This window comes from Mycobacterium mantenii (assembly GCF_001667865.1).
In the GTDB taxonomy this organism is placed as follows: Bacteria; Actinomycetota; Actinomycetes; order Mycobacteriales; family Mycobacteriaceae; genus Mycobacterium; species Mycobacterium mantenii_A.
Genome location: NZ_LZJP01000092.1, coordinates 1 through 56,192 on the forward strand (window position 1 = coordinate 1; position 56,192 = coordinate 56,192).

General features: G+C 69.3%; 54 protein-coding genes (1 of these 54 running past the window's edge). 34 read left to right on the forward strand and 20 right to left on the reverse strand.

What is annotated here, in order from left to right:
* The first annotated feature begins 84 nt into the window (after nt 1-84).
* Complete coding sequence (locus A5688_RS16060) at nt 85-516, forward strand: type II toxin-antitoxin system Rv0910 family toxin (RefSeq protein WP_067828816.1); 432 nt, start codon at nt 85-87, stop codon at nt 514-516.
* A gap of 67 nt (nt 517-583) precedes the next feature.
* Nucleotides 584-4,123, forward strand: a complete 3,540-nt coding sequence (gene dnaE, locus A5688_RS16065; RefSeq protein ID WP_067908082.1) for a DNA polymerase III subunit alpha — start codon at nt 584-586, stop codon at nt 4,121-4,123.
* A gap of 115 nt (nt 4,124-4,238) precedes the next feature.
* Here dnaE and A5688_RS16070 read toward each other — a convergent pair whose 3' ends face one another.
* Nucleotides 4,239-5,180 (reverse strand): MBL fold metallo-hydrolase, encoded by a 942-nt coding sequence (locus tag A5688_RS16070; RefSeq protein ID WP_067908085.1) that lies wholly within the window; start codon nt 5,178-5,180, stop codon nt 4,239-4,241.
* On the reverse strand, nt 5,177-5,623 hold the full coding sequence (locus A5688_RS16075) for a PPOX class F420-dependent oxidoreductase (protein WP_067828808.1): 447 nt from the start codon (nt 5,621-5,623) through the stop codon (nt 5,177-5,179). Before A5688_RS16075 ends, A5688_RS16070 begins: the two co-directional genes overlap by 4 nt.
* A 60-nt stretch (nt 5,624-5,683) precedes the next feature.
* Here A5688_RS16075 and A5688_RS16080 point away from each other — a divergent pair, with 60 nt between their 5' ends.
* The 5 genes from A5688_RS16080 to A5688_RS16100 all read left to right on the forward strand — a co-directional run bounded on the left by A5688_RS16080 (nt 5,684) and on the right by A5688_RS16100 (nt 11,260).
* The gene (locus tag A5688_RS16080) at nt 5,684-6,085 is read left to right on the forward strand and encodes a helix-turn-helix domain-containing protein (protein WP_067828805.1); all 402 of its coding nucleotides are present in this window, start codon (nt 5,684-5,686) and stop codon (nt 6,083-6,085) included.
* Nucleotides 6,082-6,558, forward strand: a complete 477-nt coding sequence (locus tag A5688_RS16085) for a VOC family protein (protein WP_067908088.1) — start codon at nt 6,082-6,084, stop codon at nt 6,556-6,558. Before A5688_RS16080 ends, A5688_RS16085 begins: the two co-directional genes overlap by 4 nt.
* A gap of 91 nt (nt 6,559-6,649) precedes the next feature.
* Nucleotides 6,650-8,476: a fatty acid--CoA ligase FadD11 gene (gene fadD11, locus A5688_RS16090; protein WP_067908091.1), complete on the forward strand. Its 1,827-nt coding sequence runs from the start codon at nt 6,650-6,652 to the stop codon at nt 8,474-8,476.
* Nucleotides 8,473-10,374 carry a lysophospholipid acyltransferase gene (locus tag A5688_RS16095; RefSeq protein WP_067828797.1) on the forward strand — a complete coding sequence of 634 codons (1,902 nt, stop codon included), beginning with the start codon at nt 8,473-8,475 and terminating at the stop codon, nt 10,372-10,374. Before fadD11 ends, A5688_RS16095 begins: the two co-directional genes overlap by 4 nt.
* 109 nt (nt 10,375-10,483) lie before the next feature.
* Nucleotides 10,484-11,260: a DUF6065 family protein gene (locus A5688_RS16100; protein ID WP_067908094.1), complete on the forward strand. Its 777-nt coding sequence runs from the start codon at nt 10,484-10,486 to the stop codon at nt 11,258-11,260.
* A 7-nt stretch (nt 11,261-11,267) separates the two neighbouring features.
* On the opposite strand, the gene A5688_RS16105 is transcribed toward A5688_RS16100, so the two are convergent.
* Complete coding sequence (locus A5688_RS16105; protein WP_067908096.1) at nt 11,268-12,731, reverse strand: FAD-dependent oxidoreductase; 1,464 nt, start codon at nt 12,729-12,731, stop codon at nt 11,268-11,270.
* Nucleotides 12,728-13,135: a hypothetical protein gene (locus A5688_RS16110; protein ID WP_067908099.1), complete on the reverse strand. Its 408-nt coding sequence runs from the start codon at nt 13,133-13,135 to the stop codon at nt 12,728-12,730. The genes A5688_RS16105 and A5688_RS16110 overlap by 4 nt, the downstream gene beginning before the upstream one ends.
* Before the next feature lie 97 nt (nt 13,136-13,232).
* On the opposite strand from A5688_RS16110, the gene A5688_RS16115 reads away from it, so the two are divergent.
* From A5688_RS16115 to A5688_RS16130, 4 genes are all read left to right on the forward strand, one after another.
* Nucleotides 13,233-13,790, forward strand: a complete 558-nt coding sequence (locus tag A5688_RS16115; RefSeq protein ID WP_067908137.1) for a TetR family transcriptional regulator — start codon at nt 13,233-13,235, stop codon at nt 13,788-13,790.
* Between the two features lie 81 nt (nt 13,791-13,871).
* Nucleotides 13,872-14,309 (forward strand): nitroreductase family deazaflavin-dependent oxidoreductase, encoded by a 438-nt coding sequence (locus A5688_RS16120; RefSeq protein ID WP_067828785.1) that lies wholly within the window; start codon nt 13,872-13,874, stop codon nt 14,307-14,309.
* 38 nt (nt 14,310-14,347) lie between these two features.
* Entirely contained in the window at nt 14,348-15,643 is a 1,296-nt protein-coding gene (ilvA, locus tag A5688_RS16125) for a threonine ammonia-lyase (protein ID WP_067908102.1), read from the forward strand.
* A gap of 18 nt (nt 15,644-15,661) precedes the next feature.
* Complete coding sequence (locus A5688_RS16130; protein WP_067908105.1) at nt 15,662-16,582, forward strand: phosphatase PAP2 family protein; 921 nt, start codon at nt 15,662-15,664, stop codon at nt 16,580-16,582.
* 12 nt (nt 16,583-16,594) lie between these two features.
* On the opposite strand, the gene A5688_RS16135 is transcribed toward A5688_RS16130, so the two are convergent.
* The gene (locus A5688_RS16135) at nt 16,595-17,284 is read right to left on the reverse strand and encodes a pyridoxamine 5'-phosphate oxidase family protein (protein WP_067908108.1); all 690 of its coding nucleotides are present in this window, start codon (nt 17,282-17,284) and stop codon (nt 16,595-16,597) included.
* 41 nt (nt 17,285-17,325) lie between these two features.
* On the opposite strand from A5688_RS16135, the gene A5688_RS16140 reads away from it, so the two are divergent.
* A complete protein-coding gene (locus tag A5688_RS16140) occupies nt 17,326-18,654 on the forward strand; it encodes an aminotransferase class I/II-fold pyridoxal phosphate-dependent enzyme (RefSeq protein WP_067908111.1) in 1,329 nt (442 codons plus the stop codon).
* A gap of 7 nt (nt 18,655-18,661) precedes the next feature.
* On the opposite strand, the gene A5688_RS27770 is transcribed toward A5688_RS16140, so the two are convergent.
* From A5688_RS27770 to A5688_RS16175, 7 genes are all read right to left on the reverse strand, one after another.
* A complete protein-coding gene (locus A5688_RS27770) occupies nt 18,662-18,838 on the reverse strand; it encodes a hypothetical protein (RefSeq protein WP_165606878.1) in 177 nt (58 codons plus the stop codon).
* A gap of 57 nt (nt 18,839-18,895) precedes the next feature.
* Nucleotides 18,896-20,626 carry a malto-oligosyltrehalose trehalohydrolase gene (gene treZ, locus A5688_RS16150; RefSeq protein WP_067908117.1) on the reverse strand — a complete coding sequence of 577 codons (1,731 nt, stop codon included), beginning with the start codon at nt 20,624-20,626 and terminating at the stop codon, nt 18,896-18,898.
* Nucleotides 20,619-22,919 carry a malto-oligosyltrehalose synthase gene (gene treY / locus A5688_RS16155; protein ID WP_067908120.1) on the reverse strand — a complete coding sequence of 767 codons (2,301 nt, stop codon included), beginning with the start codon at nt 22,917-22,919 and terminating at the stop codon, nt 20,619-20,621. Before treY ends, treZ begins: the two co-directional genes overlap by 8 nt.
* A 3-nt stretch (nt 22,920-22,922) precedes the next feature.
* A complete protein-coding gene (glgX, locus tag A5688_RS16160; protein ID WP_067828752.1) occupies nt 22,923-25,133 on the reverse strand; it encodes a glycogen debranching protein GlgX in 2,211 nt (736 codons plus the stop codon).
* Between the two features lie 62 nt (nt 25,134-25,195).
* Nucleotides 25,196-27,364 (reverse strand): acyltransferase family protein, encoded by a 2,169-nt coding sequence (locus A5688_RS16165; protein ID WP_067908124.1) that lies wholly within the window; start codon nt 27,362-27,364, stop codon nt 25,196-25,198.
* Nucleotides 27,365-27,511: 147 nt separating this feature from the next.
* Nucleotides 27,512-28,276, reverse strand: coding sequence for an NlpC/P60 family peptidoglycan-binding protein RipD (gene ripD, locus A5688_RS16170; protein WP_067908128.1), 765 nt, complete (start codon nt 28,274-28,276; stop codon nt 27,512-27,514).
* Between the two features lie 339 nt (nt 28,277-28,615).
* Nucleotides 28,616-29,083: a hypothetical protein gene (locus tag A5688_RS16175; RefSeq protein ID WP_067828746.1), complete on the reverse strand. Its 468-nt coding sequence runs from the start codon at nt 29,081-29,083 to the stop codon at nt 28,616-28,618.
* A 62-nt stretch (nt 29,084-29,145) separates the two neighbouring features.
* Between A5688_RS16175 and A5688_RS16180 the strand changes: the two genes are divergently transcribed.
* The 4 genes from A5688_RS16180 (at nt 29,146) to A5688_RS16195 (ending at nt 32,859) form a co-directional block, all read left to right on the forward strand.
* The gene (locus A5688_RS16180) at nt 29,146-30,450 is read left to right on the forward strand and encodes an adenosylmethionine--8-amino-7-oxononanoate transaminase (RefSeq protein ID WP_067908131.1); all 1,305 of its coding nucleotides are present in this window, start codon (nt 29,146-29,148) and stop codon (nt 30,448-30,450) included.
* A gap of 61 nt (nt 30,451-30,511) precedes the next feature.
* Complete coding sequence (locus A5688_RS16185; RefSeq protein WP_067828743.1) at nt 30,512-31,657, forward strand: 8-amino-7-oxononanoate synthase; 1,146 nt, start codon at nt 30,512-30,514, stop codon at nt 31,655-31,657.
* Nucleotides 31,658-31,666: 9 nt separating this feature from the next.
* On the forward strand, nt 31,667-32,347 hold the full coding sequence (gene bioD / locus A5688_RS16190; RefSeq protein ID WP_067828741.1) for a dethiobiotin synthase: 681 nt from the start codon (nt 31,667-31,669) through the stop codon (nt 32,345-32,347).
* Entirely contained in the window at nt 32,347-32,859 is a 513-nt protein-coding gene (locus tag A5688_RS16195) for a 2'-5' RNA ligase family protein (RefSeq protein WP_067828731.1), read from the forward strand. Before bioD ends, A5688_RS16195 begins: the two co-directional genes overlap by 1 nt.
* A 30-nt stretch (nt 32,860-32,889) precedes the next feature.
* Here A5688_RS16195 and A5688_RS16200 read toward each other — a convergent pair whose 3' ends face one another.
* The 4 genes from A5688_RS16200 to A5688_RS16215 form a co-directional block, all read right to left on the reverse strand.
* Nucleotides 32,890-34,254 carry a hypothetical protein gene (locus A5688_RS16200; protein WP_067828729.1) on the reverse strand — a complete coding sequence of 455 codons (1,365 nt, stop codon included), beginning with the start codon at nt 34,252-34,254 and terminating at the stop codon, nt 32,890-32,892.
* On the reverse strand, nt 34,251-34,613 hold the full coding sequence (locus A5688_RS16205; RefSeq protein ID WP_067828727.1) for a hypothetical protein: 363 nt from the start codon (nt 34,611-34,613) through the stop codon (nt 34,251-34,253). The genes A5688_RS16200 and A5688_RS16205 overlap by 4 nt, the downstream gene beginning before the upstream one ends.
* A gap of 4 nt (nt 34,614-34,617) precedes the next feature.
* Nucleotides 34,618-36,450, reverse strand: a complete 1,833-nt coding sequence (locus A5688_RS16210; protein ID WP_067908140.1) for a hypothetical protein — start codon at nt 36,448-36,450, stop codon at nt 34,618-34,620.
* Between the two features lie 113 nt (nt 36,451-36,563).
* Nucleotides 36,564-36,752 carry a hypothetical protein gene (locus A5688_RS16215; protein WP_067828725.1) on the reverse strand — a complete coding sequence of 63 codons (189 nt, stop codon included), beginning with the start codon at nt 36,750-36,752 and terminating at the stop codon, nt 36,564-36,566.
* Between the two features lie 137 nt (nt 36,753-36,889).
* On the opposite strand from A5688_RS16215, the gene bioB reads away from it, so the two are divergent.
* Genes bioB through A5688_RS16230 form a run of 3 tightly spaced genes read left to right on the forward strand, consistent with a single transcriptional unit; the run spans nt 36,890 to nt 38,854 of the window.
* The gene (gene bioB / locus A5688_RS16220) at nt 36,890-37,927 is read left to right on the forward strand and encodes a biotin synthase BioB (protein ID WP_067828722.1); all 1,038 of its coding nucleotides are present in this window, start codon (nt 36,890-36,892) and stop codon (nt 37,925-37,927) included.
* Between the two features lie 31 nt (nt 37,928-37,958).
* Entirely contained in the window at nt 37,959-38,186 is a 228-nt protein-coding gene (locus A5688_RS16225) for a hypothetical protein (RefSeq protein ID WP_067828719.1), read from the forward strand.
* Between the two features lie 50 nt (nt 38,187-38,236).
* Nucleotides 38,237-38,854, forward strand: a complete 618-nt coding sequence (locus tag A5688_RS16230) for a DUF2567 domain-containing protein (protein ID WP_067828906.1) — start codon at nt 38,237-38,239, stop codon at nt 38,852-38,854.
* Here A5688_RS16230 and A5688_RS16235 read toward each other — a convergent pair.
* Both A5688_RS16235 and A5688_RS16240 read right to left on the reverse strand, forming a co-directional pair.
* The gene (locus A5688_RS16235; RefSeq protein ID WP_067908134.1) at nt 38,849-40,189 is read right to left on the reverse strand and encodes a lipase family protein; all 1,341 of its coding nucleotides are present in this window, start codon (nt 40,187-40,189) and stop codon (nt 38,849-38,851) included. The two genes, A5688_RS16230 and A5688_RS16235, sit on opposite strands and share 6 nt — an antisense overlap.
* A 163-nt stretch (nt 40,190-40,352) precedes the next feature.
* On the reverse strand, nt 40,353-41,078 hold the full coding sequence (locus A5688_RS16240) for an NUDIX hydrolase (protein ID WP_067828716.1): 726 nt from the start codon (nt 41,076-41,078) through the stop codon (nt 40,353-40,355).
* Between the two features lie 46 nt (nt 41,079-41,124).
* Here A5688_RS16240 and nadA point away from each other — a divergent pair, with 46 nt between their 5' ends.
* From nadA to nadC, 3 genes are read left to right on the forward strand one after another with little or no spacing between them, the layout of a single operon-like run.
* A complete protein-coding gene (nadA, locus tag A5688_RS16245; protein ID WP_067828713.1) occupies nt 41,125-42,174 on the forward strand; it encodes a quinolinate synthase NadA in 1,050 nt (349 codons plus the stop codon).
* The gene (locus A5688_RS16250) at nt 42,171-43,754 is read left to right on the forward strand and encodes an L-aspartate oxidase (RefSeq protein ID WP_068268213.1); all 1,584 of its coding nucleotides are present in this window, start codon (nt 42,171-42,173) and stop codon (nt 43,752-43,754) included. Before nadA ends, A5688_RS16250 begins: the two co-directional genes overlap by 4 nt.
* Entirely contained in the window at nt 43,751-44,611 is an 861-nt protein-coding gene (gene nadC, locus A5688_RS16255) for a carboxylating nicotinate-nucleotide diphosphorylase (RefSeq protein ID WP_067828703.1), read from the forward strand. The genes A5688_RS16250 and nadC overlap by 4 nt, the downstream gene beginning before the upstream one ends.
* A 90-nt stretch (nt 44,612-44,701) precedes the next feature.
* On the opposite strand, the gene A5688_RS16260 is transcribed toward nadC, so the two are convergent.
* A complete protein-coding gene (locus A5688_RS16260; protein ID WP_067908327.1) occupies nt 44,702-45,124 on the reverse strand; it encodes a nitroreductase family deazaflavin-dependent oxidoreductase in 423 nt (140 codons plus the stop codon).
* Between the two features lie 46 nt (nt 45,125-45,170).
* Here A5688_RS16260 and hisD point away from each other — a divergent pair, with 46 nt between their 5' ends.
* The 9 genes from hisD (at nt 45,171) to A5688_RS16305 (ending at nt 52,826) form a co-directional block, all read left to right on the forward strand.
* Nucleotides 45,171-46,529 (forward strand): histidinol dehydrogenase, encoded by a 1,359-nt coding sequence (gene hisD, locus A5688_RS16265; protein WP_067908324.1) that lies wholly within the window; start codon nt 45,171-45,173, stop codon nt 46,527-46,529.
* Nucleotides 46,526-47,677, forward strand: a complete 1,152-nt coding sequence (locus A5688_RS16270) for a histidinol-phosphate transaminase (protein ID WP_067908321.1) — start codon at nt 46,526-46,528, stop codon at nt 47,675-47,677. Before hisD ends, A5688_RS16270 begins: the two co-directional genes overlap by 4 nt.
* Nucleotides 47,674-48,294, forward strand: coding sequence for an imidazoleglycerol-phosphate dehydratase HisB (gene hisB, locus A5688_RS16275; protein ID WP_067828696.1), 621 nt, complete (start codon nt 47,674-47,676; stop codon nt 48,292-48,294). The genes A5688_RS16270 and hisB overlap by 4 nt, the downstream gene beginning before the upstream one ends.
* Complete coding sequence (hisH, locus tag A5688_RS16280; protein WP_067828694.1) at nt 48,291-48,917, forward strand: imidazole glycerol phosphate synthase subunit HisH; 627 nt, start codon at nt 48,291-48,293, stop codon at nt 48,915-48,917. Before hisB ends, hisH begins: the two co-directional genes overlap by 4 nt.
* 40 nt (nt 48,918-48,957) lie before the next feature.
* Nucleotides 48,958-49,728 (forward strand): bifunctional 1-(5-phosphoribosyl)-5-((5-phosphoribosylamino)methylideneamino)imidazole-4-carboxamide isomerase/phosphoribosylanthranilate isomerase PriA, encoded by a 771-nt coding sequence (gene priA, locus A5688_RS16285; RefSeq protein ID WP_120312391.1) that lies wholly within the window; start codon nt 48,958-48,960, stop codon nt 49,726-49,728.
* Between the two features lie 6 nt (nt 49,729-49,734).
* Complete coding sequence (locus A5688_RS16290) at nt 49,735-50,535, forward strand: inositol monophosphatase family protein (protein WP_067908317.1); 801 nt, start codon at nt 49,735-49,737, stop codon at nt 50,533-50,535.
* On the forward strand, nt 50,535-51,323 hold the full coding sequence (hisF, locus tag A5688_RS16295) for an imidazole glycerol phosphate synthase subunit HisF (protein ID WP_067908314.1): 789 nt from the start codon (nt 50,535-50,537) through the stop codon (nt 51,321-51,323). The genes A5688_RS16290 and hisF overlap by 1 nt, the downstream gene beginning before the upstream one ends.
* Nucleotides 51,320-51,667 (forward strand): phosphoribosyl-AMP cyclohydrolase, encoded by a 348-nt coding sequence (gene hisI, locus A5688_RS16300; protein ID WP_067908311.1) that lies wholly within the window; start codon nt 51,320-51,322, stop codon nt 51,665-51,667. The genes hisF and hisI overlap by 4 nt, the downstream gene beginning before the upstream one ends.
* A gap of 67 nt (nt 51,668-51,734) precedes the next feature.
* On the forward strand, nt 51,735-52,826 hold the full coding sequence (locus tag A5688_RS16305) for a calcium:proton antiporter (RefSeq protein WP_067828681.1): 1,092 nt from the start codon (nt 51,735-51,737) through the stop codon (nt 52,824-52,826).
* 3 nt (nt 52,827-52,829) lie between these two features.
* On the opposite strand, the gene A5688_RS16310 is transcribed toward A5688_RS16305, so the two are convergent.
* Nucleotides 52,830-53,288 (reverse strand): peroxiredoxin, encoded by a 459-nt coding sequence (locus tag A5688_RS16310; protein WP_067828678.1) that lies wholly within the window; start codon nt 53,286-53,288, stop codon nt 52,830-52,832.
* Nucleotides 53,289-53,382: 94 nt separating this feature from the next.
* Between A5688_RS16310 and A5688_RS16315 the strand changes: the two genes are divergently transcribed.
* From A5688_RS16315 to trpC, 3 genes are all read left to right on the forward strand, one after another.
* On the forward strand, nt 53,383-54,915 hold the full coding sequence (locus A5688_RS16315; RefSeq protein WP_067908308.1) for an anthranilate synthase component I: 1,533 nt from the start codon (nt 53,383-53,385) through the stop codon (nt 54,913-54,915).
* Entirely contained in the window at nt 54,908-55,594 is a 687-nt protein-coding gene (locus A5688_RS16320) for a TIGR02234 family membrane protein (protein ID WP_067908305.1), read from the forward strand. The genes A5688_RS16315 and A5688_RS16320 overlap by 8 nt, the downstream gene beginning before the upstream one ends.
* 113 nt (nt 55,595-55,707) lie before the next feature.
* A protein-coding gene (gene trpC / locus A5688_RS16325; RefSeq protein ID WP_067828672.1) for an indole-3-glycerol phosphate synthase TrpC crosses the window boundary here: on the forward strand, nt 55,708-56,192 show its 5' portion. The gene runs 334 nt beyond the window's last position; only the first 485 of its 819 coding nucleotides appear in the window; it begins with the start codon at nt 55,708-55,710; its stop codon lies beyond the right edge, outside the window.

The window sequence follows — 56,192 nt, forward strand, 5'->3', positions numbered from 1 at the left end:
TTGTCGCTCAGAGGCGGGCACTCGACCATGTCCCCCCGCGCTGAGACCCCAGTGGCGGATGTGACCAAGCGCTAGGCTCCGCTCATGGCTGCTGTGGACCTGACCGCCGATGTCCCGATGACCCCGCAGGACATGTGGGACCGCGTCTCCGACCTCTCGGACCTGGGCGACTGGCTGATCATGCACGAGGGATGGCGCAGCGACCTGCCCGACGAGATCGTCGAGGGCACCCAGGTCATCGGCGTGGCGCGGGCCAAGGGCTTCCGCAACCGGGTGACGTGGACGGTGACCACGTGGGACCCGCCGCACGAGGTGGCGATGTCGGGATCCGGCAAGGGCGGGGCCAAGTACGCCGTCACGCTCACCGTGCGGGCCACCGGCAACGGATCGACGCTGGGTCTGCGCCTCGAACTGGGCGGACGCGCGTTGTTCGGTCCGGTGGGCTCGGCGGCGGCGCGCGCCGTCAAGGGCGACGTCCAGAAGTCGCTGGCGAACTTCGTCGAGTTGTACGGATAATTCGCCCAGACACACTCACGCGACACGCCGAGGAAGTGTCGCCGTGCGGTCATAGACTGGCGTCCCTATGAACCACTCGTCCTTCGTGCACCTGCATAACCACACCGAGTATTCGATGTTGGACGGTGCCGCGAAGATCGCGCCGATGCTGGCCGAGGTGGACCGGCTGCAGATGCCCGCGGTCGGGATGACCGACCACGGAAACATGTTCGGCGCCAGCGAGTTCTACAACGCGGCGACCAAGGCCGGGATCAAGCCGATCATCGGCGTCGAGGCCTACATCGCGCCGGCCTCGCGCTTCGACACCCGGCGCATCCTGTGGGGCGACCCGGGCCAGAAGTCCGACGACGTGTCGGGCAGCGGCTCCTACACGCACATGACGATGGTGGCCGAGAACGCCGCCGGCCTGCGCAACCTGTTCAAGCTGTCCTCGCTGGCGTCGTTCGAGGGCCAGCTCGGCAAGTGGTCGCGGATGGACGCCGAGATCATCGCCGAACACGCCGAGGGCATCATCGCCACCACGGGCTGCCCGTCGGGGGAGGTGCAGACCCGGCTGCGGCTGGGGCATGAGCGCGAGGCGCTGGAATCGGCCGCCAAGTGGCGCGAGATCTTCGGCGCCGACAACTACTTCCTGGAGCTGATGGACCACGGGCTGTCCATCGAGACGCGGGTCCGCGAGGGGCTGCTCGAGATCGGCCGCAAGCTGGGCATCCCGCCGCTGGCCACCAACGACTGCCACTACGTCACCCGCGACGCCGCGCACAACCACGAGGCGCTGCTGTGCGTGCAGACCGGCAAGACGCTCTCGGACCCCAACCGGTTCAAGTTCGACGGCGACGGCTACTACCTGAAGTCGGCCGCCGAGATGCGCCAGATCTGGGACGACGAGGTGCCCGGCGCCTGTGACTCCACCCTGCTGATCGCCGAACGGGTGCAGTCCTACGACGAGGTGTGGGCGCCACGCGACCGGATGCCGATCTTCCCGGTGCCCGAGGGCCACGACCAGGCCAGCTGGCTGCACCACGAAGTGCTGGCGGGGTTGGCGCGCCGCTTCCCGTCCGGCGTCGGGCAGGACTACATCGACCGGGCCGAGTACGAGATCAAGGTCATCTGCGACAAGGGTTTTCCGTCGTACTTCCTGATCGTCGCCGACCTGATCAACTACGCGCGATCGGTCGACATCCGGGTGGGGCCGGGGCGCGGCTCGGCGGCGGGCTCGCTGGTGGCCTACGCGCTGGGCATCACCAACATCGACCCGATTCCGCACGGCCTGCTGTTCGAGCGCTTCCTCAACCCGGAACGCCCGTCGGCGCCCGACATCGATATCGACTTCGACGACCGTCGTCGCGGCGAGATGGTGCGCTACGCCGCCGAGAAGTGGGGCTCGGACCGCGTCGCCCAGGTGATCACCTTCGGCACCATTAAAACCAAAGCGGCGCTGAAAGATTCGGCGCGCATCCACTACGGCCAGCCCGGGTTCGCGATCGCCGACCGGATCACCAAGGCGCTGCCGCCGCCGATCATGGCCAAGGACATCCCGCTGTCGGGCATCACCGACCCGGGCCATGAGCGGTTCAAGGAGGCCGCCGAGGTCCGCGGTCTGATCGAAACCGACCCCGACGTGCGCACCATCTACCAGACGGCCCGCGGCCTGGAGGGCCTGATCCGCAACGCCGGGGTGCACGCGTGCGCGGTGATCATGAGCAGCGAGCCGCTGACCGAGGCCATCCCGCTGTGGAAGCGGCCCCAGGACGGGGCCATCATCACCGGCTGGGACTACCCGTCGTGTGAGGCCATCGGCCTGCTGAAGATGGACTTCCTGGGCCTGCGGAACCTGACGATCATCGGCGACGCGCTGGAGAACATCAAGACCAACAGGGGCATCGACCTCGACCTGGAATCGGTGCCCCTAGACGACAAACCCACCTACGAGTTGCTCGGGCGCGGCGACACCCTGGGCGTGTTCCAGCTCGACGGCGGGCCGATGCGAGATCTGTTGCGCCGCATGCAGCCCACCGAGTTCAACGACATCGTCGCGGTGCTGGCGCTGTACCGCCCCGGCCCGATGGGCATGAACGCCCACAACGACTACGCCGACCGCAAGAACGGCCGTCAGGCGGTCAAGCCGATCCACCCGGAGCTCGAGGAGCCGCTGCGCGAGATCCTCGCCGAGACACACGGCCTGATCGTCTACCAAGAGCAGATCATGTTCATCGCCCAGAAGGTCGCCTCCTACACGATGGGCAAGGCCGACGCGCTGCGCAAGGCGATGGGCAAGAAGAAGCTCGAGGTGCTCGAGGCCGAGTACAAGGGCTTCTACGAAGGCATGACCGCCAACGGCTTCTCCGAAAAAGCGGTGAAAGCCTTGTGGGACACCATCCTTCCGTTCGCCGGGTACGCGTTCAACAAGTCGCACGCGGCGGGCTACGGCCTGGTCTCCTACTGGACCGCCTACCTGAAGGCCAACTATCCCGCCGAGTACATGGCCGGCCTGCTGACGTCGGTGGGCGACGACAAGGACAAGGCCGCGGTCTACCTGGCCGACTGCCGCAAGCTGGGCATCACGGTGCTGCCGCCGGACGTCAACGAGTCGCTGGTGAACTTCGCCTCGGTCGGCCAGGACATCCGCTTCGGGCTCGGTGCGGTGCGCAACGTCGGCGCCAACGTGGTCGGCTCGCTGATCGGCACCCGCAACGGCAAGGGCAAGTTCACCGACTTCTCGGACTACCTGAACAAGATCGACGTCGCGGCCTGCAACAAGAAGGTCACCGAATCGCTGATCAAGGCCGGCGCCTTCGACTCGCTGGGCCACGCCCGCAAGGGCCTGTTCCTGGTGCACACCGACGCGGTCGATTCGGTGCTGGGCACCAAGAAGGCCGAGGCGATGGGCCAGTTCGACCTGTTCGGCGGCGGCCCTGACGGTAGCGGCATCGACTCTGTGTTCAACATCAAGGTGCCCGACGACGAGTGGGAGGACAAGCACAAGCTCGCCCTGGAGCGGGAGATGTTGGGCCTGTACGTGTCCGGGCATCCGCTCAACCAGGTGGCGCATCTGCTGACCGCCCAGGTGGACACCCAGATCCCGGCCATCCTCGACGGCGATGTCCCCAACGACACCCAGGTGCGGGTGGGCGGCATCCTCGCATCGGTCAACCGCCGGGTCAACAAGAACGGAATGCCTTGGGCGTCAGCCCAATTGGAGGATCTCACCGGTGGTATCGAGGTGATGTTCTTCCCGCAGGCGTACTCCGTGCACGGGGCCGACATCGCCGACGACGTCGTGGTGCTGATCAAGGCGAAGGTGTCGCTGCGCGACGACCGCGTCGCCCTGATCGCCAATGAGCTCGTAGTGCCCGACTTTTCCAACGCCCAGCCGAATCGGCCGCTGGCGGTCAGCCTGCCGACCCGGCAGTGCACCATCGACAAGGTCACCGCGCTCAAGCAGGTGCTGGCCCGCCACCCCGGCACCTCGCAGGTGCATCTGCGACTGATCAGCGGGGACCGCATCACCACGCTGGAACTGGATGCCTCCCTTCGGGTTACGCCGTCACCGGCGCTGATGGGAGACCTCAAGGCGCTGCTGGGCCCCGGCTGTCTCGGCGGCTAGCCCCACCGCGCTTCGCCGATCCCCGCGAGTGTGAAGCTGGCCGCACACTCGCGTCCGAACGTGAGGCTGGCCGCACACTCGATCGTGTGCGAAGCCGGCCGCACACTCGCGGCGGCTACCCGGCCAACGCCAGCGCCGCCCGGTGATCGTGGGTCGGGATGATCGTGACCGCGTGCCGCGCCAGGTGCAGGCGGTGCAGGGTCTTGAAGGTCTCCTCCCGATCTTCGTCCGCGAAATTGCCTGGGTAGCTTGACTTCTGCCGGATCTTGTCAATCTGCAAATAATGCCAGGCGGCGTCGCCGGCGATGAGGATCCATCCCCGGCCGGTATGGGCGAGCAACCCGACGCTGCCCGGGGTGTGGCCGGCCAGATCCACCAGGATGACCGAGTTGTCGCCGAACAGATCGTGGCTTGCGGTGAAGGTCAGCACGGGCGGCCCGTCCAGGTCGTAGTGCTGGATGGACCTGTCGCGCAGCGAGTCGCGCACCCCGCCGACCGGCGCCACGGGACCCGAGCCGACCCATTCGTGTTCCCGGCGATGCAGGTGCACGGGAAGGTCCGGCAAGTCGAGCAGACCGGACACGTGGTCCCAGTGCGCGTGCGTGGGGAGCGCGAAATCCAGGCGTGGCGCGTCGGGCAGCCGGTTCAGTGCCGCGATCGTGGGGATGGTGCCGGCGGGCGGGCGGACCGCGACGCGCACCACGGCGGGCAGTTGGGCGATCGCGCGTCGGTCGGCGTCGACGCACACCGCGGGGTCGACGATGAACGTCGCCTCAGGGTGGGTGACGAGGAACGACGTCAGCGAGTTCTCGACGCAAGCCGGCGTGAAGGTGCCCTCGACGATGGCGGCGGTCGGCACCGGGCGGGGCACCTGAGGCAGCGCGGTCACCGTCACGGTCCGGCCGGGAGCCGGCAGGCCCGCGTCGGCGATGCTGAGGATGAACCGCTCGTCGGGCCGCCTCGGGCGCACCATGCCGAGCACCAGTCCTGCTGCGGCGCCGCAGCATTGGCGGATGCCGGGGGAGCGGACGGGGTCGGGTGCCGTTGTGCGCGTCATGGCAGCTCCACCCGCACCATGACGCTGTCCGGCCACACGCCGCGGTCCCGGGCGCGCCGTAATCTCTCGCGCGCACACAGATCTTGGTGCACGTTGGTCACGCCGGGAACCTTGATCAGCGGGACGATGTTCCACTGCCAGCCGTAGCGTCGGTGCAGCACGCGATTGGCGCGGGCGGCCTCGGCACCGGCCAGGATCGTGGCGCGGCCGGCCATCGTGAGCGTGCCGGGGCGCACCCGGCCCCGGTAGTCGCAGGCGGCGAGTTCGACGTCGCGGCGCGCGGCCAGCCGCCGGGTCTTCGGGCCCACCTTGGTCCGAAACAGCAATCCGTCGCCGTCGAGCGCGAACCAGATCGGGGTGTCGACGGGCGTGCCGTCGCGGCGAAACGAGCGCAGCAGGGCGTAGCGGGATTCGCCGAGCTCCTCGCGTTGGGGGATGGTCATGACCACAGTCAAGGACTTAGAGTTGGCTCGAAGTCAAGCATCTAATTCGCGGGAGGTGCGATGGCACCGAGCCTGACCATCGGGGAGGTGGCCCGCCGGGCCGGGGTGGCCGCGACCGCGTTGCGCTACTACGAGCAGATCGGGCTGGTGCCGGAGCCGGCGCGGATGGGCGGCCAGCGCCGCTACGACGACTCCGTTCTGGCCCGTCTCGAAGTGATCGCGCTGTGCAAGGCGGCCGGGTTCTCGCTGGAAGAGATCCAGCTGCTGTTCGCCGACGACGCCCCCGGGCGCCCGGTCAGCCGCGCCCTGGCCGAGGCCAAACTGGCCGAGATCGACGCGCAGATGGAGTCGCTGGCCCGGGCCCGCGCCGTCATCGAGTGGGGGATGCGCTGCACCTGCCCCTCAATCGACGCCTGTACCTGTGGCATTCACCCACCCCACGCCGACAAGGAGACCGCATGACCCAGCAGCACCCCATCGCCGTACAGAACTTCTCCCACATCTGCATCGGCGTCTCCGACATCGAGGCGTCGCTGGCCTTCTACACGGCCGTGCTGGGCATGGACGTGGTGTTCGACATCGAACTCGAGGGCGCCGGACTGGATTCGGTCACCGGCGGAGCCGCCCAGCGGGGCCGCATGATCGGCGGGCTGATCGGGGCGGTGATGGTGGAGCTGTTGTCGTTGGGCGCGGTGCCCGAGTGCCCGAGCGGCCCGCACCTGGGCTACACCAACATCTCGTTTCGCGTCGACGATCTCGACGCGACCTACCAGACGGTGGCGGGCGACCACCCCGGCGTCCGGGCCGACCCGCCCGTCGACATCGGGGGAGTGCGGATGTTCTTCATCTATGACCCCGACGGCACGCCGATCGAGCTGCTGGAACTGCCCGGCGGCGTGACGAGCACGGTGCAGCTCTGGCGCCCGGAGGCGTGAATCGGTGAAGTCGCGCGATATGTTCCCCGCCCCGGATGCCCGGACGTAGGCTCACGAAAACAGTGCTGATGTGGCGCCGAGGAGGACGGAAATGACGACGGCCCAGGATCCGGCCACCTTGTGCGAGGCGTTTCAGCGCAACGCCGCGATCGACCCCGACGCGGTCGTGCTGCGCACACCCGGCGCCACCCGGACGCTGACCTGGCGCGAGTGCGCCGACCAGGTCCGCAAGGTCGCCGCGGGCCTGGCGGGACTGGGGGTTCGGCGCGGCGACGCCGTCTCGCTGATGATGGCCAACCGGATCGAGTTCTATCCGCTCGAGATCGGTGCGCAACACCTTGGGGCGACGTCGTTTTCGGTGTACAACACGCTGCCGGCCGAGCAGCTGACGTACCTGTTCGGCAACGCGGGCACCAAGGTCGCGATCTGCGAGGAGCAGTACGTGGACCGCATTCGCGCCGCTGGGGTGCCGATCGAGCACATCGTCTGCATCGACGGCGCACCGCCGGGCACGATGTCGGTCGAGCAGCTGTACGCGGCGGCCGAAGACGACTTCGACTTCGAATCGACCTGGCGCGCAGTACAACCCGACGACATCGTCACCCTCGTCTACACCTCGGGAACCACCGGTAACCCCAAGGGTGTCGAGATGACCCACGCGAACCTGCTGTTCGAGTCCCAGGCCCTCAACGCCGTGCTTCCTTCGGAGTTCGGTGACCGGGTCACCTCGTATCTGCCGACGGCACACATGGCCGACCGGGTGATGGGGCTCTACGCCCTGGAGGTGTTCGGCGCCCAGGTCACCGTCGTCGACGATCCGCGCGCCATCGCCGCCGCGCTGCCCGACGTGCGGCCCACGGTGTGGGCCGCGGTGCCGCGGGTCTGGGAAAAGCTCAAGGCGGGAATCGAATTCACCGTCGCCAACGAGACCGACGACGTCAAGCGCCAGGCGCTGCAGTGGGCGATGTCGGTGGCGGCCAGGCGCGCCGACGCGCTGGTGACCGGCGGTCCGATGCCGGACGAGCTGGCCGCCGAATGGGCCCAGGCCGACGAGCTGGTGTTGTCGAAGCTGCGCGAGCGGCTCGGGTTCGGCGAACTGCGCTGGGCGGTCTCCGGCGCGGCGCCCATCCCCAAGGAGACGCTGGCCTTCTTCGCCGGCATCGGGATTCCGATCGCCGAGGTGTGGGGGATGTCGGAGCTGAGCTGCGTTGCGGCCGTGAGTCATCCGCGCGACGCGCGGCTGGGTTCGGTCGGCAGACTGCTGCCCGGGCTCGAGGGCAAGATCGCCGACGACGGCGAGTTTCTGGTGCGCGGTCCGCTGGTGATGAGGGGCTACCGCAAGGAGCCGGCGAAGACCGCCGAGGCGATCGACGCCGAGGGCTGGCTGCACACCGGCGACATCCTGGAGGCGGACGCCGAGGGCTATCTACGCGTGGTGGATCGTAAGAAGGAGCTGATCATCAATGCGGCCGGAAAGAACATGTCCCCGGCCAACATCGAGAACGCCATCCTGGCCGCGTGCCCGATGGTCGGGGTGATGATCACCATCGGCGATGGGCGGCCCTACAACACCGCGCTGATGGTCTTCGACGCGGACTCGGTCGGCCCGTACGCGGCCCAGCGCGGCCTGCCCGACGCCTCCCCGGCCGCGCTGGCGGCCGACCCGGACGTCGTCGCGCAGATCGCGGCCGGGGTCGCCGCGGGCAACGACAAACTCTCCCGGGTGGAACAGATCAAACGGTTTCGCATCCTGCCCACGTTGTGGGAGCCCGGCGGCGACGAGATCACGCTGACGATGAAGCTCAAACGCAAGCCGATCATGGCGAAATACGCCGACGAGATCGAGCAGCTCTACACGCCCGAACCGCATCCGGAGGTCCACGAGCCCTCCGAAGCCGCCACGGTGCAACCGGCATGAGCGGGGGACCGGCGGGGACCGCCCGGGAAATCGGCCGGGTCGGGGTGCGAAAGCTGTTGCAGCGCAGCGGGATCGTCGAAGAGTCGACGTCACCGTTGTCGACGGACCCGGCCGAGGTCGTCGAATTGCTGGGCGCGCCATGGTATGACGAGCGGCTGCGCAAGCTGGCCCACGAGCTCGGCCGCGAGCCGGACAGCGTGCGCGCCGAGGCCGCCTGCTACCTGCGCGAGATGGCGCCGTCGCTCGACGAGTCGGCCATGGCGGCCTGGCGCGGCTTCAGTCGCTGGCTGATGCGCGCCTACGACGTGCTGACCGACGAGGATCAGATCGCCCAGCTGCGCAAGCTGGATCGCAAAGCCACACTGGCGTTTGCCTTTTCGCATCGCTCCTATCTGGATGGCCTGTTATTGCCCGAGGTGATCCAGGCCAGCCGGCTCTCACCCGCGCTGACCTTCGGCGGCGCCAACCTGAACTTCTTCCCGATGGGGGCCTGGGCCAAGCGCACCGGGACCATATTCATCCGGCGGCAGACCAAGGACATCCCGGTCTACCGCTTCGTCCTGCGCGCTTATGCCGCCCAGCTGGTGCAAAACCACGCCAATATGACCTGGTCCATCGAGGGGGGCCGGACCAGGACCGGCAAGTTACGGCCCCCGGTGTTCGGGATCCTGCGCTACATCGCCGACGCGGTCGACGAAATCGACGGCCCCGAAGTGTATTTGGTGCCCACCTCGATCGTGTACGACCAGCTGCACGAGGTGGAGGCCATGACCACCGAGGCCTACGGCGCGGTGAAACGGCCCGAGGATTTTCGCTTCCTGATCCGGCTCGCGCGCCAGCAGGGCACCCGGCTGGGCCGGGCCTACCTGGACTTCGGCGAGCCGCTGCCGCTGCGCAAACGCCTCGAGGAGTTGCGGTCCGAGGAATCGGGCGTCGGGACCGAGATCGAACGCATCGCGCTGGACGTCGAGCACCGCATCAATCGCGCGACGGCGGTCACCCCGACCGCGGTGGTCAGCCTGGCGCTGCTGGGCGCCGACCGCTCCCTGTCCATCAGCGAGGTGCTGGCCACGGTGCAACCGCTGGCGAGCTACATCGCCGCGCGAAACTGGGCGGTGGCCGGGGCGGCCGACCTGACCAATCGCTCCACCATCCGCTGGACCCTGCACCAGCTCGTCGCCTCCGGCGTGGTCAGCGTCTACGACGCCGGAACCGAGGCGGTGTGGGGCATCGGGACCGACCAGCATCTGGTCGCGGCCTTCTACCGCAACACCGCCATCCACATCCTGGTCGACCGCGCCATCGCCGAGACGGCGCTGCTGGCCGCGGCCGAAGACGCCGAAAAGGCCGCGGACGGATCGGTGCTACCGGCGACCGTGCGCGACGAGGCACTCGAACTGCGCGAATTGCTGAAATTCGAGTTCTTGTTCTCCGCACGAGCGCAATTCGAGAAAGACCTCGCCGACGAAGTCCGGCTGATCGGACCGGCGGCCAACCCGGTGGACACCAGCAAGGCGACCAGCGCCGTCTTCGTGCGCGGCCTGCTGGAACGGGCCGACCTGCTGCTGGCGCATCTGGTGTTGCGCCCGTTCCTGGACGCCTATCACATCGTCGCGGACCGGCTCGCCGCCTACTCCGACGATTCCTTCGACGAGGACGCCTTCCTCGCCGAGTGCCTGCAGGTCGGCAAGCAGTGGGAGCTGCAGCGCAGGATCGCCAGCGCCGAGTCGCGGTCGATGGAACTGTTCAAGACCGCGCTGCGGCTGGCGCGGCACCGTGAGCTGGTCGACGGGTTCGGGGACCCGGAGATGGCCCGGCGACGACGTGAGTTCGCCGACGAGATCGCCACCGCGATCCGGCGGGTGAATACCATTGCGGAGCTGGCCAGAACGCGCTGATCGCCGGTTCGCGCCGGGCTGCGGGGTTCACGGGCCGTTAACGTTCGGTAGCGATAGTGCGGTGGCGACCTCGGTGCTGGTCTGCACCGGCCGGTGAAGCGAGGATTTGATGAGTGAGAAGTCCGGTGGGCAGTCCCGCCCACTGATCGCCTACGTCACCCATGACATCGCACCGCCGATCGGCCCCGCGCCGGTCGGCCGGACGTGGATGGCGGAGATGCGGCAGAGCCGGGCGCACCGGTGTCTGCCGATGGTGATCGCCAACCAGAGCGGCTGGGAGGTGCGCAACCGGAACGCGTTCACCGCGACGTGGATGGGCGGCAACGACCGCACGAACCTGATGATCGCGCCCGACACCCGCGAAAGCGGCCAGTTCCTGCCGTCGAGCCACTTCGGCTTCGGCATCTTGACCTGGCACATTCCGATGCTGTTCCGCACCCCGCCGGGCTACAACCTGCTGGTGCGCGGGCCGGCCAACCATCCCAAGGACGCCATCTCCCCGTTGGAAGGCATCGTCGAAACCGATTGGTCCAGTTCGAGTTTCAGCATGAATTGGAAATTCACCCGCGAGTTCATGCCGGTGCGATTCGAGGTCGACGAGCCGATCTGCATGATCGTGCCGCAGCGCCGGGCCGAGCTGGAGGAATTCGCCCCCGAGCTTCGGCCCATAGAATCCGACGAGGAGCTGCACCGCAAGCACGAGTTCTTCCTCGGTTCACGCGCCGCACTGGGCCGCGAACCAGAAGCCGCGGACGGCGCCGCGAACGAGAAGCAGGGCGACTACACCCGGGGCCGGCACAGCGACGGCGAGCCCGGCGCCGAGGACCACCAGACCCGCCGTCATCTCCGGTCGTTCGTCGCACACCAGCCCGAGAACGCGGACTAGGGCGACATCACCGCGCGTACACGATGGTCGCCGCGGCCACGCTCGTGATCCGGTCCGGCACCTGAGCCGACGCGCCGGCCCACGCGATGTACCCGTCGGGGCGCACCAGCACGGCCGGGCCGCGGTCGGACCGCTCGGCCTGCACCATCCCGGGTGCCTCGATCGGGGCGGCGCCGTATTCGCGGATGAAGACGAAGCCACCGCCGCGCTGCAGGTGCGTCAATCGCCCTCCGACGAGCGGGATCGCGGCGGCGCGGGTGCCGACCAGTCCGCGCCGGCCGTAGCGCAACGCCGTGCCCGCGAAGCTGCCGGCCACGAAGTCCTGCACCGCGGGTATCCGAAGCAGGTTGGGAGCCAACAGATTACGTAGCCAAATCGCGGGCCGTCGATGCAGCGTCGCGCCGCGGGCGATCATCCCGGACTGCAACAGCACCCGTTTGCCGATCGGGTGGCGCTCGTCCTGATAGGTGTCCAGCAGGCGGTCGTCGGCGCCGCCGAGCACGGCATCGAGTTTCCAGGCCAGGTTCGCGGCGTCCTGGATGCCGGTGTTCATGCCCTGCCCGCCCATCGGTGAGTGCACGTGCGCGGCGTCGCCGGCCAGGAACACCCGCCCGTGCCGGTACTGCGCGACCTGCCTTTCGTCGCTGTGGAAGCGCGACTTCCAGCCGATCTCGATCACGCCGAAGTCCGTCTGCATGGCGCGGGCCAGGACGTCGATGATCTCGGCGTCGTCGACGGGCGCGTCATCGGGCTGCTGGTGGTCGCGGTCCCATACCAGGGTCCGGTACCACGAGCCGTCCTCGTCGTGACGGTTGTAGGGGGCCAAGAACCCCAACACGTCACTGGTGGTGCCCACCACCAACCCGCCGCCCGACGGGCCGTGGGCCAGCTTGACGTCGGCCAGCATGAGCGAGGTCAGCACGGTCTTGCCGGGAAAGTCGACGCCCAGCAACGTCCGGACGGTGCTGTGCGCGCCGTCGGCGCCGATCACGTACCGCCCCCGCCACGCCTGCCGGTGTGCGGGGTCGTCGTCGTCGAAGGGGCGCGCGGTGACCGTGACGCCGTCGGCGTCCTGCTCGAGCGCGACCACCTCGACACCGCGCCGGAGGTCGGCGCCTTCGCCCACGGCGTATCGGCGCAGTGCCGCGTCGACGTTGGTCTGCGGGGTGATGAACACGAACGGGTAGGCCGAGTCGAGCCGGGTCAGGTCGAGGCGGGCTTTCGCGAACAGCGTCACGTCCGGTCCGCGCTGCCCGAGCGCCAGCAGGTCGTCGGCGGCGTCACGCGCGTCGAGGACCTCCAGCGTGCGGGGCATGACGGCGAACGCGCGGCTGGTCGGGTTTTCGTTGGGCCAGCGCTCCAGCACGGTCACCGACCGTCCGGCGCGGGCCAGGTCGCCCGCGGCCGTCAGGCCCGTGGGGCCGGCTCCGACCACCAGGACGTCGACGTCGTGAACAGCGGTTGTAGTCATCGGATCGCTCCTTCCGGTTCGGGGTACCAGCGACGGATGTCGCCGGGGGTGGCTTGCGCGGCCCGGTTGAAGACGAAGCGGCAACCGGGCTGGGTGGCGTGCGCGATGTTGACGATCGACTCGAACAGCAGGGTGTTGCCGGCGACCAGGCGAATCCCGGCGCCGATCAGCACCGCGTCGTAGCGCTTCGCGCGTAGCCACTCGCCGGCCTTCTCGGCGCCGGCGGTACCGAAGTCGATCAGGCAGTTGTCGACCTGGTAGCCGGCGGCGCGCAACCCCGCGACGTTGTCGTCGTTGGCGGCCCGCAGCACCTCTTTCGACAGGCCTGCGAACTGGGCGAACTCCGCTGACGAGTAGTCGATCACGTCGGGATCCAGGCCGATCTGGATGACGGTCACGGTCATGGCTGGGCCTCCTCGACCAGATCGATTCAACAACTGTTGAGATCAACGTAAGCCCGGTCACTGGCTATGTCAACAGTTGTTGAACTACAATTTCGGCATGCCCGGCAAGACCCGTGACGGCAAAGTCACCCGCGCGACGATCCTGAGTGCCGCTCGCACGCTGTTCTCCACTCATGGCTTCGAGCGGACCACCATCCGGTCGATCGCGGCTGAGGCCGGCGTCGATCCCGCGCTGGTCATGCACTACTTCGGCAACAAGGCCGACCTGTTCGCCGCGGTCTCGCGCCTCGACATCACCTTCCCCGACCTCACCGGCGTCGCCCCGGAACGTATCGCCGACGTGCTGGTGCCGTTTCTGATCCGGGTGTGGGATCCGGGCGGATCGTTTCTGCCGCTGCTGCGGGCGGCGGCAACCAACCGGGTCGCCGCCGATGCGCTACTGGAAGTGTTCGTCGACAAGGTGGCGCCGGCGCTGACCGCCGTCACCCCCGACCGCGCGGCCGAGCGGACCGCGATGGTGGGGTCGCAGGTACTGGGAATTGCCATGGCGCGCAACGTTGTTGGGGTGCCCGCCCTGGCCTCGATGGACGACGCGACGTTGACCGAATGGCTGCGCCCGGTGCTCGCCCACTACCTCACCGGCTCGGCCCCGTGATGGCCCGGCGGCCCATGCGGCGAGGCGGCGGGCGGCCGAAACCGCGCCTCGGGCGCGAAGACCGCGCCTAGAGTTGGGGACATGCCGTTAGAAGGGGAGTACCTCCCGAGCCCATGGGACTGGTCGCGCGAGCAAGCTGACAAATACGCCGAGTCGGGGGGAGCCGAGGCCGCCGACATGAAGGGCAAGCCGATCATTCTGCTGACCACGGTCGGCGCCAAGACCGGCAAACTTCGCAAGACGCCGCTGATGCGGGTCGAGCATGGCGGCGAGTACGCGGTCGTCGCCTCGCTGGGCGGGGCGCCGAAGAACCCGGTCTGGTACCACAACATCAAGAAGAACCCCCGCGTCGAGCTGCAGGACGGCTCGGTGACCCGCGATTACGACGCCCGGGAGGTCTTCGGCGACGAGAAGGACAGCTGGTGGGAGCGGGCCGTGGACGCGTGGCCGGACTACGCCGAGTATCAGACCAAGACCGACCGCCAGATCCCGGTGTTCGTGCTGACCCCGGTCGGCTGAATTCCGGAGATGGTCGGCTGTCGTGGCACCATTGACCAGTGTCCGCCGAATTGAGTCATCACCCGAGCGTCGCGCCGGTATCCGCGGCTGACATCGACAGCGCGGCCAAGCGGATCGCCACGGTGGTCACGCCGACCCCCCTGCAGTTCAGCGACCGGTTGTCGGCGATCACCGGCGCGCGGGTCTACCTCAAGCGCGAGGACCTGCAGATTGTTCGCTCCTACAAGCTGCGCGGCGCCTACAACCTGCTGGTCCAGCTGTCCGAGGCGGAGCTCGCCGCAGGCGTGGTGTGCTCCTCGGCGGGCAATCACGCGCAGGGTTTCGCCTACGCGTGCCGGACGCTGCAGGTGCACGGCCGCGTCTATGTGCCGGCCAAAACGCCCATGCAGAAGCGCGACCGGATCCGCTACCACGGCGGCGACTTCATCGAACTGATCGTCGGCGGCAACACCTACGACCTCGCCGCCGAGGCGGCGCTGGCCGACGCGGAAAGCACCGGCGCCACCCTGGTACCGCCCTATGACGATCCGCGCACCATCGCGGGCCAGGGCACCATCGCCGTCGAACTGCTCGACCAGCTCGACAAGCTTGGTTTGGGGGAGCCGGATCTGGTGGTGGTCCCGGTGGGCGGCGGTGGCTGCATCGCCGGCATCACCACCTACCTCGCCGAGCGGACGAACAACACGTCGGTCCTGGGCATCGAGCCGGCCGGCGCAGCGGCGATGATGGCCGCGCTGGCCGCGGGGGAGCCGGTGACGCTGGACCACGTCGACCAGTTCGTCGACGGCGCCGCGGTGCGCCGCGCCGGAAACCTGACCTACGCCGCGCTGGCGGCCGCCGGCGACATGGTCTCGATCACCGCGGTCGACGAGGGAGCGGTGTGCACCGCGATGCTCGAGCTCTATCAGAACGAGGGCATCATCGCCGAACCCGCCGGCGCGCTGGCGGTCACCGGATTGCTGAACACCGACATCGAGCCCGGTTCGACGGTGATCTGCCTGATTTCGGGCGGCAACAACGACGTGTCGCGGTACGGCGAGGTGCTGGAGCGGTCGCTGGTCCACCTCGGCCTCAAGCACTACTTCCTGGTGGACTTCCCGCAGGAGCCCGGCACGCTGCGCCGCTTCCTGGACACGGTGCTCGGACCGAACGACGACATCACCCTGTTCGAGTACGTCAAGCGCAACAACCGGGAGATCGGGGAGGCGCTGGTCGGCATCCAATTGGGATCGTCGGCCGACTTCGACGGCCTGCTGGCCCGGATACATGCGACGGAGTTGCACGTCGAGATCCTGAGACCGGGCTCGCCGGCATACCGCTACCTGCTGCTCTAGACCCCGGGGCCCCGCTACATGGACCCGCCGTACGGACCCGGCACTGCCGGTTTCGGTCTGGTCAGTGCGGGGGTGGTGGCCTGGCTCGTCTTGCTCGCGTCGGCGGCGATCTGGATTGCCCGGCGCGGGCGGCCGTTACGCGAGCTCTGGGAGAGGGTGTCGAACGCCGCCGTGATCGGCGCGGTGCTGACATGGGTGCGCGCCCGGATCGGCCCCGCGGGGCGGGCGCTGGCCCGTCGATTGCCGCCGAGCGAGGCCGCCGGTGTCGCATTGCTTTTCGGGCTGGTCATGGTCGTGGCGCTGGCGGTCGGCTTCACCGAAGTGCTCGATGACGTGCTTGAGGGCGACGGCATCGCCGGGTTCGACCAACCGATGACCAGGTGGCTTGCGACCCACCGCGATCTGTGGCTGACCACCACCATGCGAGCGGTCACTGTCGCGGGCGGCCCACTTTTTCTCGCCGCGCTCGCCTTGCCGGTCTCCGCCGTTGCCGGCTGCCGGTCCCGGTCGTGGCGGCCCGTGGTGATTGCCCTGATCGGTGGTGCCGGGGTTGCACCGGTGCTCTTCACCGCCAAAGTCTTGGTCGGTCGCCAACGCCCGCCATTGCCCGTCTCCCTGGTCGACGCCGACGGGTACTCGTTTCCGTCCGGACACGCGACGGGTACCGCCGCGATCATGGTCATCTCCGCGTGGGTGCTGACCCGCTGGCTGATCCCGTGGTGGACCGGACGCGTGGTGGTATGGGCGATGACGGCCGCAGCGGCGTCCGTGATCGGCTTCTCCCGTGTCTATCTGGGTGTCCACTACGTCAGCGATGTGCTGTCCGGCTGGATGCTGGGTATGGCCTGGGCCGGCACCGTCATGCTCGTTGGATCCTGGTGGGACAACACCCGGCGTGCCCGCGACCGAGCGGTCGTCCGACGGCCCGGTGCCCCGTGAGCACCGGGTTGTTCAGCGCCGGCTTTGCCCTAGGTAAGCCGGCACCGGAGTGCCGGCGGTCAGGTCGTCGGCCGGCACCGGGCTTCCGGCCGTCAGGCTCAGCGGCACCACGCCCGCCCAATGGGGCAGCGGAAGGTCCTCCGGATCGTCGGCCGGGGGACCGCTGCGCACCTTCGCCGAGACCTCGGCGAGGTCGAGCGCGAGCACCCCGGTCGCGGCCAGCTCGCGGGCGTCGGGGGCCCGGCAGTCTGCCGCGCGCCCCGGCGCGATGTGGTCGAGCAGGCAGTTCAGCGCCCGCGACTTCTCGGCCGGATCGTCGACGACGCGCGCCTCACCGACCGCGACGACCGAGCGGAAGTTGACCGAGTGGTGCATCGCGGACCGCGCCAGCACCAGGCCGTCGAGCAGGGTGACGGTGACGCAGACCGGCAGGCCCGATCCCGATGCCCCGGCCGCCTTGGCCGCTGTGGCGGTTTTGGCGGCCAGCAACGGACCGCTGCCGGTCGAACCGTGCAGGTAGAGCGTCTCGTCGAGCCGGGCGTGCGTCGTGGGCAACACCACCGGCCGGCCGGCGCTGAGGTATCCCAGATGGCAGATCAGCGCCTCGTCGAGGATGTCGTGCACGGCGCGGCGGTCGTATCGAGCGCGCTTCCGATAGCGGGTCGGGGTGGTGCGTGCCGTCGGCCGGTATGCGGTGTCCATCGGAATTGCCCTCGTGTTTGTTCTAGTACATAATCAATTGCGTGCCAGTACAAAACAGCATAACCGGAACGGGTGCGGAATCCATAGCCGCCAGCATCGAGGCGGCGATCTCCGCCGGCACCCTGCATCCCGGTGATGCGCTCCCGCCGGTGCGCGAGCTGGCCGCCCAGCTCGGCGTGAACGCCAACACCGCCGCCGCGGCCTACCGCCTGCTCCGTCATCGCGGGGCCGTCGAAACCGGCGGCCGGCGCGGCACCCGCGTGCGCCAGCGCCCGGCGACCACCCCGCGCTCACTGCTCGGCCTCGAGGTGCCCGCGGGCGTCCGCGACCTGTCGACCGGAAACCCGCGCGCGGACCTGCTGCCCATCGCGCGCGTCACGCTGCCCGCCGGGGGCGAGGGCCGGCCGGTGCTCTACGGCGAGCCCGCCCTTTCGCCGGCACTGGGGGACTTCGCCCGCCGTACGCTGTCCGCGGACGGGATCCCCGCCGATCACCTGGCCGTGACCAGCGGTGCTCTGGACGGCATCGAACGCGCGCTCACCGCGCATCTGCGCCCGGGTGATCGCGTCGCGGTCGAGGATCCGGGCTGGGCCAACCTCCTCGATCTCCTTGCCGCACTGGGGCTTTCCGCCGAACCCGTGCGGGTCGACGACGACGGCCCGCTGACCGACGACCTGGCCCGGGCGTTGGGGAGCGGGGTGCGTGCGCTGGTGCTCACCAACCGCGCGCAAAATCCCACGGGCGCAGCGCTTTCGGCGGATCGTGTCGATTCGCTGCGTGAGCTGCTGGCGCGGCGGGCCGACGATCTGCTGCTGGTCGAAGACGACCACTGCGCGGGCATTGCCGGTGCGTCGCTGCACACCCTGGCCGGCGCCACCACCCATTGGGCGTTCGTGCGCTCGGCGTCCAAGGCCTACGGCCCGGATCTGCGGGTGGCCGTCCTCGCCGGTGACCAGCGCACCGTCGAGCGGGTGCACGGCCGGTTGCGGCTCGGACCGGGCTGGGTGAGCCACATCCTGCAGCGGCTCGCCGTAGGTCTGTGGTCCGACCGGGCGGCGACGGAGTTGGTCGCTGTGGCCGAGCGGCACTACGCCGACATTCGCCAACGGCTATGCGGCGCCCTGTCCGAACGCGGTCTGCCGGCGCACGGGCACTCCGGGCTCAACGTGTGGGTTCCGGTTCCCGACGAGGCGGTCGCGGTTTCCCGGCTGCTGAGCGCGGGCTGGGCGGTGGCGCCGGGCAGCCGGTTTCGGATGAACACGCCGGCGGGCATTCGCATCACGATCTCCGACCTGACTCCCGACGAGATCGACGCGCTCGCCGACGCGGTCGCCCGGGCGGTGCATCCCGCGGGCCGCGCCATCGTGTAGCCGCGGCTCAGGCGCCGTCGTCGTCGGTCCCCGGTCCCGGGCCGCGCCACAACAGCTCGACGCTGGGATGCGGCGGCAGGTCGTGGCGCGCGGTGCGTGGGCCCGACGCCGGGTTCGCGGCGCCGCGACCGTGCTTGCGCAGGCAGATCCGCCGCAGCGGGTGACCGAATTCAGATTGATTCATGGTCGGCATCATCGGGGGTGAGCCCGTCGGGCCGCCAATCAGTTATCCACAGGCCGCTCAGGCCGACAGGATGGCGAACGAATGGCCTTGCAGCACAGTGCCGTTGTCATCGACGGTGGGCTCGTCCCAGGCCAGTACCACCTCCCCGCTAACCGGGATCCGCACCCGCTCGGCGCCGAGGTTGCACACGATGCGTAACCGGCCGCGCGAGACGGTGATCCAGCGATTGTCCTCGTCGTAGTCGACCGTGAGGTGGTCCAGCCACGGATCGGCCATGTCGGGGTGGTCGCGGCGCAGCGCGATCAGGTCGCGGTACAGGCGGTGCAGCCGGGCGTGTTCGCCGGTGTCGACCTCACTCCAGTTCAGTTTGGAGCGCGCGAATGTCCGGGGGTCCTGCGGGTCGGGGATCTCGTCGGCGTCCCAGCCGTGTTCGGCGAACTCGGCCTTGCGCCCCTCGGCGGTGGCCCGGGCCAGTTCCGGTTCGGGATGGGAGCTGAAGAACTGGAATGGGGTCGAGGCCGAATATTCCTCGCCCATGAAAAGCATGGTGGTGTAGGGAGATCCGAGCACCAGCGCCGCCTTGATGGCCAGCTGGCCGCCGGTCAGGTTCTGTGACGGGCGATCTCCCAGGGCCCGGTTCCCGACCTGATCGTGCGTGCAAGTGTAGGCCACCAGCCGGGTGGCCGGGATGCCGGATCCCTCGCTGGTGTCCAGGGGTCGCCCATGGCGGCGGTGCCGGAACGACGAATAGGTGGCGGCGTGGAAGAAGCCGTGGCGCAGCGTCTGCGCCAGGGTGGCCAGGCTGCCGAAGTCGCCGTAGTAACCCTGACGTTCGCCGGACACCGCGGTGTGAATGGCGTGATGAATGTCGTCGGCCCATTGCCCGGTCAGACCGTACCCACCGCGATCGCGCGGGGTGATCAGCCGCGGGTCGTTCAGGTCGCTCTCGGCGATCAGCGACAGCGGGCGCCCCAACTGCTGTGCCAGCCAATCCGTTTCGGTGGCCAGCTCCTCGAGGATGTGGATCGCGGTGGTGTCCACCAGCGCGTGGACCGCGTCCAGCCGCAGGCCGTCGGCATGGAAATCGCGCATCCAGCGCAGCGCGCACCCGATGATGTAGCGGCGCACCTCGTCGGAATCGGCGTCGGCGATGTTGATGCCCTCACCCCACGGGTTGCTCGCCGACGACAGGTAGGGTCCGTATCGCGGTAGGTAGTTGCCCGACGGGCCGAGGTGGTTGAAGACCGCGTCGATCAGCACGCCCAAACCCTTGGCGTGGCAGGCATCGACGAAGCGCACCAGCCCGTCGGGTCCACCGTAGGGCTCGTGCACGCTGTACCACAGCACACCGTCGTATCCCCAACCGTGAGTACCGGCAAAGGAATTCACCGGCATCAGCTCGACGAAGTCCACGCCGAGATCGACCAGGTAGTCCAGCTTCTCGATCGCGGAATCGAAGGTGCCGGCCTCGGTGAACGTGCCCAGGTGCATCTCGTAGATCACCGCGCCCTCGACCGCGCGGCCGGGCCAGGCCGAATCGGTCCACGTCGCGGCGGCCGGATCCCATAATTGCGAGCGCTCGTGCACACCCTCGGGCTGGCGGGCCGAACGCGGGTCGGGCAACACTTTGGGGTCGTCGTCGAGCAGATAGCCGTAGCGGGCGTCCGGCGCAGTGTCCACGGTGGCGTGCCACCAGCCGTCATCCGAGCGCGTCATGGCGTGCGCCCGGCCGTCGACGTCGAGCCGAACCAGCGCCGGTTTGGGTGCCCAGACCCGGAACTCAGTCATGGTGGCGCTCCAGCAGGACGACGGGCAGGTCGGCGAACAACTGGGCCGCCGACGTCGGACCGTCGGCGATCACCCCGGTGAGCGCATCCTTCCAGGTCCCGTCCGGCAGCGGCAAAACCGTGTTGCCCCATCCTGTTTCGCTTAGCCGTACGGTCCAGCGGGTCACCGCTACCACGATGTCCTCGCCGCGCCGGAAGGCCAGCACGTGATCGCTGGCATCACCGTTGGCCAGGACTGGGACGTAGTCGCCGTGCAGGAAGGCGTCCGGATGCTGACGGCGCACGCGCAGCGCGGTGGTGACGACCCGGATCTTCGGATGCTCCAATGCCCGCAGGGCGGCGCGCCGGGCGGCGTAATCGACGGCACGGCGATTGTCCGGGTCGACCAGGCTGTCGTCCCACAGTTCGGTGCCCTGGTACACATCCGGAATCCCGGGCACCGTCAGCGCCAGCAGCTTCTGGGCCAGCGAGTCGCTGGCGGCATGCGGATTGAGTTGGGCGACAAGCTCGGTCAGCTGGCCGGCCACCGGGCCGTCGAGCACGGTGTCCAGCCACCGGTGCACCGATTTCTCGAACGCGGCGTCCGGGTCGTTCCACGAGGTGTGCCAGGCCGCTTCCCGGATGGCCTTCTCGGTGTAGCCGTGCAGCCGGTCGCGCAGCTCGGCGGTGACCTCACCGTCGACCGGCCATACGCCGAAGATGTTCTGCCACAGGAATTGTCCGGTTGCCGGGTCGGGGGAGGGCGCGGCGATCTCCCAGCGGGCCAGGAACTCGGTCCACAGCGAAGGCACCTGCGACAGCACCGAGATCCGGGCCCGCACATCCTCGCCGCGTTTGGTGTCATGCGTGGTCAGCGTCGTCATGGTCTGCGACCACAACCGGGCGCGAGTGGCGGCACTGTGATGAAATTCGGCGGCACCGACACCGAAGCGGTGCGGCTCGCCGCCCACCTCGTTCAGCGAAACCAGCCGGGCGTCACGGTAGAACAGGCAGTCCTCGACCGCCTTGGCGGTGACGGCCCCGCAGAGCTGCTGCAGCCGGGTGGCCGGCTCGCCGCCGCGGGCCAGGGCCGCGGCCAGCACCTGCAGCGCGGGACCCAATTCGGGTGCGGCAGCCTCGGTTTCGGCCAGCGCGGTGGGCAGCAGCGCGACCAGGCCGGGGTAATCGGAGCGGTAGACCCCGATGTGGGTGAGCAGCGCGGCCACCGCCTCGGGCAGCTGCGGGTGATCGACGCCGGCCGCCGCGACGATGCTGCGGCGCAGCCTGCGCAGCTCACTGGCCAGCGTGTCGGAGGCCGAACGAATCTTGAGTTCCGACAGCATCTCCGGCATCGCCTGGTAGTCGACTCCCGCGGATTCCACCAGCGCGGTCAGCGCGGGGGCGCCCTTCGGATCCACCAGAACGCCGCCGATTTCGCGCAGCGCGTCATAACCCGTGGTGCCGTCGACCGGCAGGGTGGGCTCGAGCGCCTCGTCGACGGCCAAGATCTTCTCGATCACGATCCAGGCCGCCGGACCGGTCAGCTCGCGCAGCCAGGCCAGGTACCCGCACGGATCGGACAGACCGTCGGGGTGGTCGATGCGGATGCCGTCGACGAGTCCCTCGGCGAACCACCGGCCGACTTCGGCGTGGGTGGCGTCGAAGACCGCGCGATCCTCCTGACGCAACCCGGCCAGCGAGGTGATCGAGAAGAAGCGGCGGTAGCCGCACACGCCGTTTCGCCAGCCCACCAGCCGGTAGTGCTGGCGGTCGTGCACCTCGGGACCGGTGCCCCCCGCGGTGCCGGGCGCGATCGGCAGCGCCAGATCGCCCAGTCGCAACAGGTCCCCGTCGACGGTGAGGTCGGCGGCATCGTCGTCGGAGCCCAGCACCGGCAGGACGATGCGGCCCTCGTCGTCGAGGTCCCAGTCGATGTCGAAATACGTTGCGTAGGGCGAAGAACGGCCGTTCCGCAGCACATCCCACCACCACGGGTTCTGCCGGGGCACATCGATGCCCACATGGTTGGGCACGATGTCGACGACCAGCCCCATGCCGCGCTCCCGCGCCGCCGCCGACAGCCGCGCCAGGCCGTCGGCGCCGCCGATCTCGGGGGAGACCGTCGTGGGGTCGGTGACGTCGTAGCCATGGCTCGATCCCGCGGCCGCGGTCATGATCGGGGACAGGTACAGGTGCGACACCCCGAGGTCGTTCAAGTAGTCCAGCAGGTTTTCCGCGTCGGCGAAGGTGAACGCGAACCCACTGGATTCACCACGCAGTTGCAGCCGATAGGTGGAGATGACGGGTAAGGCCATGCGTCACTGCGTCTTACGCAGGACCAGCAGCGAGCGTGACGGCAGTGAGACCTTCTCTTCGGCGGTCACCACCTGATCAGCCCCCTCTTTGCGACCCGTCGGTTCGTTGGTGTCCAGTTCCACGGTCCACTCTTTCGCATAGTCGCTGTTTGGCGTCACGAACTCCACCGGATCCTCACCGGCGTTGAAACACAACAGGAACGAGTCGTCGACCACCCGCTCGCCGCGGGCGTTCGGCGCGGTGATGGCGTCGCCGTTGAGGAACACCGCCACGCACTTGTGGATGCTCTCGCCCCAGTCCTCGTGCGTCATCTCGCGGCTACTGGGATTCAGCCAGGCGATGTCGCGCACCTCGTCGCCGCTCCGGATCGGTTCGCCCTCGAAGAACCGGCGCCGGCGAAACACCGGATGCCGCCTGCGCAGTGTGCTCACCCTGCGCGCGAACGCCAGCAGGTCGGCGTTCTTGTCAACCAAAGACCAATCCATCCAAGACAATTCGGAGTCCTGGCAGTACACGTTGTTGTTGCCGTTCTGCGTGCGCCCGAACTCGTCACCGTGGGCGATCATCGGCGTGCCCTGGCTGAGCATCAGGGTCGCCCAGAAGTTGCGCATCTGGCGGGAGCGCAGCTCGATGATGTCGGGGTCGTCGGTGGGGCCTTCGACGCCACAGTTCCACGATCGGTTGTGGCTTTCACCGTCCCGGTTGTCCTCCCCGTTGGCCATGTTGTGTTTCTCGTTGTAGGACACCAGGTCGTTGAGCGTGAATCCGTCGTGCGCGGTGACGAAGTTGATGCTGGCGCTGGGGCGCCGACCGGTCACCTCGTACAGGTCCGACGACCCGGTCAGCCGGGAAGCGAACTCGCCCAGGGTTGCGGGCTCGCCCCGCCAGTAGTCGCGCACAGTATCGCGATACTTCCCGTTCCACTCGGTCCACAAACCCGGGAAATTCCCGACTTGGTAGCCGCCCTCGCCGACGTCCCAGGGTTCGGCGATCAATTTGACCTGGCTGACGATCGGATCCTGCTGCACCAGATCGAAGAACGCGCTCAGTCGGTCGACGTCGTGCAGTTCGCGGGCCAGCGTGGCGGCCAGGTCGAAGCGGAACCCGTCCACGTGCATCTCGGTCACCCAGTAGCGCAGCGAGTCCATGATCAGCTGCAGCACGTGCGGGTGACGCGGGTTCAGGCTGTTGCCGGTGCCGGTGTAGTCCTTGTACAACCGCAGGTCGGTATCCATGAGCCGGTAGTACGCGGCGTTGTCGATGCCGCGGAAATTGATGGTCGGGCCGAGGTGATTGCCCTCGGCGGTGTGGTTGTACACCACATCGAGGATCACCTCGATGCCCTCTTCGTGGAAGCTGCGCACCATCGATTTGAACTCGGCGACGCTGGACGTGCGGTTGGCGGCGTACTCGTTGTTCGGCGCGAAAAACCCGAAAGTGTTGTAGCCCCAGTAGTTTCGCAGACCCAGGTCCAGCAGTCGCGAGTCGTGCATGAACTGGTGCACCGGCATCAGCTCGATGGCCGTGACACGCAGCGACTTGAGGTGGTCGATGATCACCGGGTGGGCCAGACCCGCGTAGGTGCCGCGCAGCTCCTCGGGAATGCCCGGGTGCGTCTGTGTCATCCCCTTGACGTGCGCCTCGTAGATGACGGTTTCGTGGTAGGGAGTCAGCGGCGCGCGGTCGGATCCCCAGTCGAAGAACGGGTTGCTCACCACGCTGGTCATGGTGTGGCCCAGCGAATCGACCATCGGGGGAATCCCCGGGTCGGCGCCATCGGCGTTGGGCCCGTCGGGGTCTCTTTCGCTGAAGGCCTTCAGGTCGTAGGAGAACAGCGCCTGGCCGAAGGTGAAGTCGCCGTGAAAAGCCTTGCCGTACGGGTCCAGCAACAACTTGCTGGGGTCACAGCGGTGACCGGCGGCCGGGTCGAAGGGGCCGTAGACGCGAAAGCCGTAGCGCTGGCCCGGGGTGATGTTGGGCAGATAGGCGTGCCAAACGAAACCGTCCACCTCGTCCAGGGGAATCCGCGACTCGTTGCCATGGTCGTCGATCAGGCACAGCTCGACCTTCTCGGCGATTTCGGAGAACAGCGAGAAGTTGGTTCCCGCGCCGTCGTAGGAGGCGCCCAGTGGATACGGGGTTCCCGGCCACACGGTGGCGAGCTTGGGTTGGTGCTTGCCGCCTGCTGCTGAAGCGGGATTGTTGGTTGACACCTATCGACCTTATCCGCGCGCGGTTGCGCTCACGCGGGTTAGCGGTCAGGTAGTAAGAAGGGTCACCACCAGCCGGTGGCCTCGGCGATCTGGCGGCCCAATTCGGGTGCCATGGTCCGCACGTAGGTGGGGGTCAGGTGGTGGGCGCCGTGATAGATCAAGATGTTTCCCTCGACCGGGCGGCACACGTCGGTGCGGCAGATCGCGTCCGACATGTCGAGCACCTTGAGCTGGGGGAACTGTGCGACGAAGTCGAGCGTCTGGTTGCGGTCGGAGAGCATGTCGGAGCGCTTGATCGCGCAGGACTGCGCGGTGCCGCCCCGTTTGGCAAGGCAGTCCGCCGGGTCGAACGGTTGGCCGTTCTTCACCAGCCATGGCGTGTCCCGCATGCCGAGAATGGGAATGTTGTTGTCGGACAACGTTTGCCAGATCCCGATATAGGTGGCGGGCATCACATCGCCGCTCTTGATGTTCCACGGCCGGGTGGTGGTGGTGAAGACGTAGTCCGGCCGGTCGGTGACCAGTTTGGTCATGGTGCGTTGTACCCACTCCCGGCATTGCGGGTAGGGGGCGTTGTTGCCCATGATCAGCGGGACCTGCTCGGTCGACAGCGGGCAGCCCATCTTCAGGTACGTCACGACCTTGAAGTGGTGCAGCTTGCCCAGGATGTCCAGCGCGGGCAACCAGTGCTCGGCATGGGACCCACCCGCCAGCGCGATGGTCCGGTCGGCGGCCACATCGCCGTAGGTGCAGTTGACCACCGTCGGGTTGACGAAGTCGCTGATGCACCCGTCCCGCGTCGTGGCGGGCAGGTCTTGTTTGACCTCCAGGACCGAGGGCCGCATGGGCAACGCGGGCACCCGCACGTGTTCGGTGAGGGCCCGCGCGCCGGGATAGTCCTGCGGGTTCAGGACGCTGAGTTCCTTGCCGGCCGACCGCAGGACCGTGACGTGCTGACGCCACGTGAACGAGGTCGCGGTCAGCGTCACGCCCAGCAGCACGACGGCCGATCCCAGCGCCATCGTCGGCCGGGCCAGGCGCGTCAGCCGCGGAACGGTCGGCGCGGGCGCCGGTTTCGAGGATGCGCGGTAGCGCAGCGGATCCTCGACGAGCCGGTTGGTCAGATAGGCCAGCACCCCGGACACCAGCAGCAGCACCGCGCCCTCGACGAAGCCGGCGTGCTTGTGGCCGCTGTAGGACAGCCAAAAGATGAGCAACGGCCAGTGCCACAGGTATAGCGCGTACGCCATCGCGCCAAGCTCCACCAGCGGGCGCGTCGCCAACAGCCGATTGGGCAGCGGCAGCCGGTCACCGGTGCCGCGACCGCCCTGCAGGTTGGCTCCGACAAGGATCATCAGCATGGCGGCGCCGACCGGCACCAGCGCCCACGGCCCGGGGAACTGTTGCACGCCGTCGATCAGGGCCCCGCAGGACAGCACCGCGCCCAGCGCCACCGTGGCCAACACCGTGCGCAACCACATGGGCCAGCGGATGCGGGTCACCAGCGCGCCAACCAGGGCGCCCAGCAATAACTCCCAGCCCCGCGCGAAGCTGTCGTAGTAGGCGGCCGCCTGGTCCTGCTGATGCGCGATGATCGCGTAGACGAACGACGCCACCGTCAACGCGGTCAGAACCCCCAGGAACAAGGCCCGCAGCCGGGCACCCAGCGGCCGCCGGAACAAGTAGGCGAGGCCGGCGATCAACACCAGGAAACTGACGTAGAACTGGCCCTGAACCGACATCGACCAGATGTGCTGCAACGGGCTGACGGCCTCGCCCGCCCGCAGGTAGTCGGAGGCCGTGTTGGCCAGCTCCCAGTTCTGGTAGTAGCCGAGGCTGGCCAGGCTCTGGTCGGCGAACGTCTCCCAGCGCGTCTCGGGCTGAACCAGGATGGTCAGCACCGCGCAACCGGCCAGCGCCACGACCAGGGCGGGAACCAGCCGTCGGATGAGCCGGAGCACCTCGGACACCGGCGACAACGTCACGTCCGGGTTCAGCGCGGCGCGAATGACCTTGCCGCCGAAGAAGAATCCGGACAGCGCCAGGAACACGTCCACGCCGCCGGAGACCCGGCCGAACCAGATGTGGAAGACCGCGACCAGAGCAATCGCGATGCCGCGCAGGCCGTCCAGGTCGTAGCGATAGAACCCCTGGGACCCCGTTTTGCGCATCACCGCGGCGCCCGGATCGGCGGTGGCGTCCGGCGCAGGAGACGGTGACAGGGTCTGCATGATCGACAGTCAATTTACCGAAGACCCGCCACCCGCTCCCGTCAGCTCGCGGCGGGGAGGCTGCTCAGCGAGTTGCCGAGCGGCCGCGCCGGGCGGCGGGGGAGCGAGTGGCGGGCGTGTCGAACGGCGGGAAAACGGGCGGGGGGATTACCCGCCGATGCCGGCGGCGGTCGGCTGCAACGGCGCCTGCTGCGTGGGCAGTTGCTGCACGGGCGCTTGCTGGAACGGCGACTGCTGCAGCGGGGCTTGCTGCGTCGGAGCCTGCTGCAGCGGCGCCTGCTGGGTGGGCAGCTGTTGCGGCGTCTGCTGGTAGGGCGACTGTTGCAGCGGGGCTTGCTGCGTCGGTGCCTGCTGCAGCGGCGCCTGTTGGGTGGGCAGCTGTTGCGGCGCCTGCTGCGCCGGCACTTGCTGCAAAGGGGCCCCGAGGACCCGGACCATGTACGGCGTCATGCCGTTGGCGCGCACCGGCGAAACCTGCACGACGTCACCGACCTCGAGCATCTGGTTGTTGCCCAGGTACATCGCGACGCTCTGGGTGCCCTCGGGACCGTAGAAGATCAGGTCGCCCTTGCGGGCCTGCTGCGGCGCGATCTTCTGGCCGACCCGGTAGATCGCGCCCGACGACCGCGGCAGCTTGATGCCGGCGCCGGCGTAGGCGTACTGCATCAGGCCCGAGGCGTCGAAACCCACGGTGTTGATGCCGGTGCCGGTGCCGCGGGTGGGGCCGTTGATGCCGCCACCGGCCCAGGAGAACGGCACACCGCGCTGCGACAGACCGCGGGCGATCACCACGTCGGTGGCCTGCTGATAGTCCATCGACCTGGCGCCCGGGTCGGCGGTCGCGATGGTGGGAACCACCATCGGCGCCCCCAACAGGGCCAAACCGATCGCGAAGGCGTAGATGCGTTTCATGTTTCTGGCCTTTCCCTGGCCTCTCCAGGCGCTCAATGGGCCTCGGCGCGGTGACCTCGCGCGTCCGCCCCCGGTTCATGGCCGGGCGATGGCCTCCACGCTGGGGCCGAACGCCGTCCATGGCACATGCGAAGTGAATCAGCGGTCGGTCGCTGTATTCACATCAGTCACACAAGCAACTTTGACAACAGAATTTGTTAGCCGCCAGGGGCGCGCGAGATTTTTTGTCGTACCGTGACCGGACGGTGACTGGCGCGCCGAATCCCGTATGCGCAGTTGTGATTTCGGTCTCAGTTGGCTACGAAATCGCGTCTCCGCCAGGCGGCGGCAGCGGTGCGTTCAGAGCAGCCAATAGCGTTCGCTGAACATGGTCAGCATCGAGCCGGCGACCGAGCTGACCATGACCAGCGCCAGCGCCAGCACCGGCCAGAAGGACATGTACCAGCCCTTCAGCAGGGAAACGACCGGTCCGATGATGGCCGCGGTCATGGCCGCACCGATGCCGCCCCACACCACCGGGTGGATGTACAGGTCCAGCCCGTACGGGACCGGCCCGCAGGTTTCGTCTTCGCAGACGTTCGCCAGGAAGCCGAAAAGCCGCGTCGGCCAGGTCGTCGCCGTCGCCAGCACCGCGAGCAGGATCAGCAGCGCGACGGTGCAGGCGATGTCCCAGGGCGCCACCCGCACCCGAATCACCCGGGGCGCCTCGTCGTCGTACTCCACCAGCGGATAGTGCGTGTCCCTGGACCAGCCGGGCCCGGCCTCGGGTACCGGTGCTGCGCTGTCGGACTGCTGCGGCGGGGCCATGATGTCCCATGCTTCCCGACGTCGGAGTTTTGCGCGAATCGGCTGCTTTACCCTCGATCACTATGCCCGCGGCCAAGGCCGGGCTGACGCCCGAGCAGATCAGCGCGATCGACGCCGCGCACCTGTGGCATCCGTACAGCACCATCGGCGCCGAATCCGTCGCCCCCGTGGTGGCGGTCGGTGCCCGCGGCGCCTGGCTCACCCTGGCCCGCGACGGCACGCCGATCGAGGCGCTCGACGCCATGAGCTCCTGGTGGACCGCGATCCACGGGCACGGCCACCCGGTGTTGGACGCGGCCCTGTCCGCGCAGCTCGGTGTGATGAACCACGTCATGTTCGGCGGGCTGACCCACGAGCCGGCGGCGCGGCTGGCCCAGCTGCTGGTGGACATCACCCCGGCGGGGCTGGAGACGGTGTTTTTCAGCGACTCCGGATCGGTGTCGGTCGAGGTGGCCGTCAAGATGGCGCTGCAGTACTGGCGCAGCCGCGACCGGCCCGGCAAGCACCGGCTGATGACCTGGCGCGGCGGCTACCACGGCGACACCTTCACGCCGATGAGCGTCTGCGACCCCGACGGCGGCATGCACTCGCTGTGGACCGACATCCTGGCCCGGCAGGTGTTCGCGCCGCAGGTGCCCCGCGAGTACGACCCCGGCTACAGCGCCGCGTTCGAGCAACAGCTGGCCCGGCACGCCGCCGAGCTGGCCGCCGTCATCGTCGAGCCCGTCGTGCAGGGCGCCGGGGGCATGCGCTTCCACGACCCGCGATACCTGCGCGACCTGCGTGACATCTGCCGGCGGCACGAGGTGCTGCTGATTTTCGACGAGATCGCCACCGGCTTCGGCCGCACAGGCGAGCTGTTCGCCGCCGACCACGCCGGCGTGAGCTCGGACATCATGTGCGTCGGCAAGGCGCTGACCGGGGGATACCTCACGCTGGCCGCCACCTTGTGCACGACCGACATCGCCCACACCATCAGCACCGGTGAGGCCGGCGCGCTGATGCACGGTCCGACGTTCATGGCCAACGCGCTGGCCTGCGCGGTGTCGGTGGCCAGCGTGGAGGTGCTGCTCGGCCAGGACTGGCGCTCGCGGGTCGCCGAGATCGGCGCCGGCCTGGCGGCGGGGCTCGAGCCGGCCCGGGCACTGCCCGGCGTGCGCGACGTGCGGGTGTGCGGCGCGATCGGTGTGATCGAATGCGAGCGCCCGGTCGACCTGGCCGTCGCCACCCCGGCGGCGCTGGATCATGGCGTCTGGCTGCGCCCGTTTCGCAACCTGATCTACGCGATGCCGCCCTACATCTGCACGCCCGCTGAGATCTCGCAGATCACCTCGGCGATGGTGCAGGTCGCCCGCCTCGTTGGCTGACTGTGACGACCCACTGCGCCCGACTTCGCCGCGCTGGCGGTCGCCACTAGGCTGATCCCCGATGAGGGCACCGATCGAGACGTCGCCGCTGGCCTGGCTGGAAGCGGTGGAACGCCAGCGCCGCGAGGCCGGGTTGCGTCGCTCACTGCGGCCGCGTCCCGCCGTCGCCACCGAGCTGGACCTGGCCTCCAACGACTACCTCGGCCTGTCGCAACACCCGGACGTGATCGACGGCGGGGTCGCCGCGCTGCGCATGTGGGGCGCCGGGGCGACCGGGTCCCGGCTGGTCACCGGCGACACCGAGTTGCACCAGCAGTTCGAGTCCGAGCTGGCCGATTACGTCGGCGCGGCCTCGGGGCTGCTGTTCTCCTCCGGCTACGCGGCCAACCTGGGGGCTGTCGTCGGCCTGTCGGGCCGGGGTTCGCTGCTGGTCTCCGACGAGTACTCGCACGCCTCGCTGGTGGACGCCTGCCGGCTGTCGCGGGCGCGGGTGGCGGTGACCCCGCATCGCGACGTCAGTGCCGTCGAGGCGGCGCTGCGGGCGCGCGACGAGGAGCGCGCGGTCGTCCTCACCGAGTCGGTGTTCAGCACCGACGGCGCGCTGGCGCCGCTGCAGGAATTGCACGAGGTGTGCCGCCGGCACCACGCCCTGCTCATCGTCGACGAGGCGCACGGTCTGGGGGTGCGCGGCGGCGGGCGCGGGCTGCTGCACGAGGCCGGGCTGACCGGCGCGCCCGACGTGGTCATGACCACCACGCTGTCCAAGGCGCTGGGCAGTCAGGGCGGTGCGGTGCTCGGGCCGGCGTCGGTGCGGGCGCATCTCATCGACGCCGCGCGCACGTTCATCTTCGACACCGGACTGGCCCCGGCGTCGGTGGGCGCCGCGCGGGCCGCGCTGACCGTGCTGCGGGCCGAACCCTGGCGGGCGGAAGCGGTGTTGCGCCACGCCGCCATCCTGGCCGAGGCCTGCGGGGTAGCCGAAACACCGCGGTCGGCGGTGGTCTCGGTGATCCTGGGCGACCCGGACGTGGCGGTGGCCGCCGCGACGGCCTGCCTGGACGCCGGCGTGCGGGTGGGCTGCTTCCGGCCCCCGACCGTGCCCGCCGGGACGTCGCGGCTGCGGCTGACCGCGCGCGCGTCGCTGGACGACGCCGAGCTGCAGGTCGCGCGCCGGGTGCTGACCGATGTGCTCGCCCGGCTTGGTTGAGGCACACCGGTGACGGTTCTCGTCGTCACCGGCACCGACACCGGGGTCGGCAAGACGGTGGTCACCGCGGCGCTGGCCTGTCACGCCCGTCAGGCCGGCATCGACGTGGCGGTGTGCAAACCCGTCCAGACCGGCACCGACGACGGCGACGACGACCTCGCCGAGGTGGCCCGGCTGTCCGGGGTGACCGAGCTGGCCGGGCTGGGCCGGTATCCGCAGCCGCTGGCGCCGGTGGCCGCCGCGCAGGCGGCCGGAATGCCGCTGCCCACCCGCGAGCAGCTGCTGGCGCTCATCGGGGAGCTGGACCGGCCGGGGCGGCTGACGCTGGTCGAGGGCGCCGGGGGACTGCTGGTCGAACTCGGCGAAAACGGTGTCACCGCACGCGATCTCGCCGCCGCGCTGGACGCCGCGGTGCTGGTCGTGGTCGCTCCGTCACTGGGCACCCTCAACCACACCGCGCTTACCCTGGAATCGCTTGCCGCGCATGATCTTTCGTGTGCGGGGCTGGTCATCGGCAGCTGGCCCCGGCGGCCGGGGGTGGTGGAGACGACGAATCGGACCGCGCTGGCCCGGCTCGCCGCGGTGCGCGCCGCGCTGCCGGACGGGGCGGCGTCGCTGGGCGCCGCCGAGTTCGCGACGCTGTGTGCCCAGGCATTCGACCGCGACTGGGTCACCTCGCTGGTCGGCTGATGGTCCACTCCATCGAGCTGGTCTTCGATCCCGACACCGAGGCGGCGATCCGGGACATCTGGAAAGCGTTGGCCGAGGCCGGAATTCCCAGTCAGGCACCGGCCAGCCGGCCCCACGTGACGCTGGCCGTCGCCGATGGCATCGCCGCCGACGTCGACGAGCTGCTGATCCCGGTGAGCGAGCTGCTGCCGCTGCGCTGCCTCGTCGGTGCGCCGGTGCTGTTCGGCCGCGCCACCCCGGTTTTCGCGCGGCTGGTGGTGCCGACCGGCGAGCTGTTGGCGCTGCACGCCCGGGTGCATCGCGTGTGCGGTCCGCATCTGACGCCGGGGCCGATGCCCAACAGCCTGCCCGGTCAGTGGACCGCGCATGTCACGATGGCGCGGCGCGTCGGCGGCGCCCAGCTCGGTCGGGCGCTGCGCATCGCGGGTCGGCCCGCCCAGATCGACGGCAGCTTCGCGGGCTTGCGCCGCTGGGACGGCAACAAGAAGGTCGAGCACCCAATCGCGGGTTAGTGGGGCGCGGCGGGTCGCCACCATCGGCGATTAGCCCCCGAAGAGCAGATACAAACCGGTGAAGGTGTAGCCGACCATCACCAGCATCATCGTCAACTGGCCGGTGAGCTGATGGCCGGCGGGCAGCAACCGCAGGGCTTTGTCGTGGGCCGCGATCACCGCGACGATGTGTCCGGTGACCACGCAGGTCACCTTGACCGCGGCCAGCACGGGCGGATGCATGGACAAGACGTAGGCGACGTGCAGATGTGCCAGGCCGAGCAGGTTCCACCCGTGGCCGAACGGGTCGGCCAGCGCGAACACCGCCTGCTGGCCGCGCTCCACCAGGTAGGACAGGTAGTGCGCGAAGATGTAGCCCACCACGATCGGGATCAGCGAATGCGCCATCTCGCCGGGCAATGCGCGGCGCTGCTCGCGGCTGACACCGCCGGTGGCGCGTGCCGCGAGTGAAAAGGTCACTGCCACAACGCCAATGAAGACCATCACGCCGACCGTGCGCAGCGCCGACGACGCCACCGTCGGCGGCGCACCGAATTCGCGGGTGAGCTGATCGGAGAACCCGCGCCACGTCGGCGACGACGAGAAACTGTCGAAGGCCGTCGACCCGAGCAGCACCGCCAGCAGCAGCACGACGCCCGGCCGCACCGGCAGCGACGGCAGATGGTCGAGCGGGTTTCCGGCCACGATCTTCCCGGTGTGCGGGTTGCGCCGAAACGGCGAGAGCCGGGAGACGGCCATGCTGTACACGCCGAACGGGTCGGCGCGGGCCAGCCAGCGCTGTCCGCACAGCCACGCGCCGACCAGCATCAGCACCGCGTAGCCGGCTATCCACGTCCTGACCCAGGGCAGCGCCGCCGGGTTCGGGCTGGCCAGCTCCATCCAGACGAAGGCGAACAGTCCCGCCGCGGCGGGCCGATAGCCCCAGCCTTCGGGGTAGGACAGCCGCGGCCGGCCGAGCCGCTCCGGGGTGACGCGCCGCAGCAGCAGATAGAGCGTGCGCATCGGCGAAATCACCCGCCACACCGGCCCGATCGCGAGGGACAGCGCCACCAGGCCCACCCAGAGCAGCACGTAGAACGCGCCGAGCAGCGCGTTCGACTCCGATTCGGGGCCCCAGATCCCGGCCGCCACCGCCCACGCCGCGACCACCAGGGCCAGCGCGGCGGCCGACCAGCGGGTCACCCGGGAGTCGACGAACGTCGTCAGCGCCGTCGGCAGGGGCCGACCGGGCTTGAGCGGATCGAATCGGGGCCGTCGCCACGCGAACGCCACCAGGGCGAACGTGAAGGTCAGTGCCCAGGCCGCCCCGACCATCGCGTAGGCGTAGGGCACCGGAAGGTCACCGGACCCACCGAGACCGTGCGCGAGCACCACCGCCGCGGCGGCGGAGCTCACGGCTGCACTTGGATGGTGGCGACGGTGCGGTCCAGATGGTGCAGCTCCACCGCGACGTTGCCGGGCACGTCGACGGCGAATCCGAACGTCTGGTTGGGCGCGGCCGCGACCTGGAACTTGTGATCGGGTGTCGAATGCACGTGCAGCTCGTCGGTGACGTCGCTGGTCACGTGCAGGGTGATCTGCTGATGCACCTTGGCCTGCAGCGTGGCGTTGGTGGGCGTGACCTGCCCGTTGGCGATGGTCACGTCGATCGTCAGCGGAGCGGCCGGGGACTTGCCGGTGGAACCGCCGCAGCCGACCAGGCCGCAGACCAGCGCCGCCACCCACGCCGCATGGAGAGTGCCGCGAAGTGTCATGGGCTCACGCCGCCCGGGGGATCGGTCGCCTGTCCTCGACGGGTTCGGGCTCGGCGATGGAGTTGTTGAGCCGGCCCGCACCCCACGTCAAACCGGCGATCACCATCAGCGTCAGGAACAGCACAACGATGCCGCCGGCGGTGAACAACCAGGTCGGCGCGCCCTGGTCGCGCTCGCGCTGCAGGATGGTGACTTCCAGGACGAACGGCCGCGTGCTCGATGCCAGCGCGGGAACCTCGGGGGCCGGAATGGCGGCGTCCGCCGGTTCCCAGATCGGCACGGCCGTCATCGTGCGGCCGTCCTGCACCCGCAGCAGGGTCTTCCAATCGCCCCACACCGGAACCGGCTGGGTGGACCGGTAGTGCCCGGGCCCGATCTTGGCGAGCCGGTCGATGACCAGGCCGCGCTCGTTATTCATTCGCCCCTGCCAGGACAGGATCGTCAACCAGTCCGGGTGATCGCTGACCATGTCGGCGGGTCGGAGTTGGACGTCGGCCGACACCATGCGCTGCCCCGGTGTACTGGGCAGATCGGTCAACGTGATGGTGGCGTTGTTCTGGCCCGGCACCAGGATGTGCAGGCCGTTGGCCACCGCGCCGCCGATCACGAGCACTGTGGCGACGATGACGGAGATGCCGACGCGGCGGGCTGGCAGGCGTTGGCCGGTAAGCACCATTCCGAACAGGGCGCCGCACACACCCATCAGCACCGCGACCGGCACCGCCATCGCCAGGGCCTCGCCCCACATGCGCATCGGCCAGGGGTAGTGGTACACCGTCGCGATCCACAGCGACTCCAGCCACAGTCCGACCGTGCCCACGCCCAGGCCCGCGACGGCGCCGAACACGATGGGGCGCTTGAAAAGCGGGGTCAAGGCGATCAGCTCGACCGCCAGCGCGGGGCCGAGGTACAACGGGAACCAGTTGATAGGGGCCCCGAGGATCGGGCCGACCAACAGAGCGACACCGCCGCGCAGGGCGATGGCGAACACGGCAGCGATGACGGCCGCCCCTCGCCCCATGGTGGTGCGGGCGGCGACCGCCGCCAAGGCCGCCGCGCCGGCGATCAGCATGGGCTGCAGCACCAGGCGGAATTGCGGGACGCCGAAGTCGAACTCGATCTGATAGACCGACAAGCCGATGAACAACCCGCCGAAGGACAGGTAGCGCAAAAAAGTGATGAAGGCGCCGTGATAGACGTCCGGGCCTTCCTCGGCCTCACCCTCGCGTTCCAGCATCAGCACCGCGAACAGCGAAAAGCAGGCGCCGCCGATCATCATCAAATGTGTTGGACCCCAAAGGGTTACATCCTGGCCGAAGATGCGGTGCCAGATGTCGTCGAGCGGGAAACCGATCATCGCGTACAGCCCGCAGCCGGCCATCAGCACGCCGCCGACCGGTGCGTGCCAGTTCTGCGTGATCCGCACCGCCGCCGGGCCGGGCTTGTCGAACGGCAGCACCACCGCCGTCATGCCGCCCAGGAAGATGCCGAACAATCCGATGATGATGAAGTAGTGCGCCGGGTTGGCCAGCGGGCCCGGGTCGCGGCCGTTGCCGATGTGCCAACTGACGTCCCAGATGAACCCGAACAGCGCGCAGATGATCGATGTGGTGAAGACCAGAACCGGCAAGGCGACCCAACCGGGCCGGTGGAATTTCTCGCCCATCTTGTCGGCGGCGCGGGTCAGCCACCGGATGCGATGGGTGCGGTGGGCGTAACCCACCCACAGCAACAGCAGGGTGATCACCACCGCGGCGATCGAGAGCCCGATCACCTGATTCAGTCCCGCACCGCGTGCCGGTGCCTCGGCAACAATCGTCAGTTCATTCGACCGCATCGTCGTGCCTCCCAACCGCGCCGGGCTGCCCCGGAGGATCCGAGTGAAGTCAACCGCTTATTACTGTCAAGTAGGTTCGCGATTGTTTGTTTAATGCCCCGATCGGGGGCTCGTCAATCACGCTGTTTGTCGGGCGTGTCGGACCGGGAAGCGTCGGTGCGCGAACCCGCGGCGCCGCGGCCTTCGCGGCGGTCGCGCAGCGCGATGTACAAGACCACTCCGACGACGATCACCGCAGGCAGGAACGCCGGCGCCGCCAGCAGGAGGTAGTGGTGCGCCAGGAATTCGACGTGCGGAGTCACTGTGGTCGTATACCCATAGATAGGCCGTGTCCTTCGGCCGTTACCCTACTTTGAACACCTTTTCATTCGGGCTGCCATCACCACGTGGCAGATGTGTCCCCGCGCGCGGGCACAAGAAAGAGGCAGGGGAGCACCTGGTGACTCAAGCGGCAACTCGACCGACGGCCGATACCGGCAACGACGAGGACATCTTGGCGGTGGCCCGGCAGCAGGTGCTGGAGGGCGGCCAGGGATTGAGCCGGGACCAGGTGCTGCGGGTGCTGCAACTGCCCGACGACCGGCTCGACGAGCTGCTGGCGCTGGCCCACGAGGTGCGGATGCGCTGGTGCGGTCCCGAGGTCGAGGTCGAGGGCATCATCAGCCTGAAGACCGGCGGCTGCCCGGAGGACTGCCACTTCTGCTCGCAGTCGGGCCTGTTCGCGTCGCCGGTACGCAGCGCCCGGCTGGACATTCCCAGCCTGGTCGAGGCGGCCAAACAGACCGCCAAGTCCGGCGCCACCGAATTCTGCATCGTGGCCGCGGTGCGCGGCCCCGACGAGCGGCTGCTGGCCCAGGTCGCGGCCGGCATCGAAGCGATCCGCAACGAGGTCGAGATCAACATCGCCTGCTCGCTGGGGATGCTGACGGCCGAGCAGGTCGAGCAGCTTTCCGAGATGGGTGTGCACCGCTATAACCACAACCTCGAGACCGCGCGCTCGTTCTTCACCAACGTCGTCACCACCCACAGCTGGGAGGAGCGTTGGGAGACGTTGTCGATGGTCCGCGACGCCGGCATGGAGGTCTGCTGCGGCGGCATCCTCGGCATGGGCGAGACGCTCGAGCAGCGCGCGGAATTCGCCGCCGAGCTGGCCGAACTCGGTCCCGACGAGGTGCCGCTGAACTTCCTGAACCCGCGGCCCGGCACCCCGTTCGGCGACCTCGAGGTGATGCCGGCGACCGAGGCGCTGAAGTCGGTGGCCGCCTTCCGTCTGGCGCTGCCGCGCACCATGCTGCGGTTCGCCGGCGGCCGCGAGATCACCCTGGGCGATCTGGGTGCCAAGAAGGGCATTTTGGGCGGCATCAACGCCGTGATCGTCGGTAACTACCTGACCACCCTGGGTCGTCCGGCCGAATCCGACCTGGAGTTGCTCGACGACCTGCAGATGCCCCTCAAGGGGCTCAACGCCAGCTTGTAGACCGGCTAACCGCGGCTAGGGTTGGAGACTGGTGGTTGGCGATCTGGGCGCTGTGGTCAGCGCCGGCGTCTACAACGTCTACACCGGGGAACTAGGGGGCACCGCAGTGCCGACAGCCGCTCAGTTGGGTCTTGAGCCTCCCCGGTTCTGCGCGGCGTGCGGCCGCCGGATGGTGGTGCAGGTCCGCCCCGACGGCTGGCGAGCGCGCTGCTCGAGGCACGGCGAGGCCGATTCCGCGGATCTGGAGACGCAGCGTTGACCGAGCAACCCGAGACCGCCGCCGCGGATGCCGCCGCGCCGGACGCCGCCTTGCGCCGGACGCGGACCCGCGCGCTCCTGATCGTGGCCCTGGGATCGGCGGCGACCGGCCTGGCGATCGGCGGGCTGTGGGCGTGGATCGCACCGCCGATTCGCGCCGTGGTGGCGCTCACCCGCTCGGGCGAGCGGGTTCATGACTATCTGGGCAACGAATCCGAGCACTTCTTCGTCGCACCGGCGCTGATGCTGGGGCTGCTGACCGTGCTGGCGATCGTGGCGTCGGTGGGGGCGTGGCAGTGGCGCGAGCACCGCGGGCCGGGAATGGTGATCGCCCTGTCGAGCGGCATGGTGGCGGCCGCCGCCGCGGCCGCCGCGGTGGGCGCCGGGCTGGTCCGGCTGAGCTACGGCGCCCTGGACTTCGACGCGGTACCCCTGACGAAAAGCCCGTCGGTCGCGTACGTCACGCAGGCGCCGCCGGTGTTCTTCTCGCACGGTCCGCTGCAGATCGCGGTGGGCCTGCTGTGGCCGGCCGGTATCGCGGCTCTGGTCTATGCCGTGCGTGCGGCCGCGGACGCCCGTGACGACCTGGGTGCGCTTCCGCGCGAGCCTAGGCCTTCCGATGCGCTGCCGGTGCAGGGCGGCGGCGCCGCGGAAGCGCCCGTGTCATAGCGGGCGGCGGCCGATCTTGCGGCCCGTGACGACCTTGGCCGCGATCTTCAGCAGGCGGGCCATGCCGACGTAGGTCATCGGGTTGAACATCGTCGGCCAGGTGGTTCGCACCAGGTGCTCGGTCAGCGGGCGGCCCTCGAAGCGATCCGTCAGCCAGCGCAGCGTCATCGGCGCCGACAGCGGATGCAGCATCATGTGCTCGTTGAAGGCGTCGCGATGGTAGGTGACCCGCGCGCCGCCGGACGAATACGCGTGGGCGAGCGCGTCGATGTCGTGGACGTCGATCAGGTAGTCGTGCACGGCCTGGACAATCAGCACCGGTGGCGTCGGGACGGCCGCACCCAGCTTGATGTGGTCGAAGACGTAGGTGATCTCCGGGGTGGACAGGATCTGCTCGAGCGGCTGGTCGAGGAAGTCGCCCATGTTCTTGCCGGCCATCCGCACGACGGCCTCAACCGTCGTCATCTTCTCGAGCGAGTCGAGCAGGGCCCGCCCCTCCTCGTTGGAGTGCTCCCTGATCAGCCGGTCCAGGTCGGGATAGATGTGCGCGAGCGCGGCCACCACCAGCGCCGGAAGCCCCGACAGGAAGCCGCCGTTGAGCCGGCGGAAGGTGTTGCCCAGGTCCCCGACGGGTGAGCCCAGCACCGCGCCGACGATGTCGAGTTCGGGCGCGTACTCGGCGCACATTTCGGCGGCCCACGCGCTGGCCAGCCCGCCGCCCGAGTACCCCCACAGCCCGACGGGGCCGGGGGCCGAAATGCCGAGGCGCTCCGAATTCCGAGCGGCCCGGATGCCGTCCAGGACGCGGTAGCCGGGCTCGTACGGGGCGCCCCACAGGCCGCGCAGACCCTCGTGGTCGGGCACCGAGACGGCCCACCCCTCGGCGACGGCCGCGGCGATCAGGAAGAACTCGAACTGGCCGATGGCGCCCAGCGCCTTCGCCCTGCGCCGCAGCGCGTAGGACGGGAAACAGCGCGACGAGACGGCGTCGATCGCGCACTGGTACGACAGCAGCGGGCACGGCCGGCCCGAAGCGATTTCGGCGGGGACGATCACGGTCGTGGCGGTGGCCTCCGGCTCGCCGTTCATGTCCATGGTCCGGTACAGCAGCTGGACGGCCTTGACGGGCTGGGGGATGAGGCCGAGGAACGCCAGCTCGACGTCGCGCGAGCGCAGCACCGTCCCGGGCTCGGCGTGCTGGAAGCCCAGCGGCGGCTGGTAGAACGGGTCGTCCGAGGGCAGCAGCGGACGCACCTTGCGCTGCAGTTCCTCGTGCGGCGGGCGGGCGATCCATTCCGCGCCCTGCGTGCCTGCCAGGTTGCCGAGCTCAGCCATTGAGGCTCCCTTCGTGGCCACCCGGCATTCTCGCGCACGAACGGCAGGTAACCAAAACGTAATCGCCGCACTGTGAGCGATTTCTTGTCACACCAGGAGGGTCAGATGCGCCACTAAAAACGAGTCGTCCTAGGCGTCTACCCGAAGACGCAGTTCGCCAAGCCTAGCCTGCCGGTCCCGGCGGCTTGAGCGCGGCGAATTCGTCGGTGACGCGCAGCGCCGCGTCGGTGAACCGATACAGCGCGGCGGGACGTCCGCCGCTGCGGCCGGATTGCGCGATGGTGCCGGTCGCCGTGATGACACCGCGCCGCGCCAGCACTCGTTGCAGGTTCGTCGCGTCGACCTGATACCCCAGCGCGGCGCCGTAGATGTCGCGCAGCGTGGAGAGCGCGAATTCCCTTGGCGCCAAAGCGAAGCCGATATTGGTGTAGGACAGTTTGGCGATCAGCCTGGTGCGGGCGTTCTCGACCATCTGACCGTGGTCGAAGGCCATCGGGGGCAGGGAGTTCACCGGATGCCAGCGGGTGTCCGGCGGCAGCTCGGGGCTGGCGGGGGAGGGCACCAGGCCCAGGAAGGTGGACGCGATCATGCGGGTGTCGGGCACCCGCTGCGGGTCGGAGAACACCGCGAGCTGTTCCAGGTGAGCCAGCTCTTTGAGATCGACCTTCTCGGCGAGCTGGCGCCGTACCGAGGTGATCATGTCCTCGTCGTTGCGCAGCTGCCCGCCGGGCAGTGACCACGTGCCCTGTTGCGGATTTTTGGCGCGTTGCCATAACAGCACGTTCAGCTGCGGTTTCGCCGTGTGGTGTCCCTTCGTAACCTGGCCGGCCACGTCGCGAACCTGGAACACGACCGCGAGCACTTCGTGGGCGGTGCTACCATGGGCCATGTTTTCGATTATAAGTCGAAAACCTCCTGGGCTGAAAGGAGCCGCCATGACGGTTATCAATCGCATGGACACGCTCGCCGAAAGCATGGTCGCCGACATCACCAATTCACCCACCGGCTACGCCGGTGTGGCCGGTGATGAGCAATGGGCCGCCGAGGTTCGCCGCCTGGCGAAGCTGCGCGGCGCCACCGTGCTGGCGCACAACTATCAGCTGCCCGAGATCCAGGACGTCGCCGACCACGTGGGCGACTCCCTGGCGCTGTCGCGGATCGCGGCCGAGGCGCCCGAGGACACCATCGTGTTCTGCGGGGTGCACTTCATGGCCGAGACCGCCAAGATCCTGAGCCCCGACAAGACCGTGCTCATCCCGGACCAGCGTGCCGGATGCTCGCTGGCCGATTCCATCACCGCCGACGACCTACGCGCCTGGAAGGACGAACACCCCGGCGCGGTCGTCGTCTCCTACGTCAACACCACCGCCGCGGTGAAGGCGCTCACCGACATCTGCTGCACCTCGTCCAACGCCGTCGAGGTGGTCGAGTCCATCGACCCGGACCGCGAGGTGTTGTTCTGCCCGGATCAGTTCCTCGGCGCCCACGTCCGCCGGATGACGGGCCGCGAGAACCTGCACGTGTGGGCCGGCGAATGCCATGTACACGCCGGGATCAACGGCGACGAGCTCAACGACCAGGCCCGCGCGAATCCGGACGCCGAGCTCTTCGTGCACCCCGAATGCGGTTGCGCCACTTCGGCCCTGTATCTCGCGGGCGAGGGGGCCTTCCCGCCGGACCGGGTGAAGATCCTGTCCACCGGCGGCATGCTGGACGCCGCCGCCCAGACCAACGCACGCAAGGTCCTGGTGGCCACCGAGGTCGGCATGTTGTATCAATTGCGCCGGGCCGCACCGCAAGTCGACTTCCGCGCGGTCAACGACCGCGCGTCCTGCAAGTTCATGAAGATGATCACCCCGGCGGCCCTGCTGCGCTGCCTGGTCGACGGGGCCGACGAGGTCCACGTCGACCCCGACGTCGCCGCCGCCGGCCGGCGCAGCGTTCAGCGAATGATCGCGATCGGGCAGCCGGGCGGTGGCGAATGATCGCCCGTCCCCAGTGGACGCACAGCGCCGACGTCGTCGTCATCGGCACCGGTGTTGCGGGATTGGCCGCCGCGCTGGCCGCCCATCGCGCCGGCCGCGGCGTCGTCGTGCTGAGCAAGGCCGATCAGGCTGGCGGGGCGACCGCGACGCACTACGCGCAGGGCGGCATCGCGGTGGTGCTGCCGGACAACGACGACTCGGTGGAGGCCCATGTCGCCGACACCGTGGTCGCGGGCGCGGGTCTGTGCGATCCCCAGGCGGTCTACTCCATCGTCGCCGACGGCTACGCGGCCGTCGCCGAATTGGTCGGTGAGGGAGCGCGATTCGACGAAGCCGCCCCGGGCAGGTGGGCGCTGACGCGCGAAGGCGGACACTCGCGGCGCCGCATCGTGCATGCCGGTGGCGACGCCACCGGTGCGGAGGTGCAGCGGGCCCTCGACCACGCGGCGCGCAGGCTGGACATCCGCACCGGCCATGTGGCGCTGCGGATCCTGCACGACGGCGCGGCCGTGACCGGCGTCCTGGTGGGCACCCCGGATGGATACGGAATCATCAGCGCGCCGTCGGTAATCCTGGCCTCCGGCGGCCTCGGGCACCTGTACGGCGCGACCACCAACCCCGAGGGCTCCACCGGCGACGGCATCGCGTTGGGCCTGTGGGCCGGTGTCGCGGTCAGCGATCTCGAGTTCATTCAGTTCCATCCCACCATGCTCTTCGCCCCCGATGCCGTCGGTGGGCGGCGCCCGCTGGTCACCGAGGCCATCCGCGGTGAGGGCGCGAAACTGATTGACCGGCAAGGTGATTCGGTGACCGCCGGTGTGCACCCGATGGGGGATCTTGCGCCGCGTGACGTCGTCGCCGCCGCCATCGACGCCCGGCTGAAGGCCACCGGCGACGCCTGCGTCTTCCTCGACGCGCGCCACATCGGCGACTTCGCCCGCCGGTTCCCGACCGTGACGGCCGCCTGCCGGGCCGCGGGCGTCGATCCCGTCCGGCAACCCATTCCCGTTGTCCCCGGGGCGCACTACAGCTGCGGTGGCATCGTCACCGATGCGTACGGCCAAACCGAGCTTCCCGGGCTGTTCGCCGCGGGCGAGGTGGCGCGCACCGGACTGCATGGCGCCAACCGGCTGGCCTCCAACAGCCTGCTGGAAGGCCTGGTGGTCGGCGGGCGGGCCGGCAAACTGGCGGCCGCGCATGCGGGGGCGACCGGGCGTGTTCACGCGGTCGCGCCCGAACCTGTCATCCACGCCGCGCCGGAGCGCGCTGAACTGCAGCGAGCGATGAGCCGGGACGCTTCGGTGGTGCGCGACGCCGCCGGACTGAACCGGCTGTCCACCATGCTGTCGCAGGCGAAGACCCGCGCGTTGTCCGGTCGCCGCGACTTCGAGGACGTCGCGCTGGCCGTCGCCGCCCGCGCGGTCACGGCCGCCGCCCTGGCCCGCGACGAGAGCCGGGGCTGCCACCATCGCGAGGAATATCCGCAGACCGCGTCCGAGCTGGGGCGCAGCAACGTGCTGCGCCTGGTCGGCGACGACCAGAATGCGGTGCTGGTGGAGGGTCTGGCGGCGGTCGTATGACCACGATGTCCGACTGTGAGCTGACCGCCGCGCGGGAAACCATTCGGCGCGGCCTGGTCGAGGACCTGCGCTACGGGCCCGACATCACCACCCTGGCGACGGTGCCCGCCGAGGCGGTGGCGACCGCCGCGCTGGTGCCCCGCCAGCCCGGCGTGATCGCCGGCATCGACATCGCGTTGCTGGTGCTCGACGAGGTGGTGGGCGCCGGCGGCTACGAGGTGGTCGACCGCGTCGAGGACGGGGCCCACGTGGAGCCGGGCGAGTCGGTGCTGACCCTGCGGGCCGAGACGCGCGGCCTGCTGACCGCCGAGCGGACCATGCTGAACCTGATCTGCCATCTGTCGGGGATCGCTACCGCGACCGCGCACTGGGTGGCCGCCGTGCACGGCACCAAGGCCCAGGTGCGCGACACCCGCAAAACCCTGCCCGGCCTGCGGGTGTTGCAGAAATACGCGGTGCGGGTCGGTGGCGGCGTCAACCACCGCCTCGGGCTCGGCGACGCGGCCCTGATCAAGGACAACCACGTGGTGGCCGCGGGATCGGTGCTCGACGCGCTGCGGGCCGTGCGCGACGCGGCGCCGGAGCTGCCGTGCGAGGTGGAAGTGGATTCACTCGAGCAGCTGGATGAGGTGCTGCCCGAGAAGCCCGAACTGATCCTGCTGGACAACTTCCCGGTGTGGCAGACGCAGATGGCCGTGCAGCGCCGCGATGCGCGCGCACCCGGCGTGCTGCTGGAGTCCTCGGGCGGCCTCAGCCTGGAGAACGCGGCCGCCTACGCCGGGACCGGGGTGGACTACCTGGCCGTCGGCGCCCTGACCCATTCGGTTCGGGTGCTCGACGTCGGCCTCGATATGTAGCCCTTCGTTTTAGCCGCGAGACTGTAACTACCGACGCCACCACTCGGGCGATGCGTCGCCAGTTGCAGTCTCGCGAACGAGCGTGACGAGTCAGGCGATGTCGCCGACGAATACACCGATCCGGCGCAGCTGCATGCGTGCCATCCGCGGCAGGCGTTCGGCCTCGGGGCCCTCGGTGCCGGCGGGCAGTATTCGCGGGTTGGTGATATGCACCACGCGGTTGCGGCTGAACTGCACGTCGGCTTCGCCGGCGGCCAGGACGTTCTTGACCCAGTTCGTCTTGCCGTGGCCCAGGGCGATCGCCAGCACCTGTCCCTTGCGATAGGGGGTGATGATGGTCTCGTACGACGTGCCGGAGGTGCGGCCCCGGTGCTTGATGGTCGCGGTGCCGGGCAGAAAACGCGCGATCGGCTTGATAGCCGAATTCAGGTACTTAACCTGAAGGTTCTCGAACCAGACCGGAAAGACCATCGGGACGCCCGGCGCGTTGTTGGGATGATCCTGTTTGGACATGACCGCACTGTACCGGCCGGATATTGACTTGAGTTCCTCTGGGACAATGGACACCGTGAGCGCCACCCAACCGTCGCCGATGGCCCATATCGACCTGCGGGGCACCGAGCTGACGGCTGCCCGATTGCGGGCCGCGTTGCCCCGCGGCGGCGCCGACGTGGAGACGGTGCTGCCCAAGGTGCGGCCGATCGTGCAGGCCGTCGCCGAGCGCGGCGCCGAAGCGGCGCTGGAGTTCGGCGCCACCTTCGACGGGGTCCGGCCCCCGGCCGTCCGGGTGCCCGAGGCCGCGCTGGAGAAGGCCCTGGCGGAACTGGACGCGGGCGTGGCCGACGCGCTGCGGGTGATGATCGAACGCACCCGCGCCGTGCACGCCGACCAGCGTCGCACCGACGTCACCACCACCCTGGGCCCGGGCGCGACGGTCACCGAGCGATGGGTCCCGGTCGAGCGGGTGGGTCTCTACGTGCCCGGCGGCAACGCCGTCTACCCGTCCAGCGTGGTGATGAACGTGGTGCCGGCCCAGGCCGCCGGCGTCGCCTCGCTGGTGGTGGCCAGCCCACCGCAGGTCCGAGGGCGGGGCCAGTTCGAAGGCCTGCCGCACCCGACGATCCTGGCCGCCGCCCGGCTGCTGGGGGTCGACGAGGTATGGGCCGTGGGCGGCGCGCAGGCGGTGGCGCTGCTGGCCTACGGCGGCACCGACCTCGACGGCGCCGACCTGGCGCCCGTCGACATGATCACCGGGCCCGGCAACATCTACGTCACCGCCGCCAAGCGGCTGTGCCGGTCGCGGGTCGGGATCGACGCCGAAGCCGGGCCGACGGAGATCGCCATCCTGGCCGACCACACCGCCGACCCGGCGCACGTGGCCGCCGACCTGATCAGCCAGGCCGAGCACGACGAGATGGCGGGCAGCGTGCTGGTCACCCCCAGCGCGGACCTGGCCGCCGCCACCGACGCAGAGCTGGCCGCCCAGCTGCAGACGACGGTGCACCGCGAGCGGGTGACGGCCGCGCTCGGTGGACGGCAGTCGGCGATCATCCTGGTCGACGACCTGGACGCCGGCGTGCAGGTCGTCAACGCCTACGCGGCCGAGCATCTGGAGATCCAGACCGTCGATGCGGCCGCCATCGCGGGCCGAATCCGTTCGGCCGGAGCCATTTTCGTCGGCCCGTATGCACCGGTCAGCCTCGGCGACTACTGCGCCGGATCAAACCACGTGCTGCCGACCGCGGGCAGCGCCCGGCATTCCAGCGGCCTGTCCGTGCAGACCTTCCTGCGCGGCATCCACGTCGTCGACTACACCGAGGCGGCCCTCAAAGACGTGTCCGGACACGTGATCGCGCTGGCCGAGGCCGAAGATCTGCCGTCACACGGCGAAGCGGTGCGGCGGAGGTTCGAGCGATGACGACCGAGAGGCCCACGCCCCAGCCGACACTTGATGACCTGCCGCTGCGCGACGACCTGCGCGGCAAATCGCCCTACGGCGCACCGCAATTGGACGTCCCGGTCCGGCTGAACACCAACGAGAACCCGCACCCGCCCAGCCAGGCGCTAATGGACGACGTGGTGCGCTCGGTGAGCGAGGCGGCCGCGGACCTGCACCGCTACCCCGACCGCGACGCGGTCGCCCTGCGCGCCGACCTGGCCGCCTACCTGAGCGCCCAGACCGGCGTCCCGCTCGGAGTCGAAAACCTCTGGGCGGCAAACGGTTCCAACGAGATCCTGCAGCAGTTGCTGCAGGCGTTCGGCGGGCCGGGACGCACCGCGATCGGGTTCGTCCCGTCCTACTCGATGCACCCGATCATCTCCGACGCCACCCGCACCGAATGGCTGCACGCCGCCCGGGCCGACGACTTCAGCCTGGACGTCGATACCGCGGTGGCCGCCATCACCGACCGCAACCCCGACGTCGTGTTCATCGCCAGCCCCAACAACCCGTCCGGGCAGAGTGTTTCGCTGCCAGACCTGCGGCGGCTGCTCGACGTGGTGCCCGGCATCCTGATCGTCGATGAGGCTTACGGCGAATTCTCCTCGCAGCCCAGCGCGGTCGAGCTGGTGGGGGAGTATCCGACCAAGCTCATCGTCTCGCGCACCATGAGCAAGGCGTTCGCCTTCGCCGGGGGGCGGCTGGGCTACCTGATCGCCACCCCGGCGCTGATCGACGCGATGCTGCTGGTGCGGTTGCCGTATCACCTGTCGTCGCTCACCCAGGCCGCCGCACGCGCCGCGCTGCGGCACGCCGATGACACGCTGGGCAGCGTGGCGACACTGATCGCCGAACGCGAGCGGGTCTCAGCGGCCTTGGCCGGCATGGGTTTTCGGGTGATTCCCAGCGACGCGAACTTCGTGCTGTTCGGCGAATTCGCCGACGCGCCGGCCGCCTGGCAACGCTATCTGGACGCCGGGGTGTTGATCCGCGACGTCGGCATCCCCGGCTACCTGCGCGCCACGACCGGACTGGCCGAGGAGAACGACGCCTTCCTGCGCGCCAGCGCCCAGGTCGCCGCCACCGAACTGGCCTCCGTTTCCCCCAGCCCCGTAGGAGCACCGTGACAGCGACCGCTACCCGCCGTGCGCGCATCGAGCGCCGCACCAAGGAATCCGACATCGTCGTCGAACTCGACCTCGACGGCACCGGCCAGGTCGACATCGACACCGGTGTGCCGTTCTACGACCACATGCTCACCGCCCTGGGCAGTCACGCCAGTTTCGACCTGACCGTGCGCACCAAGGGCGACGTCGAAATCGAGGGCCACCACACCATCGAGGACACCGCCATCGCTCTGGGGCAGGCGCTCGGCCAGGCCCTGGGCGACAAACGCGGCATCCGCCGGTTCGGCGACGCCTTCATCCCGATGGACGAAACCCTGGCCCACGCCGCGGTCGACGTGTCCGGCCGTCCCTACTGTGTGCACAGCGGGGAGCCGGATCATTTGCAGCACACCACCATTGCCGGCAATTCGGTGCCGTATCACACCGTCATCAACCGGCACGTGTTCGAATCGCTGGCCATGAACGCGCGCATCGCCCTGCACGTGCGGGTCCTGTACGGACGCGACCCGCACCACATCACCGAAGCGCAGTACAAGGCGGTTGCCCGCGCGCTGCGTCAGGCGGTCGAGTCCGACCCTCGGGTCTCGGATGTGCCCTCCACCAAAGGGGTTCTGTGACGGCATCAAAAAAAGTAGTTGTCCTTGATTACGGCTCGGGCAACCTGCGGTCGGCGCAGCGTGCGCTCGAGCGGGTCGGTGCGTCGGTCGAGGTGACGGGCGACGCGGGCGCCGCGGCGGCCGCCGACGGACTGGTGGTGCCAGGCGTCGGTGCCTACGAGGCCTGCATGACGGGGCTGCGCAACATCGGCGGGGACCGCATCATCGCCGAACGGGTCGCCGCCGGGCGCCCGGTGCTGGGCGTCTGCGTCGGGATGCAGATCCTGTTCGCCCGCGGCGTCGAATTCAGTGTGGAAACCGAGGGATGCGGTCAGTGGCCGGGGTACGTGACGCGACTGCAGGCGCCGGTCATTCCGCACATGGGCTGGAACGTCGTCGAATCCGGGCCTGGCACCGTGCTGTTCAAGGGACTCGACGCCGACACCCGGTTCTACTTCGTGCACTCCTACGCCGCCCAGCAGTGGGAGGGTTCGCCCGACGCGGTGCTGACATGGGCCGCCCATGAGGGCCCGTTTCTGGCGGCGGTTGAGGACGGGCCGCTGTCGGCCACCCAATTCCACCCGGAAAAGAGCGGGGATGCCGGCGCGGCCGTGTTGAGCAATTGGGTCCAGGCCCTGGGATGACCTTCGCGAAACTGTATTCCATTACGCAAACTTCGAGAGGATGCGTCGCCAGTTGCAGTCTCGACGCAAAGGAGAAAACGTGTTGATTTTGTTGCCCGCGGTCGACGTGGTCGACGGCCGTGCCGTGCGCCTGGTGCAGGGCAAGGCGGGCAGTGAAACCGAATACGGGTCGGCCCTGGACGCCGCGCTGACCTGGCAGCGCGACGGCGCCGAATGGATCCATCTGGTCGACCTGGACGCGGCGTTCGGGCGCGGCTCCAACCGCGAACTGCTGGCCGAGGTGGTCGGCAAGCTCGACGTGCAGGTGGAGCTGTCCGGCGGGATCCGCGACGACGATTCGCTGGCCGCCGCCCTGGCCACCGGCTGCGCCCGGGTGAACCTGGGCACGGCGGCCCTGGAGAACCCGCAGTGGTGCGCCCGCGCGATCAGCGAGCACGGCGACAAGGTCGCCGTGGGTCTGGACGTGCAGATCGTCGACGGTGCGCATCGGCTGCGCGGTCGGGGCTGGGAAACCGACGGCGGCGACCTGTGGGAGGTACTGGAACGCCTTGATGGGCAAGGGTGTTCGCGGTTCGTGGTGACCGACGTGACCAAGGACGGCACGCTGGGCGGTCCCAACCTGGACCTGCTGGCATCGGTCGCCGACCGCACCGACGCCCCGGTGATCGCCTCCGGCGGCGTGTCCAGCCTCGACGACCTGCGCGCCATCGCCACCCTCACCGACCGCGGGGTCGAGGGCGCCATCGTGGGCAAGGCCCTCTACGCGGGGCGATTTACCTTGCCGCAGGCGCTGGCCGCGGTGGCGGAGTAGCACCGCATGGACGTGCACACGCTGGTGGCGCAGGCGTCGGCGATCCTCGACGACGCGGCCGAACCCTTTCTTGCCGGTCACCGCGCCGATTCCGCGGTCCGCAAGAAGGGCAACGACTTTGCCACCGACGTGGACCTCGCGATCGAGCGGCAGGTGGTCGCCGCGCTCGTCGAGGCGACCGGGATCGGGGTGCACGGCGAGGAATTCGGCGGTTCGGCGGTCGACTCGCCCTGGGTGTGGGTGCTCGACCCGGTCGACGGCACGTTCAACTACGCGGCCGGCTCGCCGATGGCCGGCATCCTGCTGGGTCTGTTGCACCATGGTGACCCGGTGGCCGGACTGACCTGGCTGCCGTTCATCGACCAGCGCTACACGGCGGTGGCGGGTGGGCCGTTGCGCAAGAACGGGGTGCCGCAGCCGCCGCTGAGCTCGATCGACCTGGCCGACGCCCTGGTCGGCGCCGGATCGTTCAGCGCGGACGCGCGGGGCCGGTTCCCGGGACGCTACCGGATGGCGGTGCTGGAGAACCTCAGCCGGGTCTCGTCGCGTTTGCGCATCCACGGCTCCACCGGGCTTGACCTCGCCTTCGTCGCCGACGGAATACTCGGTGCGGCAATAAGTTTCGGCGGTCACGTGTGGGACCATGCCGCCGGCGTCGCGCTGGTCCAGGCCGCCGGCGGGCTGGTGACCGACCTGGCCGGTGAGCCGTGGACTCCGGCGTCGGATTCCGCGCTGGCGGCCGGTCCCGCCGCACACGCCGAGATCCTCGAAATCCTGCGCAGCACGGGCCGACCGGAGGACTACTGATGGCCCCGAATCCCAGCGGCCTTGCGGTGCGCGTGATCCCGTGCCTGGACGTCGACAACGGCCGGGTGGTCAAGGGAGTCAATTTCGAAAACCTCCGCGATGCAGGCGATCCCGTGGAACTTGCGGCCGCGTATGACGCCGAGGGCGCGGACGAGCTCACCTTTCTCGACGTGACGGCGTCGTCGTCGGGTCGGACCACCATGCTCGATGTGGTGCGCCGCACGGCGGAGCAGGTCTTCATCCCGCTGACCGTCGGCGGCGGGGTGCGCACCGTGGCCGACGTCGACGTATTGCTGCGGGCGGGCGCCGACAAGGTCTCCATCAACACCGCCGCGATCGCCCGGCCCGAGCTGCTGGCCGAGATGGCGCGGCAGTTCGGTTCCCAGTGCATCGTGCTGTCGGTCGATGCCCGCACGGTGCCCCCCGGCGCGGTGCCCACACCGTCGGGTTGGGAGGTCACCACCCATGGCGGGCGCCGCGGCACCGGGCTTGACGCGGTCGAATGGGCTTCGCGCGGAGCCGATTTGGGGGTGGGGGAGATCCTGCTGAACTCGATGGATGCCGACGGCACCAAGGCCGGATTCGACTTGGAGATGCTGCAGGCGGTGCGCTCGGCGGTCACGGTGCCGGTCATCGCCAGCGGCGGAGCCGGTGCGGCCGAACACTTCGCGCCCGCGATCGCGGCGGGCGCCGATGCCGTGCTGGCGGCCAGCGTGTTCCACTTCCGGGAGTTGACCATCGGGCAGGTGAAGGCCGCCATGGCAGCGGAAGGGATCACCGTGCGATGACGCTCGACCCCGAGATCGGCGCGCGGCTGAAGCGCAACGGCGACGGCCTGTTCGCCGCCGTCGTCCAGGAGCGCGGCAGTGGTGATGTGCTGATGGTCGCCTGGATGGATGACGCGGCGCTGGCCCGAACGCTGGAAACCCGTGAGGCGACCTACTTTTCGCGGTCACGCGGCCAGCAGTGGATCAAGGGGGCGACGTCGGGTCACACCCAGTACGTCCACTCGGTGCGACTGGACTGCGACGGCGATACCGTGCTGCTGACTGTCGACCAGGTCGGTGGGGCCTGCCACACCGGCGACCACAGCTGCTTCGACGCGGACGTGCTGCTGCCACCGGAGCGCTGACCCGCCGGTCGGTCCGCGGTCACGTTCCGCACGCGAACGCGCACGACTTCGACAAGAATGGCGGGCAATGTCGAAATGGTCGTCCTGGAACGTCGTTGTGCCGGTGCTCTCCGTTGTCGTGCTGGTATTGATCTGGGGCGAGACGCTCGGTCCCGTGCTGGTGGGGCTGACGGCGCTGTTTCTCATCGGTGCGGTGGTCGCCGCGGTGCACCACGCGGAGGTGGTCGCGGCCCGGGTCGGCGAGCCGTTCGGGTCGCTGGTGCTCGCGGCCGCGGTGACCGTCATCGAAGTGGCCCTGATCGTCGAGCTGATGGCATCCGGGGGCAACGAGACGGCGACCCTGGCCAGGGACACGGCGTTCGCCGCGCTGATGATCACCACCAACGGAATCGCCGGCTTGTCGCTGCTGCTCGGTTCCCGGCGCTACGGCGTGACGATATTCAACGCCGAAGGCAGCGGCGCCGCGCTGGCCACGGTGACCACCCTGGCGACGCTGAGCCTGGTGCTGCCCGCGTTCACCACCACGACGGTCGGCAAGGAGTTCTCACCCGGGCAGCTCACCTTCGCCGCGGTCGCCTCGCTGCTGCTCTACCTGGTGTTCGTGTTCACCCAGACGGTGCGGCACCGCGACTTCTTCCTGCCGGTCGCGCAGAAGGGCCAGAAGAGCCTCTTCGCGGACGAAAGCCATGCCGAACCGCCGACCACCCGCGCGGCGCTGACCAGCCTGGGGCTGATGCTCGGCGCCCTGGTGGCGGTGGTAGGCCTGGCCGAGGAGGAGTCACCGGCCGTCGAGAAGGCGGTGACCGCGGTCGGCTTCCCGCAGTCGTTCGTGGGCGTGATCATCGCGGCGCTGGTGCTGCTGCCCGAGACGATCGCGGCGGTCCGGGCGGCGCGGCAGGGCCGCATCCAGATCAGCCTGAACCTGGCGTACGGCTCGGCGATGGCCAGCATCGGGCTCACCATCCCGGCGATCGCGCTGGCGTCGATCTGGCTCAAAGGGCCGCTGGTGCTCGGCCTCGGCGCCATCCAGCTGGTGTTGCTCGCCCTGACCGTCGTGGTCAGTGTGCTGACGGTGGTTCCCGGCCGGGCCACCCGCCTGCAGGGCGAGGTGCACCTGGTGATGCTGGCCGCCTACGTGTTCCTCGCGATCAGCCCCTGACGGTCACGCCCGGGCGCGCAGCGTCGCCAGCGCCTTGTCGGCGTGGCTGTCCATGTTGAACTCGCTGGAGATCACCTCGAGCACCGTGCGGTCGGTGTCGATGACGAACGTCGTGCGCTTGACCGGCATCAGCTTGCCCAGCAGGCCGCGCTTGACGCCGAACTGCGTGGCGACGGCGCCGTCAGTGTCCGACAACAGGGGGTAGTCGAACTTCTGCATGTCGGCGAACTTGGCCTGCTTGGGCACGGCGTCGGCGCTGATTCCGACCCGGTTCGCCCCGACCGCGGCGAATTCGGCGGCCAGGTCGCGGAAGTGACACGCCTCCTTGGTGCAGCCGGGTGTCATCGCGGCCGGGTAGAAGAACAGCACGACGGGTCCGCTGGAAAGCAGTTCGCTGAGCTTGCGCGGCGCCCCGGTCTGATCGGGCAACTCGAAGTCCGCGACGGTGTCACCAGGTTTCATGTCGCGAGCGTAACGCCACGGCGGGAAACCGCCTCGATATCCGCCATGGCGTTACGCCCGCGAACCCGCGACCCCCATCTGGGAGGATGGTTCGGTGCAAGCCCACCTCGCCGCGACGACCTCACGAGAGGACTTCCGCCAGCTGGCAGCCGAGCACCGGGTGGTTCCGGTGACCCGCAAGGTGCTGGCCGACAGTGAGACGCCGCTGTCGGCCTACCGCAAACTCGCCGCCGACCGCCCCGGCACGTTTCTGCTGGAGTCGGCCGAGCACGGCCGCTCCTGGTCGCGGTGGTCGTTCATCGGCGCGGGGGCGCCGTCGGCGCTGACCGTGCGCGACGGGGAAGCCGTCTGGCTGGGCGTGGTGCCACAGGACGCACCGACCGGGGGCGACCCGCTGCAGGCCCTACGGGCCACGGTGGAGCTGCTGGCCACCGGGCCGCTCGAGGGGCTGCCGCCGCTGTCGGGCGGCATGGTCGGTTTCTTCGCCTACGACATGGTGCGGCGCCTGGAACGGCTGCCCGAACTGGCCGTCGACGACCTCAGGCTGCCCGACATGCTGCTGCTGCTGGCCACCGATGTGGCCGCGGTCGATCACCACGAGGGCACGATCACGCTGATCGCCAACGCCGTGAACTGGAACGGGACCGACGAGCGGGTCGATGAGGCCTACGACGACGCGATCGCCCGGCTCGACGTGATGACCGCCGCGCTGGGTCAGCCGTTGTCGTCCACGGTCGCCACGTTCGAGCGGCCCGAGCCGCGCTACCGCGCGCAGCGCAGCGTCGAGGAATACGGGAAGATCGTCGACTACCTCGTCGAGCAGATCGCCGCGGGCGAGGCGTTCCAGGTGGTGCCCTCGCAACGCTTCGAAATGGATACCGCGGTCGACCCGATCGACGTCTACCGGATGTTGCGGGTCACCAACCCGAGCCCCTACATGTACCTGTTGCATGTGCCCAATAGCACTGGGGGAACTGACTTTTCGATTGTCGGCTCCAGTCCGGAGGCATTGGTCACCGTTGCCGACGGCGTCGCGACCACCCACCCGATCGCCGGGACCCGGTGGCGGGGCGACACCGACGAAGAAGACCAGTTGCTGGAAAAGGAGTTGCTGGCCGACGAGAAGGAACGCGCCGAGCACCTGATGCTGGTCGACCTGGGCCGCAACGACCTGGGCCGGGTCTGCGCGCCGGGCACCGTGCGCGTCGAGGACTACAGCCACATCGAACGCTATAGCCACGTCATGCACCTGGTGTCGACCGTGACCGGCACGCTCGACGAGGGCCGCACCGCGCTGGATGCGGTGACGGCCTGTTTCCCGGCCGGCACGCTGTCGGGTGCACCGAAGGTCCGGGCCATGGAGCTCATCGAAGAGGTGGAGAAGACGCGCCGCGGCCTGTACGGCGGGGTGGTCGGCTACCTGGACTTCGCCGGCAACGCCGACTTCGCGATCGCCATCCGCACCGCCCTGATGCGCGACGGCACCGCCTACGTGCAATCCGGTGGCGGGGTCGTGGCGGACTCCAACGGTCCCTACGAGTACACCGAGGCGTCCAACAAGGCCCGCGCGGTGCTCAACGCGATCGCCGCCGCCGAGACGCTGACCGAACCGGGGACCGATGAGTGAGGCCGGCGCGGACACCGGCCGGCCGAACAGCCGGTGGCTGATCCGGATCGCTCAGGCGGTCCTGGTGGTTGCCGCGGGGACGTTGTGGGCGGCCTCGCGCCTGCCGTGGGTCGTCATCCGGTCGTTCGACGGGCTGGGGCCGCCCAAGCAGGTGACCCTGGCCGGCGCGGCGTGGTCGACGGCGCTGCTGCCGCTGGCGTTGCTCCTGCTGGCCGCGGCCGTCGCGGCCATCGCCGTGCGGGGCTGGCTGCTGCGCGCCCTGGCGGGCCTGCTGGCGGTGGTCAGCCTGGCGGTCGGCTACCTCGGGATCAGCCTGTGGGCGCTGCCCGACGTCGCGGTTCGCGGTGCCGAGCTGGCGCACGTCTCGGTGATGTCGCTGGTCGGAAGCGAGCGCCGGTACTGGGGCGCGGGCGTCACGGTGGCCGCCGCGGCGTGCACGCTGGTCGCCGCAGTTCTGCTCATGCGATCCGCGTCGGATTCGGTAGCGGCCCGCTCGAGCGCGACAAAGTACGCGACACCGGCGACGCGCCGGTCCATTTCGCGACGCGAAGGCGCCGACGAGGCGATGCTGGAGAAGCCGGAGACGCCGGGAATGTCGGAGCGGATGATCTGGGACGCGCTTGACGAGGGACGCGACCCAACCGATCGGGCAGGTGAGTCTGACACCGAGGGTCGGTGACGGACCGCAAGCCGCGGGCCGCTACCCTTCATTCACGTCGTCGCAATCGGCCGGGGAACGACAAAGTGGCCGTGGCATGACAGCGGGCGACAGGGCGAAGGGAAACGACAGGCATGAGTCCGGCAACCGTGCTTGACTCCATCCTCGAGGGAGTTCGGGCCGACGTCGCCGCGCGCGAAGCGCTCATCAGTCTGTCCGAGATCAAGGCCGCCGCGGCGGCCGCGCCACCGCCTCGCGACGTGATGGCCGCGCTGCGCGAGCCCGGAATCGGCGTCATCGCCGAAGTCAAGCGTGCCAGCCCGTCGGCGGGTTCCCTGGCGACCATCGCCGATCCGGCCAAGCTGGCCCGGGCCTACGAAGACGGCGGTGCCCGCATCATCAGCGTGTTGACCGAGGAGCGACGCTTCCACGGCTCGCTGGACGACCTCGACGCGGTCCGCGCGGCGGTCTCGATACCGATTCTGCGCAAAGACTTTGTCGTGCAGCCCTATCAGATCCACGAAGCGCGTGCGCACGGCGCCGACATGCTGCTGCTCATCGTCGCCGCGCTGGAGCAGTCGGCGCTGGTGTCGATGCTGGACCGCACCGAATCGCTGGG

What these genes read in the sequence shown, in the direction of transcription:
- A5688_RS16060 (WP_067828816.1), top strand. Translation starts at nt 85, where the DNA reads ATGGCTGCTGTGGACCTGACCGCCGATGTCCCGATGACCCCGCAGGAC.
- dnaE (WP_067908082.1), top strand. Translation starts at nt 584, where the DNA reads ATGAACCACTCGTCCTTCGTGCACCTGCATAACCACACCGAGTATTCG.
- A5688_RS16070 (WP_067908085.1), bottom strand. Translation starts at nt 5,180, where the DNA reads ATGACGCGCACAACGGCACCCGACCCCGTCCGCTCCCCCGGCATCCGC.
- A5688_RS16075 (WP_067828808.1), bottom strand. Translation starts at nt 5,623, where the DNA reads ATGACCATCCCCCAACGCGAGGAGCTCGGCGAATCCCGCTACGCCCTG.
- A5688_RS16080 (WP_067828805.1), top strand. Translation starts at nt 5,684, where the DNA reads ATGGCACCGAGCCTGACCATCGGGGAGGTGGCCCGCCGGGCCGGGGTG.
- A5688_RS16085 (WP_067908088.1), top strand. Translation starts at nt 6,082, where the DNA reads ATGACCCAGCAGCACCCCATCGCCGTACAGAACTTCTCCCACATCTGC.
- fadD11 (WP_067908091.1), top strand. Translation starts at nt 6,650, where the DNA reads ATGACGACGGCCCAGGATCCGGCCACCTTGTGCGAGGCGTTTCAGCGC.
- A5688_RS16095 (WP_067828797.1), top strand. Translation starts at nt 8,473, where the DNA reads ATGAGCGGGGGACCGGCGGGGACCGCCCGGGAAATCGGCCGGGTCGGG.
- A5688_RS16100 (WP_067908094.1), top strand. Translation starts at nt 10,484, where the DNA reads ATGAGTGAGAAGTCCGGTGGGCAGTCCCGCCCACTGATCGCCTACGTC.
- A5688_RS16105 (WP_067908096.1), bottom strand. Translation starts at nt 12,731, where the DNA reads ATGACTACAACCGCTGTTCACGACGTCGACGTCCTGGTGGTCGGAGCC.
- A5688_RS16110 (WP_067908099.1), bottom strand. Translation starts at nt 13,135, where the DNA reads ATGACCGTGACCGTCATCCAGATCGGCCTGGATCCCGACGTGATCGAC.
- A5688_RS16115 (WP_067908137.1), top strand. Translation starts at nt 13,233, where the DNA reads ATGCCCGGCAAGACCCGTGACGGCAAAGTCACCCGCGCGACGATCCTG.
- A5688_RS16120 (WP_067828785.1), top strand. Translation starts at nt 13,872, where the DNA reads ATGCCGTTAGAAGGGGAGTACCTCCCGAGCCCATGGGACTGGTCGCGC.
- A5688_RS16130 (WP_067908105.1), top strand. Translation starts at nt 15,662, where the DNA reads ATGGACCCGCCGTACGGACCCGGCACTGCCGGTTTCGGTCTGGTCAGT.
- A5688_RS16135 (WP_067908108.1), bottom strand. Translation starts at nt 17,284, where the DNA reads ATGGACACCGCATACCGGCCGACGGCACGCACCACCCCGACCCGCTAT.
- A5688_RS27770 (WP_165606878.1), bottom strand. Translation starts at nt 18,838, where the DNA reads ATGAATCAATCTGAATTCGGTCACCCGCTGCGGCGGATCTGCCTGCGC.
- treZ (WP_067908117.1), bottom strand. Translation starts at nt 20,626, where the DNA reads ATGACTGAGTTCCGGGTCTGGGCACCCAAACCGGCGCTGGTTCGGCTC.
- treY (WP_067908120.1), bottom strand. Translation starts at nt 22,919, where the DNA reads ATGGCCTTACCCGTCATCTCCACCTATCGGCTGCAACTGCGTGGTGAA.
- A5688_RS16165 (WP_067908124.1), bottom strand. Translation starts at nt 27,364, where the DNA reads ATGCAGACCCTGTCACCGTCTCCTGCGCCGGACGCCACCGCCGATCCG.
- ripD (WP_067908128.1), bottom strand. Translation starts at nt 28,276, where the DNA reads ATGAAACGCATCTACGCCTTCGCGATCGGTTTGGCCCTGTTGGGGGCG.
- A5688_RS16175 (WP_067828746.1), bottom strand. Translation starts at nt 29,083, where the DNA reads ATGGCCCCGCCGCAGCAGTCCGACAGCGCAGCACCGGTACCCGAGGCC.
- A5688_RS16180 (WP_067908131.1), top strand. Translation starts at nt 29,146, where the DNA reads ATGCCCGCGGCCAAGGCCGGGCTGACGCCCGAGCAGATCAGCGCGATC.
- A5688_RS16185 (WP_067828743.1), top strand. Translation starts at nt 30,512, where the DNA reads ATGAGGGCACCGATCGAGACGTCGCCGCTGGCCTGGCTGGAAGCGGTG.
- A5688_RS16195 (WP_067828731.1), top strand. Translation starts at nt 32,347, where the DNA reads ATGGTCCACTCCATCGAGCTGGTCTTCGATCCCGACACCGAGGCGGCG.
- A5688_RS16205 (WP_067828727.1), bottom strand. Translation starts at nt 34,613, where the DNA reads ATGACACTTCGCGGCACTCTCCATGCGGCGTGGGTGGCGGCGCTGGTC.
- A5688_RS16210 (WP_067908140.1), bottom strand. Translation starts at nt 36,450, where the DNA reads ATGCGGTCGAATGAACTGACGATTGTTGCCGAGGCACCGGCACGCGGT.
- A5688_RS16235 (WP_067908134.1), bottom strand. Translation starts at nt 40,189, where the DNA reads ATGGCTGAGCTCGGCAACCTGGCAGGCACGCAGGGCGCGGAATGGATC.
- A5688_RS16240 (WP_067828716.1), bottom strand. Translation starts at nt 41,078, where the DNA reads ATGGCCCATGGTAGCACCGCCCACGAAGTGCTCGCGGTCGTGTTCCAG.
- nadA (WP_067828713.1), top strand. Translation starts at nt 41,125, where the DNA reads ATGACGGTTATCAATCGCATGGACACGCTCGCCGAAAGCATGGTCGCC.
- A5688_RS16250 (WP_068268213.1), top strand. Translation starts at nt 42,171, where the DNA reads ATGATCGCCCGTCCCCAGTGGACGCACAGCGCCGACGTCGTCGTCATC.
- nadC (WP_067828703.1), top strand. Translation starts at nt 43,751, where the DNA reads ATGACCACGATGTCCGACTGTGAGCTGACCGCCGCGCGGGAAACCATT.
- A5688_RS16260 (WP_067908327.1), bottom strand. Translation starts at nt 45,124, where the DNA reads ATGTCCAAACAGGATCATCCCAACAACGCGCCGGGCGTCCCGATGGTC.
- hisD (WP_067908324.1), top strand. Translation starts at nt 45,171, where the DNA reads ATGGACACCGTGAGCGCCACCCAACCGTCGCCGATGGCCCATATCGAC.
- A5688_RS16270 (WP_067908321.1), top strand. Translation starts at nt 46,526, where the DNA reads ATGACGACCGAGAGGCCCACGCCCCAGCCGACACTTGATGACCTGCCG.
- priA (WP_120312391.1), top strand. Translation starts at nt 48,958, where the DNA reads ATGCGTCGCCAGTTGCAGTCTCGACGCAAAGGAGAAAACGTGTTGATT.
- A5688_RS16290 (WP_067908317.1), top strand. Translation starts at nt 49,735, where the DNA reads ATGGACGTGCACACGCTGGTGGCGCAGGCGTCGGCGATCCTCGACGAC.
- hisF (WP_067908314.1), top strand. Translation starts at nt 50,535, where the DNA reads ATGGCCCCGAATCCCAGCGGCCTTGCGGTGCGCGTGATCCCGTGCCTG.
- hisI (WP_067908311.1), top strand. Translation starts at nt 51,320, where the DNA reads ATGACGCTCGACCCCGAGATCGGCGCGCGGCTGAAGCGCAACGGCGAC.
- A5688_RS16305 (WP_067828681.1), top strand. Translation starts at nt 51,735, where the DNA reads ATGTCGAAATGGTCGTCCTGGAACGTCGTTGTGCCGGTGCTCTCCGTT.
- A5688_RS16310 (WP_067828678.1), bottom strand. Translation starts at nt 53,288, where the DNA reads ATGAAACCTGGTGACACCGTCGCGGACTTCGAGTTGCCCGATCAGACC.
- A5688_RS16320 (WP_067908305.1), top strand. Translation starts at nt 54,908, where the DNA reads ATGAGTGAGGCCGGCGCGGACACCGGCCGGCCGAACAGCCGGTGGCTG.